This window comes from Agromyces mediolanus (assembly GCF_014648575.1).
Taxonomy (GTDB): domain Bacteria; phylum Actinomycetota; class Actinomycetes; order Actinomycetales; family Microbacteriaceae; genus Agromyces; species Agromyces mediolanus.
Genome location: NZ_BMRJ01000001.1, coordinates 861,552 through 917,307 on the forward strand (window position 1 = coordinate 861,552; position 55,756 = coordinate 917,307).

A 55,756-nucleotide genomic window follows, 5' to 3' on the forward strand; every position below is an offset into this window, starting at 1 on the left:
ATGTTTGTGCACAGGTGAGTGAGGCTCATCCGTGCAATCTCAAGAAAGTTTTCCCCCACAGGTGTGGATTGTGAAAACACCTGGTCGGACTTGAATTCAACCGGTGTAATTCACACGATTTCCACAGTTGTCCACAGGCGGAGTGCACATGTTGGTCGGCGTTTCGCCCAGATTGTCCCCAGAGTTATCCACAGGCTGGCTTGTATGTGGATGAGTGCTTCCTTATGGTGAAGCAATCGTCTCGCGCGCGTGGGCCGGGGAACCCAGCGCGATCATGTCGGCGGTCCCGAGTACAACGGAACCGTGGTCGTGCTGCGCCCGCCCGCCGTCCCCGAATCGGAGGTCATCACCGTGTCGATCGCTCACATCGGACTCGCCGAGCCGGTCGACGACGGCGGAGCCCCGCGGGGCGAGCGCACGCCGCCGCACGACCTGCTCGCCGAGCAGAGCGTGCTCGGCGGCATGATGCTCTCGAAGGACGCGGTCGCCGATGTCATCGAGACGATCCGCGGCGTCGACTTCTACGTGCCGAAGCACGAGGTCGTCTTCAACGCCGTGCTCACCCTCTACTCGCACGGCGAGCCCACCGACGTCATCGCCGTCACCGACGAGCTCACCAAGTCGGGCGAGCTGCAGCGCGCCGGCGGCGTCGAGTACCTGCACACCCTCACGAGCCTCGTGCCGACCGCCGCGAACGCCGGCTTCTACGCCGAGATCGTCGCCGAGCGCGCGCTGCTCCGCCGGCTCGTCGAGGCCGGCACCCGCATCGTGCAGATGGGCTACGCCGGAGAGGGCGAGGTCGTCGACCTCGTCAACAACGCGCAGGCCGAGATCTACTCCGTGACCGGCTCGGTCGAGACCGAGGACTACGTGCCGCTCTCCGACGCGGTCACCGTCGCGATCGACGAGATCGAGGCGGCCAAGCACACCGACGGCAAGATGACCGGCGTGCCCACCGGCTTCACCGACCTCGACGACCTGACGAACGGCTTCCACCCCGGCCAGATGATCGTCGTCGCCGCCCGTCCCGCCATGGGAAAGTCGACGCTCGCGCTCGACTTCGCACGCGCGGCGTCGATCACGAACGGCCTGCCATCCGTCTTCTTCTCCCTCGAGATGGGCAAGAGCGAGATCGCGATGCGGCTGCTCTCCGCCGAGTCGAACGTGCCCCTGCAGAACATGCGCAAGGGCAGCGTCGACTCGCGGGACTGGACCACCATCGCCTCCACGCGCGGCCGCATCAACGACTCGCCCCTCTACATCGACGACTCCCCCAACATGACGCTCGTCGAGATCCGTGCGAAGTGCCGTCGGCTCAAGCAGCGCGTCGGGCTCAAGCTCGTCGTCATCGACTACCTGCAGCTCATGACGAGCGGCAAGCGCGTCGAGAGCCGCCAGCAGGAGGTCTCGGAGTTCTCGCGTGCGCTGAAGCTGCTCGCGAAGGAGCTGCAGGTGCCTGTCATCGCGCTCTCGCAGCTGAACCGTGGTCCCGAGCAGCGCGCCGACAAGATGCCCGCGATCAGCGACCTGCGCGAGTCGGGCTCGATCGAGCAGGACGCCGACATGGTCATCCTGCTGCACCGCGAGTCGGCCTACGAGCGCGACAGCCCCCGAGCCGGCGAGGCCGACCTCATCGTGGCGAAGCACCGCAACGGTCCCACCCGCACGGTGACCGTGGCCTTCCAGGGCCACTTCTCCAAGTTCGCCGACATGGCGCCGATGTAGGGGTTCCCGCGATGAACGCCGTCTGGGGGCGGAGCTACTTCGCCCTGCAGGCGATCGCGGGAGCCGCCTGGTGGGTGGGCGTCTTCACCCTGCCACTCGTACGCGAGGCGACTCTGGGCGAGCTCGACCCGCAGCTCGTCGCGCTCTTCGACCTTCCGCTCTTCGTCGTCGGCTCCGGGCTCGCGGCCCTCGGTGTGCGCTGGGCGGCGGTCCTCGCCACGGTGTGGACCGTGCTCGTCGCGCTCGCGCTGACCGGGTACGCGACGATCACCGGGCTCGCCGGCAGGGGAGTGCTCGCGATGATCGCGGCGGCCGCCGGCTCGATCGCGGCCCTCTCGCTCGTGCTGCGCGGGCGACTGCCGAGCGAGCTGCTGCTGCGCGGCCCCTTCGCCTTCCGTCCTGCGGCATCGCGGGCGAGCCCCGCCCGGCATCTCGGGGCGACGGCGGTGCAGGCGGGGCTGTTCTGGGGGCTGCTGCTCGGCGTCGTCCCGCTCGCCATCGCGGCGCTCGAGGAGCGCTGGGGTCTCGCGGTCGCGCTGCCCGAGGGCCTCTCGACGTGGATGCGCGGCGCGGGGCTCGCGCTGCTCGTCCTCGCCACGGCGCTCGGCATCGCCTCGGCCGCCGCGCTCGCGACGAGGGGTGACGGCACCCCGCTCCCATCGGCGATGCCGAACCGGCTGGTCGTCGCCGGGCCGTACCGGGTCGTCCGCAACCCGATGGCGGTCGCCGGGATCGCGCAGGGGGTCGCGGTCGGCCTGCTGCTGAACTCGTGGCTGGTGGTCGGGTACGCGATGGCGGGCGCGGTGATCTGGCACCTCCTGGTGCGTCCGCCGGAGGAGGCCGACCTCGAGGCCAGGTTCGGGGAGCCGTACCGGCGGTACCGCGGCGCCGTGCGGTGCTGGGTGCCCCGTCTGCGGCCGGTGCCCGCCGTGCGCTGAATGGGTGCGCGCATCCCGTTCCCGCCGATCGAATCGATTCGATAGGATGGCGCGCAGCACCGCCGCGGCCCGGCTCGATCAGCCCGCGCGCCGCATCCGCCCGACCCTTCCTGCTCGACCCTTCCCGTCCGCCCTCCCACCGTCGAGAGCCCCATGGCCAGAACCCTCACGACCGGCGCCCCCTGGCGCGTCATCCTGCTGTTCGCCGTCCCCCTGCTCCTCGGCAATGTGGTGCAGCAGCTCTACCAGGTGGCCGACGCGATCGTCGTCGGCCGGCACCTCGGCATCGCCTCCCTCGCCGCGGTCGGCGCGACGGGGCCGCTGCTCTTCCTGCTGCTCGGCTTCGCGTGGGGCGTGACGAGCGGCTTCGCCATCCCGACCGCTCAGGCCTTCGGCGCCCGCGACCACGAACGGGTGCGCCGCTCGGTCGCGACGGGCACGCTGCTCACCGGCGCCATGAGCGTGCTGCTCACCGCGGGCGCTCCGCTCATCGCGGGGCCGGCCCTGCAGCTGCTGCAGACACCGCCCGAGCTCTTGCCGGAGGCGACCGCGTTCACGCAGATCAGCTTCCTCGGGGCATCCGCCGTGATGTTCTTCAACTATCTCTCGGCGATCATCCGGGCCATCGGCGACTCGCGCACGCCGCTCGTGTTCCTCACCCTCTCGTGCCTGCTGAACGTGGGGCTCGTCGTGATCATGGTCGGCGTGCTCGGCTGGGGCGTCGGCGGCGCGGCGTTCGCGACGGTGGTGGCGCAGGCCGTGTCGGTCGGGCTCTGCCTCGAGTTCGTGCGCCGCCGGGTGCCGGCGCTGCACGTGCACCGCGCGGATTGGCGCGTCTCGCGCGCCGAGGTGCTGGAGCACCTGCGCGTCGGACTGCCGATGGGGTTCCAGGCCTCGATCATCGCGATCGGCACGCTCACCGTGCAGGTCGCGCTGAACGAGCTCGGCGCCGATGCGGTCGCCGCGTACACGACCGCGTCACGGGTCGACTCGCTCGCGGTCGCCTTCCTCGCCTCGCTCGGCCTCGCGGCCTCGATGTACACGGCGCAGAACCTCGGCGGGCACCGGCCCGACCGCATCCGCCGCGGTGTCGTGCAGGCCACCTGGCTCGCGGTCGGCACGGCCGTCGCGATCGGCGTGCCGTTCATCCTCTTCGGCGAGCAGCTCGTGCGGCTCTTCGTCGGGGAGGGCTCGGACGGCGTCGTGGCCGACGCCGCGCTCATGCTCGAGGTGGACGGCTACACCTACGCCTCGCTGGCGGTGCTCTTCGTGCTGCGCGGGGCGCTGCAAGGGCTCGGGCACACGATGATCCCGACGGCGACGGGGGTGATCGAGCTCGTCATGCGGGTGGGCGCCGCGATCGTGCTCGGCGCCGCGTTCGGCTTCGTCGGGGTGGTCTGGAGCAACCCGCTCGCGTGGATCGGCGCGGTCGTGCTGCTGATCCCGGCGTACGCGCGCGAGCATCGGCGGCTCGGGCGGATGCCGGTGGAGCCGCGCACCGCGACGCCGACCACGCCCATCCCGGTCGTGGGGCCCGTCGACGGCTCGATGACGGTCGACGCGGTCGTGACGGGCTCGGTGCCGGCGGTGGAGCCGCCGCGCTCGACCCGATGGCGGCGACTTGTCCGGTCGAAGGGGACAGATCGGGTCAAGCGGCGAGCGGCACGCCGAGGTATCCGTTCGTGAAATCGCGCTGATCTGCGATTTCATCGGAATATCACAGAACGGTAACGTCGCCCACTTGTCTCTGGTCCGGTACAAGTGCGCCCGGTGAGGATTGAGGCACCCCACCGAAGAAGGCGGAACATGACCAACGCAGACGCGCTCGAGACGCTCCCGGCGCTCGACCGGAGCTCGGAGTCACCGATGTGGTTCCAGGTGCTCCGGAGCATCGAGTCCGGGATCTCGACGGGCGTGTGGTCGCACGGCAGCAAGCTGCCGAGCGAGCACGAGCTGCGGGAGCACTACCGGGTGTCGCGGACGACGATCCGGGAAGCGCTGGCGCGACTCGAGAAGTCGGGCATCATCTCCCGCCAGCAGGGCCGAGGCGCGTTCGTCGACACGACGCAGGCGCCGTCGTCCTGGACCCTGGAGAGCGCACCGAGCCTGCTCGGCCAGCTCGCCGACGGCGACCGCAGCGCCCTCACCTCGACGGTGCTGCGCTCCGGCGTCGACGTGCTGCCGCCGTGGGCCGCGGCCGTCTTCAAGGGAGACGGGCACGGCTTCGTGCTCGAACGCACCCGCGCGGTCGGCACCCTCACGGCCGTGCACGTCGTGAACTACATGCCGAAGCGCTTCGCCGCCGTCCTGCCGAGCCTGCGCGACCCGCGGGCCAGCCTCTACGTCGCGGCCGAGCAGGTGCTGGGCACCCGGATCACCCGGATGCACCGCACCATCGAGGCTCACTCGGCCGACCGGGCGCTCGCCCGACTGCTCGAGATCGAGGAGGGGCATCCGATCGTCGTCGTCGAAGCGGTCGCGTACGACCAGAACGACGAGCCGATCGACTTCTCGCGGGCCTCGGTCCGCACCGACCGCATGCGCGTGACCGTCGACAGCGGTCACAACGCCGCCGGGCTCGACGCGAGATCGACCTCCGGCACCTATCCCGGGCGCTGAGCGCCACCATCCCCCGACTCCCCCGAATCCTCCCCGAACGTCGCGGCACCGCCGGTGCCCCCGTTCCTCGACCCCACGCACCCGCAGGAGACGTCTGTGCCCACTTCGCCCCGAATCCTCGTCATCGGTGACAGCTACATGTCGGCCGAGGTCTTCGCCGATGCGCTCGACGGCCGCGTCGACGACGTCGAGCTGCGCACGATGACGCCGACGGATGCCCCGAGCTGGTCGCTCGACGCGCTCCGCGAGTACGAGGGCGATCCCGCCGAGGTCGATGCCTTCATCGACGGGCACGAGGTGCTCGTCGTGCACGGCGCGCCGATCACCCGGCGGGTGCTCGAGCAGAACCCCTCGGTGCGGATGATCGGCTGCGCCCGCGGCGGTCCCGTGAACATCGACCTGGACGCGGCCGCCGAGCTCGGCGTCACGGTCGCCACCACCCCCGGCAAGAACGCCGAGGCGGTCGCGGACCTCACGATCGGCTTCATCATCACCGCCTTCCGCAACCTGCGGCCGGCCCTGCAGGACGTGGATGCCGCGGCCGCCGAGGGCCGGGTGATCGCCGAGTCCGCCTTCGAGGGGGCGCGCTGGTTCGGCAGCGAGCTGCGGGGCGCCCGTCTCGGGCTCATCGGCCTCGGGCACGTCGCCCGCCTGGTCGCCGCCCGCGCCCTGGCGCTCGGCATGACCGTCACCGCCTACGACCCCTTCGTCGCCGACGCCGTGGAGGGCGTGACGCTCGCGCCGAGCCTCGAGGCGCTCCTCCCCGAGATCGACGTACTGAGCATCCACGCCCGCGCGACCGCCGAGAACCGACACCTCGTCGGCGAGGCCCAGCTCGGGCTGCTGCCCGAGGGGGCCGTGCTCGTGAACACCGCCCGCGAATCGCTCGTCGACGAGACGGCGCTGCTCGCGGCGCTCCGCAGCGGGCGGCTCCGCGCCGCGGCGATGGACGTCTGCGAGCCCGACGGTCCGTGGCGGGAACTCGTCGCCCTGCCCCAGGTGCAGCTGACGCCGCACATCGGCGGGGCGACCTTCGAGACGCTCGCCCGTGGTGCGCGGATGGTCGTCGACCGGGTGGTCGAGCACCTCGAACACACCGAGGAGCGGGCGTCGTGACCCGCGACCCGGTCGTCCTCGCCATCGACGCCGGCACCGGCTCGGCGCGGGCGCTCGCCGTCGCGCTCGACGGCTCCGTCGTCGCCCGCGCCGGGCGCGAGTGGAGCCACCGCGCCGTCGCCGGGCACCCCGGCGGCACCGCCTTCGACACCGCCGCGAACTGGGCGCTCGTCGCCGAGGCCGTGCGCGAGGTCGTCACCGCCCTGGACGGCCGCCCCGTCGCCGCCGTCGCGGCGTCGAGCATGCGCGAGGGCTTCGTGCTCTACGACGGTCGCGGCCGCGAGCTCTGGGCCTGCCCGAACACCGACGGTCGGGCCCGCGGGCAGGCGCAGCGCCTCGTCGACGAGGGCGCCGCCGACCGCATCTTCGCCCTCGGCGGCGACTGGGTGTCGATCACGGCACCTGCTCGCCTGCGCTGGATCGCCGAGGAGGCGCCCGAGGTGCTCGCCGAGGCGCGGCATTTCGGCATGCTGAGCGACTGGGTCGTCACCCGGCTCACCGGCGAGTTCACGACCGACCCGACGTGCGGCTCCTCGAGCGCGCTGTTCGACCTGTCGGCGCGCTCCTGGTCGGCCGAGCTGGCCGGCCTCGTCGGCATCGACCCCGGCATCCTCCCGCCGGTGCTCGAGGGCGGCGAGATCGCCGGCCGGGTCACCCCCGACGCCGCGGACGCCACCGGGCTGCCGGCGGGCACTCCCGTCGTGATCGGCGGCGCCGACACCCAGCTCGCGCTGCACGGCATCGGCGCGGTGCCGGGCGCGCCCGTCGTCGTCGGCGGCACCTTCTGGCAGACGACCGCGCTCGTCGACCGGCCCGTCATCGACCCCGAGCGTCGGCTGCGCACCCTGTGCCACGTCGAGCCGGGCAGCTGGATGGTCGAGGGCATCAGCTTCCTCTCGGGCCTCGCCATGCGGTGGCTCCGCGACGTATTCTTCGTCGACGCGGTCGCCGCGCGCGGCCCGTCGGGCGCCTTCGACGTGATGGAGGAGCTCGCCGCCGCCGTCCCGCCGGGCTCGAACGGCCTCGTCGCGGTGCTCGCGAACGCCATGCAGGCGGACGCCTGGCACCACGCGGCGCCGGCGTTCGTCGGCTTCGACATCAATGACCCCGAGCGTTTCGGCCGCGGCACCTTCGTGCGCTCCGTCGAGGAGGCGGCCGCCTGGGTCGTGCGGGCCCACCTCGCCATCCTCGACGAGCTCACCGCTGGCGCGGCCGGCCGCAGCGGCGAGCTCGTCTTCGGCGGCGGCTCGAGCGGCGGCAGACTCTGGCCCCAGCTCATCGCCGATGCCACGGGCCGCACCGTCGTCACCTCGACGGTCGCCGAGGCCACCTCCTACGGCGCGGCCCGGCTCGCGGCGGCCGCGATCGGCGCCGAGCTGCCGCCGGCCGGCGGCGGCGAACGACGGCTCGCGCCCGAGGCATCCGCCGTCGCCGCCTCCGACGAGGCCTACCGCCGCTGGCTCGCCGTGTACGACGCGCAGGTGCGCGCCACCGGCGCCGCCGGCATCGACCCCCTGTTCACCCCGCCGGGCGGCCTGCACTACCGGCCCGCCCGACCCACCGACCGAGAGAAGAAGGACACCAATGGCTGACCTCGACGGCAACGTCAACGCGAAGGACTTCGCCCCCACCGTCCCCGCCGCGAGCTTCGGGCACGCGATCAAGGGCGCCGCCGCCTACGACTGGGGCATGCAGCACCGCCTCGGCCGCATCTTCGAGGGCGAGACGGGCCGCACGGTCATGCTCGCGTTCGACCACGGCTACTTCCAGGGCCCCACCTCGGGGCTCGAGCGACTCGACCTGAACATCGCGCCCCTCGCCCCCTACGCCGACGCCCTGATGGGCACGCGCGGGGCGCTGCGCACCTCGTTCCCCGCGACCACCCGCTCCGGCCTCGTGCTGCGGGCGTCCGGCGGGCCGTCGATCCTGAAGGACCTCTCCGACGAGCACCCCGCGATGGCGATGCGCGACGCGGTCCGGATCGGCGCCGACGCGGTGGCCGTGCAGGTCTTCATCGGCGGCGAGCACGAGTCGCGGAGCGTGCGCAACCTCACCGGGCTCGTCGACGAGGGCTACGAAGCGGGCATCCCGGTGCTCGGCGTGACCGCCGTCGGCAAGGAGCTCGTGCGCGACGCCCGATACCTCGGCCTCGCGACCCGCATCATCGCGGAGCTCGGCGCGCAGATCGTGAAGACCTACTACTGCGAGGAGGGCTTCGAGGATGTCGTCGCGGGATGCCCCGTGCCGGTCATCATGGCGGGTGGCAAGAAGCTGCCCGAGCTCGACGCCCTGACCATGGCCGCGAACGCCGTCCGCGCGGGCGCGGCGGGCGTCGACATGGGCCGCAACATCTTCCAGAGCGCCGACCCCGCCGCGATGATCCAGGCCGTGCGCGCCGTCGTGCACGACGACGTCGACCCGGCCGAGGCGCACGAGCGCTACCTCGAGCTCGCGGCAGCACGGCGGGCGGCATGAGCGGCGCAGGCGCGACCGCGCGACCCGTGCGCCTCGCCGACGCCGAGCTGCGCTTCGGCGACTGGGGCCCCGGCTACCTGAGCCAGGCCGAGCACGCCGCCTTCGGCACCATCGTGCTGCGGCCCGGCGACGAGTTCGCCAACCACCTGCACGAGCGGCACGAGGAGTCCTTCCTCGCGGTCGAGGGCGAGGCGGAGCTCTGGATCGACCGCGAGGGGCCCGTGCGCCTCGCGGCCGGCGAGTTCGTCAGCTGCCCGCCGAACGTCGAGCACTTCCTGCGCAACCCGGGCGAGGCGCCCTTCCGGGCCCTCTTCATCAAGGCGCCCGGCGTCGCGGCCGACAAGATCGACCGCCCCTGGCATCCGGGCGACCGCCCGAGCGACTGATCCACCCAGCTGCACCTCCCCCGAGAGAACCACGAAAGGAATCCGAGCAATGAGCAAGCAACGGAGCTTCTCGACCCGTCCCGCACGGGCCATCCGCACGGCCGCGATCGCGACCGCGCTCGTCGTGGCCGGCACGCTCGCCGGCTGCGCGGCGGACGGCGGCGACGCCGGCGACGGCGACCGCACCCTCAACGTCCTGATCGCGCAGCCCCAGGAGGGCGCGGGCAAGATCCTCGCCGAGCAGTACGAGGAGGAGACCGGCGTGAAGGTCGAGATCGAGGTCGTGCCCTACGACCAGATCCAGACCAAGGCGATCCTCGACGCGCAGTCGGGCACGAACCACTACGACGCGATCCAGTACTGGTACACCTCGGTCGGCGCGCTCGCCGAGGCCGGCGCCCTCGCCGACCTCACCGACTGGGCCTCGTCGGACGAGGAGATCGACGAACCCGACTTCATCCAGAGCATCTTCGGGCCGTACACGCAGTTCGAGGGCAAGACGTACGGGCTGCCGATCGACGGCGACACGCACGTGCTCTTCTACAACACCGACATCCTCGAGCGGAACGGCGTCGCCGTGCCCACCACCTGGGACGAGTACGTCGCCGCCGCGAAGACGATCACGGAGGCCGAGAAGGCGAACGGCGTCTACGGCGCTGCACTGCTCGGCTCGAAGAGCGCGTTCAACATCGGCTCGACCTTCTTCAACCGGCTCGCGACGATGTCGCCCGACCCGATCGACCCGGCGATGCCCGATCTCACGACGGACGCCGCGGTCGCGGCGGCGCAGGCGATGCTGGATGCCTCGCCCTACGCCCTGCCGAGCCCGCTCGAGATCGGCTTCGAGCAGGCGCTGCCGCAGTTCCTCGCCGGCAACGTCGGCATGATCGAGTTCTGGACCGACCTCGGCGTCTTCGCCCAGGACCCGGGCCAGTCGAAGATCGTCGACGGCTGGGGCGTCGCGCCGCTGCCGATCGGCCCCGAGGGGCACGTCTCGGGCGCGCTGAACGCGGGCTGGGCGATGGGCGTGAGCCCGAACGCCTCCGACGAGGAGCTCGCGAAGGACTTCGTGCGCTTCTCCTCCTCGAAGGCGATGAACGAACAGCTCATCACGACGACGGGCAGCGGCGTCGACCCGATCCGCACCTCGACGCTCGAGAGCGAGAAGTACCGCGAGTTCGCCCCGCAGGTCGCCGAGGTGTCGGCGCAGGTGCTGCCCGAGGCGCAGTCGTGGCCGACGTCGCCCGCGGCGCCCGAGATGATCTCGGCGCTGAACGACAACCTCGCGCTCATGCTGCAGGGCAACCTGACCGCCGAGCAGGCCATGGCCCAGACCTGGGACGCCTGGCAGAAGCTCTGACCGGCCCGGCCGGCCGGGACTCCGTGTTCCGGCCGGCCGGCCCCGACCAATCCGCCCGGGCCAGCCCGGGTCGCTCGAGACAAGGAAGTCCCCATGGCAACGGTGGCCCCGGAGACGGCGGCGCTGCGGAAGCCGCGCGGCCGGCGCATCGGCTGGGCGTTCCTCGCCCCCGCGTTCCTCGCGATCGCGATCGTCGCGATCTACCCGCTGATCTACACGGTCGTGGTGTCGTTCAGCGAGTCGTCGCTGGGTCGGCCGTTCGCCGAGTGGGTGGGCTTCGACAACTTCGTCAAGGTGCTGAGCGACGGGGTCACGGTGCCGTCGCTCGGCCGCTCGCTCGTCTTCGCGATCCCCTCCGCGCTGCTCGCCCTCGTGATCGGCTTCGTCATCGCGCTCTCGCTCGACGTGGCGGTGCGGTCCGGCAAAGTCGTGCGGGTCATCTTCCTGCTGCCGCTGATGACGCCGCCGGTCATGGCGGGCGTGATCTGGAAGCTCATGTTCGCCCCGACCGGCGGGCTCTTCAACAACGTGCTGCAGCTCGTCTCGCCGGGCGCCGACCCGATCCTCTTCCTCGGCAGCTCGCCCGCGGCGATGATCTCGATCGTCGTGGTCGACGTCTGGCAGTGGGTGCCGTTCTGCGTGCTGCTGCTCTTCGCCGCCCTGCAGACGCTGCCCGGCGAGGTCTTCGAGGCGGCGCAGGTCGACGGCGCCGGCGTCTGGCGCACCTTCCGCCACGTGACGTTCCCGCTCGTGCTGCCGACCCTCGTCACGGTGCTGATGCTGAAGCTCATCGTCTCGTTCAAGGTCTTCGACCTCGTCTTCATCATGACCGGCGGCGGCCCCGGCCTCGACACCACCGTGAGCAGCTTCAACATCTACCGCACGGCGCTGCAGCAGTTCGACGTCGGCGCGGCGGCCGCGCAGACGATCGTCTTCCTCGTGCTCGTCACGATCGTGATCGTGCCGCTCTCCTCGTACCGCACCCGACTCCAGAAGGCCGGTGAGTGACCATGTCGACCACCATCGAGCGCGGTCCCGCCGGGTCCGCCGACGCCGCGACCACCCGCGCGATGACCGTGCCGGACGGGCCGCCGCCGCGCGCCCGCCGGGCCAGCTCGGCGAGTCGCATCGGACGAGCGCCCCGCGGCGTCGTCGTGCTGAAGTGGGCGGTGATCGCCATCGCGATCGGCTTCACGCTGCTGCCGATCCTGTACCTCGTGACGATGTCGTTCAAGAGCCCCGACGACATCCTCTCCACCCGCATCCTGCCCTCCCGCATCGCCTGGGAGAACTGGGCCTCGGCCTTCGAGCAGGCCCCCGTGCTCGTCTACCTGCGCAACTCGCTCATCGCCGCCGCCATCGCGGCCGTCGTCGCGCTCGCCGTGGCGATCCCCGCGAACTTCGCGATGGCGCGGCTGCGCACCGGGGGATCGCGTTCGATGGCGCTCATCGTCTCGGCGTACGTGGCACCGCCGATCGTCGCCGTCATCCCGCTGTTCATGCTCGTGCGCACCGCCGGGCTGATGGACAACGTGATCGGCCTCGGCCTCATCGAGGGCCTGATGGTGACCCCGGTGGCGGTCTGGCTGCTCGACGGCTTCTTCCGGGGCATCCCGGAGGAGATCGACGAGGCGGCGCAGATCGACGGCTGCGGGCCGGTGCGCACCCTCGTGCGCATCGTGCTGCCGCTCGTCGCGCCCGGGGTGGTCGCGGTCGCGATCATCGCGTTCATCCTCGTCTACAACGACTTCCTCATCCCGCTGATGCTCACGCAGAGCACGGCCTCGCAGACGCTGCCGGTCGGCATCGCCCTCATGCAGGGCGGTCGCGAGGTCATGTTCGGGCAGATGGCGGCGGCGTCGCTCACGGGCATGATCCCGGTGTACCTGCTGGCGCTGTTCCTGCAGCGCTGGCTCGTGGGCGGGCTCACCCAGGGCAGCATCAAGTAGCCCTCGCCGGGCCATCTCCTCGCCTCGACGGCTCCTCCTCGCCGCGCCCGCGGTTGTCCCGCGCGCGCGGCGGGCGTATGATCACTGCGCGATAACCGAATGACACGTTCGATTATCGAACGAGAGCGGATGGCGAGACGCGAGCCGCCCTCGGGCGGGACGCCGCAGCGGCGCCCGATCACGACGAGGTGAGGAGCCCCCGTGCAGTTCCACCACAACGGATACGTCTCGGGCGACCCGCGCGTCCAGCCCGCCGCCGGCGTCGGCCTCGACCGGCCCGACGAGCTGCCCGACGAGATGGACGTGCTCATCGTGGGATCCGGCCCGGCCGGCATGCTGCTCTCCGCGCAGCTCTCCCAGTACCCCGGCGTCGTCACGCGCATGATCGAGCGCCGCGACGGCCGCCTCGTGCTCGGACAGGCCGACGGCATCCAGCCCCGCAGCGTCGAGACCTTCCAGGCCTTCGGCTTCGCCGAGCGGATCATCGCCGAGGCCTACAACATCGGCTACATGAACTTCTGGGGCCCCGACCCGGAGCATCCCGGGCAGATCACCCGCACCTCGCGAACCGAGGACTACGGCTACAAGATCAGCGAGTTCCCGCACCTCATCGTGAACCAGGCGCGCGTGCTCGACTACTTCGCCGAGGCCGCCGCGAACGGCCCCGGCCGCATGAAGCCTGACTACGGCATCGAGTTCCTCGGCCTCACCGTGCACCCCGACGGCTCGCCCGAGGCCGGGGACCACCCCGTCGAGGTGCGCGTGCGCTACACCGCGGGCGAGCGCGCCGGCGAGGAGCGCACGGTGCGCGCCAAGTACGTCGCCGGCTGCGACGGCGCCCGCAGCGGCGTGCGCGAGGCGATCGGGCGCAAGCACCTCGGCGGCATCTCGGCCCACGCCTGGGGCGTCATGGACGTCGTCGTGAACACCGACTTCCCCGACTGGCGCACGAAGTGCGCGATCAACTCCGCCGCCGGCAACATCCTGCACATCCCGCGCGAGGGCGGCTACCTCTGCCGCATGTACATCGACCTCGGCGAGGTCTCGGCCGACGACAACCACGAGGCGCGCAAGACGCCCATCGAGACGATCATCGCCAAGGCGAACGACATCCTGCAGCCGTACGCGATCGACGTGCGCGAGGTCGCCTGGTTCAGCGTCTACGAGGTCGGCCACCGGGTCACCGACCACTTCGACGACCGCGGGGAGGGGGCGGATGCCTCGCCGCGCGTGTTCCTCACCGGCGACGCCTGCCACACGCACAGCGCGAAGGCCGGCCAGGGCATGAACGTCTCGATGCAGGACGGCTTCAATCTCGGCTGGAAGCTCGGCTCCGTCGTCGCCGGGCTCGCCCCGACCGAGCTGCTCGCCACCTACTCGGCCGAGCGCCAGCCCGTCGCCCAGCAGCTCATCGACTTCGACCGCGAGTGGTCCTCGCTCATGGCGCGCAAGCCGGAGGAGATCTCCGACCCGCAGGAGCTCGCGAACTACTACCTCGGCACCGCGGAGTTCCCGTCGGGGTTCATGACCGAGTACGCCCCCTCGGCGATCGTCGGCGAGGCGACCCACCAGGCGCTCGCGACCGGGTTCCCGATCGGCAAGCGCTTCAAGTCCTCCGAGGTGTCGATGGTCTGCGACGGCAACGTCGTGCACCTGGGCCACCACGCGAAGGCCGACGGCCGCTGGCGCATCTACGCCTTCGCCGACGCGCCCGCCGCCGGCGAGGCATCCGCGCTCGCGTCGTGGGCCGAGTGGCTGTCCGACTCAGCCGAGTCCCCGCTCGCGAGGTTCACGCCCGAGGGCGCCGACATCGACGCCGTGTTCGACGTGAAGGCGATCTACCAGCAGCCGCACGAGGGCGTCGACATCATGGCGGTGCCGGAGGCGTTCCGCCCGAAGACTGGCCCGCTCGGCCTGATGGACTGGGAGAAGGTCTTCGCCGCCGCCCCGAGCGCCTGGTGCAAGACCGACATCTTCGAGGAGCGCGGCATCTCCCGAGACGGCACGGTCGTCGTCGTGCGCCCCGACCAGTACGTCGCGCACGTGCTGCCGCTCACCGCGACCGCCGAGCTCGCGGCGTTCTTCGAGGGGGCCCTGCGGCCGCAGCGGTAGCGGCGGTGCCCTGAGCCTGTCGAAGGGGTTGGTTCCCTGAGCTTGTCGAAGGGAATCCGAGCGAGTCCCCTTCGACAGGCTCAGGGAACCAGGACACGTTCCCTTCGACAGGCTCAGGGGACCAGGCCAAGCTCAGGGAACCAGGCGTCACGCGCCGGAGGCGCGCTGCAGCCGGGCGGCCGCCTCCTGCAGTCGCTCGGCGAGCTCGGCCTCGGGCCGCGGGAACGAGACGTGGATGACCGCGATCGACGCCGGCGGCTGGCCGGGCAGGCTGAGCGGAACGGCGACCGAGCGCAGGGAGGGCACGACCTCGTCGTGGCTCACCGTGTAGCCGCGCAGGCGGCTCTCGACGACCTCGGCGCGCAGCTCCTCCGGCACGTCCGCCGGCCAGCTGCGCTCCGGCAGGCCGAGCAGGATCGCCTTGCCGGGTCCACCGCGGGTGATCGGATGCCGATGCCCCGGCCGGTACGAGACCGCCGCCGTGCGCCGCGGCGAGGCGCTGACGAGCGTGACGGCCTCGTCGCCGTCGAGCAGCACCGCGAGCAGGCAGGTCATGCCGAGATCCTCGGCTACCTCGGCGAGTTCGGGCAGCGCGAGCTGCTGCAGGTCGCGCTGCACCCCGGCGGCGAGGGCCGCGAGGCCGGCGCCGAGCAGCAGCCGTCCGGCCGCGTCGCGGGTGACGAGTCCGTGGTCCTCGAGCGTGCGCAGCAAGCGGTAGGCGACGGAGCGGTGCACGCCGAGCGCGGCGGCGACCTCGTCGATGGTCAGCGGGCGCTCCGCGTCCGCCAGCACCTCGAGCACCCGGATGCCTCGGCTCAGCGTCTGCGATCCGGCGGCGTTCGCCGGGGCATCCTTGGCCACCTGGACCGCCTCTCCCGGCGGCGTCCGCCGCGCGTTCTCGTCCGATACTAGAACGCCGTGACCGGAGTGCGGACAAGCAGGAGAGATGCAGGTCGAGGTGCGCGTCCAGAGGAAGGGAGCTCAGCCCTTTCTCCTACGAACGAGTCGCCGCAGCCAGGTGCGAATCGGCCGTTGTCGCGGCGGCTTCCGGATCGAGACCGGCTTGCCTTGCGCTTGCTCTGCGGCCTGGCGCGCCCGGACCTCGGCCTCGGCGAGATACCCGCCACCATGCAGCGAATCGAACATCTTGTCGCCCCCGTCCGTCCTTGGCCGTCCACTCTCAGTGTGACAGCACCAGTGCGCCATCGCGCGCCGAAGTTCCGCCTGGGGAAAGAACCGGGAATCCTTCATCTTCGGCGCGCGGAAAATCGCGGCATCCTCAGCTCGGCACCCCATACGCTGGCCGCAGTCACCACGATGACCCTCCCCGCTTCCGCATAATGAAATGTAATTTTCACACTGAGGAAGAAGCGTCCTCTAGAGTGGTGCCAGCCCTGCTGCAGTGCCGCCGCCCCGTGCGTTCGCTCGGGACCGCGGCGAGTGCTGCAGCCCGCAGTCCGACCGTGCGCGGACGCGTCGACGAAGACGAAGGCAGAGGAGAACCGCATGACCCGAATCGGGGTCGTCACCGAGCAACCGCCGGAGACGAGGGTCGCCGCGACACCGGCGACCGTGAAGCAGTTGATCGCACTGGGCTACGAGGTGGCCGTCGAAGCGGCGGCCGGCGAGGCATCCGCGTTCCTCGACGAGGCCTACCGCGACGCCGGGGCGACGATCGTCGCGGGCGCCGAGGCCCTCGCGAGCGAGATCGTGCTCAAGGTCAACGCGCCCACGGACGCCGAGGTCGCCGCGCTGCGCCCGGGCACCACGGTCATCGGCCTGCTCGCCCCGGCCTTCAGCGCCGAGCTGCTCGAGCGGCTCGCCGCCGCGGGCGTCACGGCCATCGCGATGGACGCGGTGCCGCGCATCTCGCGAGCGCAGTCGATGGACGTGCTCAGCTCGATGGCGAACATCGCCGGCTACCGCGCCGTGGTCGAGGCGGCGCACGAGTTCGGCCGCTTCTTCACCGGTCAGGTCACCGCCGCCGGCAAGGTGCCGCCCGCCAAGGTGCTCGTCGCCGGGGCCGGCGTCGCCGGGCTCGCGGCGATCGGCGCGGCATCCAGTCTCGGCGCGATCGTGCGCGCCACCGACCCGCGGCCCGAGGTCGCCGACCAGGTGAAGTCCATCGGCGGCGAGTACCTGAAGGTCGAGGTCGAGGTCGAGCAGTCCACCGACGGCTACGCCAAGGCGACGAGCGAGGCGTACGACCGCCGCGCCGCCGAGATCTACTCCGAGCAGGCCGCCGACGTCGACATCATCATCACGACGGCGCTCATCCCGGGCCGCCCAGCACCGAAGCTCATCACCGCGGCCGACGTCGCGAGCATGCGCTCCGGCAGCGTCATCGTCGACATGGCCGCCGGCATGGGCGGCAACGTCGAGGGCTCGGTCGCCGGCGAGCGGATCGTCACGCCCAACGGCGTCGTCATCCTCGGCTACACCGACCTCGCCTCGCGCCTGCCCACCCAGGCCTCGCAGCTCTACGGCACGAACATCGTCAACCTGCTGAAGCTGCTCACCCCCGGCAAGGACGGCGAGCTCGTGCTCGACTTCGACGACGTCGTGCAGCGCGCCGTCACCGTCGCCCGCGGCGGCGAGGTCACCTGGCCGCCGCCGCCCGTGCAGGTCTCGGCGGCCCCGGCGGCCGGCGCGCCCGTCGCGGCGCCGGCCGAGCCCGCCGCGCCGAAGGCGCCGATGTCCGCCGCGAAGAAGGCGCTCCTGGTCGCGATCGGCGTCGCCGCGCTGTTCCTCGTGAACGCCGTCGCACCGCCGCCGCTCCCCCAGCACTTCACGGTGCTCATGCTCGCGGTCGTGGTCGGCTTCTACGTCATCGGCAAGGTGGCGCACGCGCTGCACACCCCGCTGATGAGCGTGACGAACGCGATCTCGGGCATCATCATCGTCGGCGCGATGGTGCAGATCACGAGCGACGTGCTCGTCGTGCAGATCCTCGCCGCCGTCGCGGTGCTGCTCGCGAGCATCAACGTCTTCGGCGGCTTCGCGGTGACCCGCCGCATGCTCGCCATGTTCTCGGTCGGCGCGCCGCCTGCGGGCGCCGCCGCCAAGACCGACCGCGCGGGAACCGACGGAAAGGCCGGTGCCTGACATGACCGAGCTCTCGACTCTCACCGTCGCCGGCTCCGTGGCCGGCGCCGCGTACCTCGTGGCCGCGCTGCTGTTCATCCTCAGCCTCGCGGGCCTCAGCAAGCATGAAACCGCGCGAGCCGGTGTCGGCTACGGCATCGCCGGCATGGTCATCGCGCTCGTCGCGACCGTGTGGGCGACCCTCGCCGGCGCCTGGGGCACGGTCTCCGTCACGACGGGGCTCATCCTGCTCGTCGTCGCCGTGCTCGTCGGCGGCGCCATCGGCCTCTGGCGGGCCCGCGTCGTCGCGATGACCGGCATGCCCGAGCTCATCGCCCTGCTGCACAGCTTCGTCGGTCTCGCGGCCGTGCTCGTCGGCTGGAACGGCGCGCTCGAGGAGTCCGAGATGTCGGGCGCCCTGCTCGACATCCACCACGCCGAGGTCTTCATCGGCGTCTTCATCGGCGCCGTCACCTTCACCGGCTCGATCGTCGCGTTCCTCAAGCTCTCGGCGCGGATGAAGTCGGCCCCGCTCATGCTGCCCGGCAAGAACGCGCTGAACCTCGGCGCGCTCGTCGCCTTCGTGGGCCTCACCGTCTGGTACGTCATCACGCCCGAGCTGTGGCTGCTCGTCGTCGTGACGGTGCTGGCGCTGCTGCTCGGCTGGCACCTCGTCGCCTCGATCGGCGGCGGCGACATGCCCGTCGTCATCTCGATGCTGAACAGCTACTCGGGCTGGGCGGCGGCCGCGGCGGGCTTCCTGCTGAACAACGATCTGCTCATCATCACCGGTGCGCTCGTCGGCTCCTCGGGTGCCTACCTCTCGTACATCATGTGCAAGGCGATGAACCGCTCGTTCATCTCGGTCATCGCGGGCGGCTTCGGCATCGCGGCGCCGAGCTCGAGCGGCGAGGTCGAGGGCGAGGTGCGCGAGCTCGATGCGGAGGCGGCGGCGGCGCTGCTGCGGGATGCCTCGAGCGTCGTCATCACCCCCGGCTACGGCATGGCGGTGGCGCAGGCGCAGTACCCCGTGGCGGAGCTCACCAGCCGGCTGCGCGAGCGCGGGGTGAAGGTGCGCTTCGGCATCCACCCGGTCGCCGGCCGCCTGCCCGGGCACATGAACGTGCTGCTCGCGGAGGCCAAGGTGCCGTACGACATCGTCGAGGAGATGGACGAGATCAACGACGACCTCGCCGAGACCGACGTCGTGCTCGTGATCGGCGCGAACGACACCGTGAACCCGGCGGCCGCGCAGGACCCTGGCAGCCCCATCGCGGGGATGCCGGTGCTGCGCGTCTGGGAGGCGGGGAACGTGGTCGTCTTCAAGCGCTCGATGTCGGCGGGCTACGCGGGCGTCGCGAACCCGCTGTTCACGCGGGACAACGCGCAGATGCTGTTCGGCGACGCCAAGCAGCGCGTCGAGGACATCCTCCGGGCGCTGTAGCCGTGCCTCGCGCGATGCCCCGGGCCCGACGGCCCGGGGCATCGTCGCGTCACCTCGGTAACGAAACCGACTGCGGCGGAAACATCCGAGGAGACGCTAGAGCATTGCGGGGCTGGGCGTGGCCTGCCCGGGCCGATCGGCTCGACAAGGAGGATCTCTTGGGAGAAGCGCGTTCGGAACAGTCGCCCGCTCGGCTCGGCGGCCCGCTCACCCTCGCGGTGCTCGGGGGCGCCGTCGTTGCGTTCCTCCTCGCCGTTCTGTTCTCTCCGCTGTGGATGCTGCTCGTCGCGGCACTCGCGCTCGCCAACATCGGCGCGCAGATCTTCGGCATCAGCACCAGGGGCCCTCGCGGGTATCGCTTCGCGCTGATTGTCGTCAATCTGGTGCTGTTCTGCATCGCTCTGCTGTGGCTCCTCAACGAGTCGCTCGGGAACCCTTCGCCGAGCTGACTGGCTGATCGCGGCCCCGCCCAGAACCTTCGCTTGGGCCTCGCGTTAGTGAAGGTTATGCCGCTAACGTTCACTTCACCGAGCGCATGGGCGCATCGTCGCGCGCAGGCCCCGCCGCGTACGCCGAATCCCCAGTTCGACGGCGCGTAGGATAGATGCGTACCCCGGCAGCGACGGGGCACCCATCGACAGCGAAAGAGGTCGCCGTGACCGCCGCATCCGCGCGCGCCCAGGACTGGGCGGTGCCCGTCGTCCGCGGTGCGCTCGCCCTCGCCGCCACGGCGGCCATCACCTTCTCGCAGGACCACTCCCCCGCCATGGGCCTGCTCGTCTTCGGCATCTGGGCCGTCGTCGCGGGGGTCGTCGTCGGCGCCCTGAGCCTGCGCTTCGTCGCCGACCGCCCCACCCGGACGGTCACGCTCGTCTCGGCGATCGTCACCGCCGTCGCGGGTCTCCTCGCGCTCACCCTTCCCGCCGGGCTGCCCTTCTTCCTCACCCTCGTGAGCGCCTGGGCGGCGATCACCGGGTTCCTGGAGCTCTACCTGGGCCTGCGCGGCCGCGGCAAGGATGCCGGTGCGCGCGACCGCCTCGCGGCGGGCGTCTTCACCGCGGTGCTCGCGGTGCTCTTCGTGCTGCTGCCGCCCGACTCGGTGACCGCGGTCGGCTTCTTCGGCGCCTACCTCGCGATCCTCGGCGTCTCCCTCGTGATCGGCGGCCTGTCGCAGAAGTGGGCCGCGGCTCCCGGCCGCGGCGAGACGCCGGCGGCCGGCGCCGCCACCCCCGGAACGGAGCAGTCGTGACCCAGCAGAACCCGGGCCAGTCGCCCCGTGAGCCGTATCAGCCGAGCCGTCGCGAGCTGCTGCGCCCGGCCGAGTACGTCGGCGGCGCCGCGATCGCCGCGATCTTCGTCGGCGTGGTCGTGCTCGTCGCCACGCGCGACTGGATGCTGACCCTGATCGGCACTGGCGGCGTCTTCATCGTCGTGCTGATGGTGCTCGCGCTGCTGCAGATGGCGCTGAAGCCCGACGCGTTCGAGCAGGCCGAGCTCGCGCAGTCCACCGGCCACGGCGCCGGGCCGGCAACCCCCGGCGCCCCGGCTCCCGGTGCGGGCGACGCCCCCGCCGGCGGCGACGCCCCCGCGGGCGGCTCCGCGTCGGGCGACGACGAGCCCACGCCCCCCGCGAACTAGACGACCCGCGTCCGATCGGGCCGGTCTCCGCGCTGCGGTGGCCGGCCCGTTCTCGTCGGCGGCCGGGCGGCCCATCGCGGACTCCGTCAGGATTGCCGCCGACTTCCACGGATTCCGCGCCGCCGGGCCGAGCGCAGGCACAGCTCGGCGGCTCATGATGGTGAACACCCCATCACCGGCGAGCTGCGAAGGAGCAACGTGACCGCGACCACACGGGCGATCCATCTGGGTCGTCAGGAGAAGCCGAAGCGCGGCTCGCTTCTGCTGCTCATCCCCGGGATCGCCTCGGTGGTGCTCCTCGGCGTCCTGCCGCTGTTCATCGTGGCGCGCAACAGCTTCGCCGTCGCCGACGACTACGGCGGCATCACTGACGGCCTCACGTTCGAGAACTACGCCAAGCTGCTCGACCCCGTGTACTCCAAGACGTTGCTCTTCTCGCTCGGCCTCGGCCTGCTGAACACCGTCGTCTGCCTCGTCATCGGCTACCTGACCTCGTACTACATCGTGTCGCGGCCGACGAACCGGCAGGGCTTCCTGCTGCTGCTCGTCATCATCCCCTTCTGGACCGACTTCCTCGTGCGCACCTTCGCGTGGATCACGATCCTCGGCTCCGGCGGCCCCATCGCCGGCATCCTGGGCATCTTCGGCATCGCCGGCTTCTCGGTGATCCCGAGCAACCTCGCGGTCGTCCTCGGCCTGCTCTACTCCTTCCTGCCGACGGCGATCTTCCCGATCTACGCGTCGATGCGCTCGATCGATCCCTCGCTGAAGGAGGCCGCCACCGATCTCGGCGCGAGCTGGTGGGGCGTGCACCGCCGGGTCATCCTGCCGCTGTCGAGCCCCGGCATCCTCGGCGCCGCGCTGCTGACCTTCATCCCCACGATGGGCGTCTTCGTCATCCCCGTCCTGCTCGGCGGCGGCAAGGACCCCCTCGTCGGCAATCTCATCGTGACCCTCTACACCGAGTTCCGGAACCAGCCCATGGGCGCGGCGGTCTCGATGGTGCTGCTCGTGCTGATGCTCGCCTCGATGGCGCTCGTCGGGCTCGCGCTGAAGCGCTCCTCGACGAAGCGCGCCACGACGAAGAAGACGGAGGCCTGAGCATGGACCGGATCGTGAACGGCATCGCCCGCGGCGTCTTCGTCTTCCTCTACATCCCGATCGTCGCGGTGATCGTCTACTCCTTCAACGCCGCGGGCACGAACACCCGCTTCGACGGGCTCACCCTGCAGTGGTACGTCGAGCTGTTCCAGGATGCCTCGCTGATGCAGACGCTGCGCACGAGCGCCCTCGTGGCGGTCATCACGGCGACGGTCGCGACGATCATCGGCATCATGTTCGCCCTCGGGCTCGCCAGGTACCGCGGACGCGGCCGAGGTGCGCTGATGGCCCTCATCGCCCTGCCGCTGATCGTGCCCGAGATCGTGCTCGGCGTCGCGCTGCTCAGCGTGTTCAGCACGACGAAGGTGCCGCTCGGCATCCTGACCCTCGTGCTCGGCCACCTCATCGTCTCGCTGCCGCTCGCCACGCTCGTGCTGATGAGCTCCGCCGCGATGCTCGACCCGAGCCTGCCCGAGGCCGCTACCGACCTCGGCTGCACGCCGTGGCAGACCTTCACCCGCGTCTACTTCCCGCTCCTGCGACCCGCCGTGGTCGCCGCCTGGCTGCTGAGCTTCACGACCTCGTTCAGCAACATCGTGATGTCGACCTTCTTGAGCGGCGTGGGCTCCACGACGCTGCCGCTGAAGATCTACTCCAGCCTGAAGACCGGCCTCACGCCGAGCATCAACGCCCTCGGCGCGCTGCTCATCCTGCTCACGCTCGTCATCGTGCTCCTCGTCGGCGTCAGCCAGATGCGGCGCATCCTCGTCGAGTCCCGCACCTGACCGGCGCCCGCCGGCCACGAACCGCACCACCAGCACCACCGCAGCACGCACCACCAGCACCACGCAGTCCCCGCAGCACCATCCCCCATCGAAAGGACCCACGTCATGAAGAAGCTGATCGTCGCCAGCGTCGGCGTCGTCGCCGCCCTGGCGCTCTCCTCCTGCAGCGGCACCGGCGGCGACGCCGGCCCCTCGACCGAGCTCAACGTCTACGCCTGGGCCGACGAGATCCCCCAGACCGTGTTCGACGCCTTCACCGAGGAGACGGGCATCGCCGTCAACGTCGACAACTTCGACAGCAACGAGACGATGATCTCGAAGCTCGCCGCCGGCAACTCCGGCTACGACATCGTCGAGCCGAGCCAGTACGCCGTGCAGCAGCTCGTCGGCCAGGAACTGCTCGAGCCGCTCGACAAGTCGAAGATCGAGGGCATCGACAACCTCGCGCCGAAGTTCGCCGACCCGAGCTACGACCCCGGCCTGCAGTACTCCGTGCCGTGGGTGTGGGGCACGACCGGCCTGCTCTACAACGCCGCGTGCACCGGCGGCGAGGAGATCACGAGCTGGACCTCCCTCTTCGACCCGAAGTGGAAGGGCAAGATCAACATGCTCGACAACATGCTCGCCGCGTACATCGCGGGCCTGCAGGTGAACGGCTACGGCGCCGACAGCACGGACGAGGCCGAGATCGCGAAGGCGACCGAGTCCCTCATCGAGCAGAAGCCGCTGCTCTCCGGCTACAACTCCACGAACTACGGCGAGCTCGTCGCGAGCGGCGACGTCTGCATCTCGGAGGCGTGGGGCGGCACCAGCACGGCGAAGATCGTCGAGCAGAACCCCGACGTGCACTACGTGCTCCCCGAGGAGGGCGGCAGCCTCTGGGTCGACGGCCTCTCGATCGCGAAGGGCGCCCCGCACCAGGACGCGGCCTACGAGTTCATCAACTTCCTGCTCCGTCCCGAGATCGCCGCGATGGCGACGAACGACGGCGGCCTCGCGAGCGCGAACGCCGCGGCGCAGGAGCACGTCACCGACCAGGGCCTGCTCAGCAACGCGGCGGTCTACGCCTCGGACGAGCAGGTCGCGAACGCGGACTTCATCGTCGACCCGGGCAAGGCCATGCGCTTCTACCAGGACGGCTGGACCCGCGTGAAGGCCTCCTGACCCGGGCCCGACCCCTGTCCGCCACGAACAGCAGATCGAGATCATGACGACGCAGACCACCTCAGCCGCGGCCGACACCACCGCGCCGACGACGGCCCCGGCCGTCGAGATCCAGGGGCTCTCGAAGGAGTTCGCCGGGCACCTCGCGGTGCACCCGCTCGACCTCGAGATCCGGGAGAACGAGTTCTTCTCCATCCTCGGACCGTCCGGATGCGGCAAGACGACGCTGATGCGGATGATCACCGGCTTCGAGACGCCGAGCTCGGGCCGGGTGCGGCTCGGCGGTGTCGACGTCACCGACGTGCCGACGCGGAACCGTGATCTCAACATGCTGTTCCAGAGCTACGCGCTGTTCCCGCACCTCACCGTGTTCGAGAACGTCGCGTTCGAACTCCGGGTGCGGCGGGTCGCCAAAGCAGAGGCGAACCGCCGCACCACGGAGGCGCTCGAGCTCGTGAAGCTCGGTCACCTCGGCGACCGCAAGCCCGACCAGCTGTCGGGCGGGCAGCGCCAGCGCGTCGCCCTCGCCCGCGCCGTGGTGTCGGGACCGAAGGTCGTGCTCCTCGACGAGCCGCTCGGCGCGCTCGACCAGCAGCTCCGCAAGGAGATGCAGTACGAGCTGAAGCGCATGCAGCGCGAGGTCGGCATCACGTTCATCTACGTGACGCACGACCAGGAGGAAGCGCTCACGATGTCCGACCGCATCGCGGTCATGTCGGAGGGCGTCGTGCAGCAGGTCGCCGGGCCGGAGGACATCTACAACCGACCCGAGACCCGCTTCGTCGCCGGCTTCATCGGCAGCTGCAACCTGCTCGACGTCCAGGCGCCGGCCGGCGCCGAGGGCGAGGAGGTCGCCGTCGAAGTGCCGGGCGTCGGCGCGCTGCGCGGGGTGCTCGGCGAGACCGTGCCGACGCCGCGGGCGGGCACGCTGCTGCTCCGCCCGGAGCGCATCGAGGTGCGCCGCGCGGGTGAGGGCGACGGCGTCGTCGGCGTCGCGGAGACGCTCACCTTCCTCGGCGAGGAGTGGCATCTGCACCTCCGCGTCGGGGAGCACCTGCTGCGGGCATCCGTCTCCAGTCTCGTCAAGGAGCGCGACCTGCCCGGCCTCGCCGCCGGCGACCGGCTCAGCCTCAGCTGGCGGCCGCAGGACGCCCGCATCGTCGTGCGCTGACGAACGCCCCCGCCCCACCCATCGACCCTTCACACGAGAGGAGCCGCGCGATGCGAGTCGCCGTCGCCCAGACCTCCCCCGGCATCGACGCCGAGGAGAACTTCGCCACCATCCGCCGCTTCACGGCCGAAGCCGCCGAGCGCGGCGCCCGCCTCGTCGTCTTCCCCGAGGAGGCGATGCTCCTCGCCGAGGACGAGCTGAAGCCCCGCTTCGACGAGATCCTCCCGGCCGTCTGGCCGCGCTTCGAGGCGCTCGTCGCCGAGCTCGCCCGCGAGCACGGCATCGCCGTCATCGCGGCCGGCTACGAGCCGAACCCCGGCGGCCGGCCCTTCAACACGATGATCGCGGTGGATGCCTCGGGCGCCGAGCTCGCGAGGTACCACAAGCTGCACACCTACGACGCCTTCGCCTACCAGGAGTCGGCGTACGTCACCCGCGGCGCCGAGCTGCCGCCCGTGATCGAGATCGACGGCGTGCGCATCGGCCTCGCCAACTGCTACGACGTGCGCTTCCCCGAGCTGTTCCGCAGCCTCGCCGACCGGGGCGTCGACGTCATCGCGCTCTCGGCGGCCTGGGTCTCCGGCAAGGGCAAGGAGGAGCACTGGTCGGTGCTCACTCAGGCCCGCGCGATCGAGAACGTCAGCTGGCTGCTCGCCTCGGCGACCGTCGGCCCCGACTCGGCCGGCCTGAGCCGGGTCATCGACCCGCTCGGCGTCGTCGTCGCCGGGCTCAACGCCCACGACGAGGGCCTCGTCGTCGCCGAGCTCGACCTCGAGCGCTCGGAGCGGGCGCGCGCCATGCTGCCCGCGCTCGACAATCGGCGCATCGAGCTCGCGTACACCCTCGCCTGAGCCGCCTCCCGCCTCACCTCGCCTGACCCCACCCAGAAAGAGGACCATGTTCTTCCACACCGGGACCGCCCCCGCCTCCCTCCCCCAGCCGCTCCGCGAGAAGCTCGAGCGGCTGAGCTTCCCCACCCTCGGCCACTACCTCGAGGAGGGCTTCGTCGACCCCGAGGTGCGCCGCATCGTCGCGGCCGGCGGCCGGATCATCGGCACCGCCTTCACCGTGCGCACCACCGCCAGCGACTCGACCGCCCTGCACCACGCCGCGGGCCTCATCGGTGCCGGCCAGGTGCTCGTGCTCGACACCGGCGGCGACCGCCGCCACGCGCCGCTCGGCGAGGTCGTCGCCGCCCAGCTCGTCGCCCGCGGCGCCGCCGGCGCGGTGGTCGACGGCGTCGTGACCGACGTCGACGAGATCACCGAGCTGGGGCTCACCGTGCACGCCCGCGGCACGAGCATGCTCACCACGAAGCTGCACGGCATCGACGCGGGCGGCGTGAACGTCCCCGTCACCTGCGGCGGCGTGGTCGTCCACCCCGGCGACGTCGTGCTCGCCGACGCGAACGGCGTGCTCGTCGTGCCCGTCGAGGTGCTCGAGCGCCTCGTCGACCTCGCGCTCGAGGACGACGCCGAGGAGCCCGACCTCATCGCCGACCTCCGCCGGGGCGAGCCGCTCGGCTCGCTCACGGGCGCCAGCGACACCGTCGCCGAGCTCCTGGCGCGCACCACGCCCCAGTAGCGCGGCGCTCCCACTCGCGGTCGGCGGCCTTCGGCTCCGTCGGCCGTGCTCCGCCATGCCGAGAAACACCTAGGAAAGGCATCCCATGCTGCTCAAAGCCGCCATCAACGGCGGCCGCCCGGTCACCGAGCACCCGGCGGTCCCCCGCTCCACCGAGGAGATCGTCGCCGCCAGCGTCGCCGCGATCGCGGCGGGCGCGGACGTCGTGCACGCCCACGTCATCGACGAGGACGGCGAGCAGACGATCCGTCCCGAGGCGATCGGGGCATGGGTGCGCGCGATGCGCGCGGCCGACCCCGCGGTCGTGATCGGCACGACGACGGGGCTCTGGACGGTCGCCTCGCACGCCGAGCGGATGGCCCACCTCGCCGCCTGGCCGGCGGACGCCCTGCCCGACTTCGCCTCGGTCGCCTTCTGCGAGGAGGGCGCCGCCGAGGCCGCCCTGCTCGTGCTCGAGCGCGGCATGGTGCTCGAGTCGGCGGTGTGGTCGATGGACGACGTGCCGGCGCTGCTCGCCTCGCCGACGCTGCACCGGAACGTCCGCGTGCTGATCGAGCCGGAGACCGAGGATGCCGAGGCCGCCGTGGCCCAGTGCCGCGAGATCGCCGCGGTGCTGCGGGAGGCCGGCGTCACGGCGCCGATCCTCTACCACGGCTACGACGAGACCGTCTGGCCCGTCGTCGAGGCGGCGATCGCCGACGGCTGCGAGACCCGCATCGGCTTCGAGGACGGCGTGCTGCTCGCCGACGGCACCACGCCCGCCGACAACGCGGAGCTCGTGCGCGCCGTGCGCGCGCTCGAGCGCGCGACGCTGTCCCGCGTCTGAGTCGACCCGGCCGGCCTCCCGCCCCGCGATACCCTCGTGGGAGGGAGGCCGGTGCCGCATGATCGACGACCTCGACCGCAAGCTGATCGAGTTGCTCGCCCGTGACGGGCGACGCACCTTCGCGGCGCTCGCCGACGACCTCGGCGTCTCGCAATCGACGGTGCGCACGCGCCTCGCGAAGCTCGAGGAGGACGACGTCATCATGATCGTCGCCCTCTGCAACGCGCTGCTGCTCGGCCACCAGGTCGTGCGCCTGCTGCTGCGGGTGCGCAACCTCACGCCGCTCGCCGTCGCCGACGGGCTCGTCGGCATCAGCCAGATCAACCACGTCGCCCTCGTCGCCGGATCGCACGACCTCTACCTCGAGGCGACGTGCCGAGATCAGCCGCAGCTCATCGACCTGCTCGATGAGATCCGCCGGCACCCGGGCGTCGCCGCCATCCAGCCGATCATCGTCACCTCGCTCGCGAAGGACTACAGCTGGGGCGGCCTGCGCGGCACCGCGGGGCAGAGCATCAGCGACCCCGACGGCTGAGCCGCGCGCCGGCGAGTGCGCGCCGACTCAGTCGCCGAGCTGGGCGAGCGGCGAGGGCTCGCGGAAGCCCTGCCAGAGGTAGGTGTCCTTGCGCACCTCGAGCACCGTCAGGGTCTCGAGGTCGGAGATGCCGCGGATGCGGCGCAGGTCCTGCAGCACGATCTTGCCGAGGGCCTGGGCGTCGGGCGCGACCACGTCGAGGATGATGTCGTAGTAGCCGAGCGTGCACGCCACGTACTTGATCTGCGGGTGGTCGGCGAGCTGCTCGGCGACGCGCGCGACGGGCACCTCCGCGACGCGGATGCCGACGTGCGCGGCGATGCCGCCGATCTTCGTCTCGTCGTACATCCCGGCGACGTAGATCACGCCGAGCGAGACGAGCCGGTTGTAGCGCTGGCGGATGGTCGGCTCGGAGAAGCCGATCCGACGCCCGATCTCGGCGAACGAGCGGCGTCCGTCGACCCGGAGCTGATCGATGATCTCCCGGTCGACGTCGTCGAGGATGGGGTCCCTCGGGTGACGCGCGGCTTCCACGAAGTCAGCGTAGTCCCTGTGCGGCGGCCCGGCACCGCGCGGACGGCACCCGCCCCAGCCGCGGCCGGGCGGGTCGCTCCACCGACGGTCGCGCGCCCCGCGGTACGGTTCGATCGGATCGACGAGGATCCAGTTCGAGTGAGGAGACGCCGTGTCCGACCACCGTTCCGCCCCCGCCGCCGAGCTCGGCGCACCCGACGAACCGACGCGCGGCTGGCTCCGCCTCGGCACGCTGCCGGTCGTCGCGGCCGTGCTCGTCGGGCTCAACGGGCTCTACATCCTGCTGGTCGCGTTCGGGAACATCACCGACTTCGGCACCAATCAGGCCTTCGTACAGCACGTGCTCGCGATGGACACCACGAACTTCGGCGCCCCCGCCGGCGAGGACCTCGATCCCGACGTGATGTGGCGGGCGATCACCGATCCGGTGCTGCAGAACCTCGGCTACCTCGGCGTCATCGTCTGGGAGTCGGCGACGGCGATCGTGCTGATCGCCGCGGTCGTGTTCTGGATCCGCGAGCGCCACCGCGGCTACCGCGTCGCCCGGGCGCTCTCGACGATCGGTCTGCTGATGCTCCTCGTCCTGTTCATGGGCGGGTTCATCACGATCGGCGGCGAGTGGTTCCAGATGTGGAAGTCGACCTCGTGGAACGGCCTCGACCCGGCGTTCCGGAACTCGGTGCTCGCGCTCATCGCGCTCGTCGTCATCCACCTGCCGAGCGCCCACTGGCGGGCGGCGGAGGTTCGGGCGCGCGCCTAGCGGCGCGCCCCGCCCCGAGGCGCCGGCCGCCCGGCCCCGCGCCCTACAGCCGGTCGACGAGCTCGTCGGCGAGGCCGGTGTACGAGGCCGGGGTGAGCGCGAGCAGACGCTGCTTCGCGGCATCCCCGATCTCGAGGCCCTCGACGAACGCCGCGAGCTCGACCGCACCGACCCGCTTGCCGCGGGTGAGCTCCTTGAGCAGCGCGTACGGGTCGCTGATCGTCGACCGCCCCGCCACGACCTCGCCGCGGATGACGGTCTGGATCGCCTCGCCGAGCACCTCCCAGTTGCCGTCGAGGTCGGCGAGCAGCAGCTCCCGGTCGAGGTCGATCTCGGTGAGCCCGCGCTGGATGTTGTCGAGCGCGAGCAGCGAGTGCCCGAAGCCGACGCCGATGTTGCGCTGCGCGCTCGAGTCGGTGAGGTCCCGCTGCAGCCGCGAGGTGACGAGCGTCGCCGCGAGGGAGTCGAGCACGGCGCTCGAGAGCTCGAGGTTCGCCTCGGCGTTCTCGAAGCGGATCGGGTTGACCTTGTGCGGCATCGTCGAGGAGCCGGTGGCGCCGGCCGCCGGGATCTGCCGGAAGTAGCCGAGCGAGATGTACGTCCAGATGTCGGTCGCGAGGTTGTGCAGCACCCGGTTCGCGTGCGAGACCTTGCCGTAGAGCTCGGCCTGCCAGTCGTGCGACTCGATCTGCGTGGTCAGCGGGTTCCAGTCGAGCCCGAGCGAGGTGACGAACTCGCGCGACACCTCGGGCCACGAGGCATCCGGCAGCGCCACGACGTGCGCCGAGAAGGTGCCCGTCGCGCCCGAGAACTTGCCCAGGTACTCGGTCGCCTCGATCTGCTTCGCGATGCGCTCGAGCCGGTGCGCGAAGACCGCCAGCTCCTTGCCCATCGTCGAGGGGGTGGCCGGCTGGCCGTGCGTGCGGGAGAGCATCGAGGCATCCCGGTGCTCGCGCGCGAGCTCGGCGATCGCCGCGACGACCGCGCGGTACTTCGGCAGCCAGACCTGCTGCACCGCATCGCGCACGGTGATCGCGTAGGAGAGGTTGTTGATGTCCTCGCTCGTGCAGGCGAAGTGGGTGAGCTCGGCGATCGCGTCGAGGCCGAGGTCGGAGAGACGGCGGCGTACGTAGTACTCGACGGCCTTGACGTCGTGACGGGTGGTCGCCTCGAGCGAGCCGAGCTCGTCGATGTCGGGCTGACCGAAGTCGGCGACGACCTGGCGCAGCGCCTGCTTCTGGTGCTCGCTGAGCGGGGAGGTGCCGAAGAAGCCGCGGTCGGTCTGGGCGATCAGCCACTCGATCTCGACGTGGACGCGGGCCCGGTTGAGGCCCGCTTCTGACAGGTGCTCGCCGAGGTCTCCGACGGCGGCGCGGTAGCGTCCATCGAGCGGGCTGAGCGGCTGGGGAGGCAGCGAAGTCATCGGATTCCTTGTCTGAGAGCCGGCGCGAGTTGCCGGAAGAGCGCCGTGGTCGACCGCTCTATCATCTCAAGCACGCGATCGAACATCGCATCGTCGGAGTAGTAGGGGTCGGGCACGTCGACGATGCCGGTCGGTTCCGGCTCGAACTCGAGCAGCAGCCGCACCTTGTCGAGCTCGCCGGAGTGGTGCGCCCAGTTGCGCAGGATCCGCGCCTGGCCGCGGTCGAACGCCACCACGAGGTCGAGCTCACGGAACCACTCCGGCTCGAACTGGCGCGCCCGGTGTCGGGAGCCGTCGTATCCGGCGCGCTCGAGGGCGGCGATCGTGCGGTGGTCGGCGCGCTCGCCCACGTGCCAGTCGCCGGTGCCGGCTGAGTCGACGCGCAGCGCACGTTCGAGGCCGGCCTGGGCGGCGAGGTCGCGCAGCACGACCTCCGCCATCGGCGACCGGCAGATGTTGCCGGTGCACACGAACGAGACCCGGAAGGGCTGCGCGGGCAGGCCGACTGGCTCCGCTCGCGTCATGGCTCCATTCTGCTGGAATCGGTCGGCAGGGAACAGGGGGCATTCGCGGCCACGCCCGCCGGCGGCCGCGGCGCTACGCTGGGTCGGCGTCGCCGGCACCCCGACCGGCGGGCAGGACCGGGGGATGATGGACGCGCCCACCGCCGAGATCGAGATCGACGAGGCGCTCGCCGCGCGGCTCGTCGCCGAGCAGCACCCGGATCTCGCCGCGCCGGTGCGGCTCGTGGCGAACGGCTGGGACAACGCGATGCTGCGGCTCGGCGACGACCACCTGATCCGGATGCCTCGCCGCCTCCTCGCCGCCCGGCTCGTCGAGCACGAGCTGCGCTGGCTGCCCGAGCTCGCCCGGCACTCCCCCGTCGCGCTTCCGGTGCCCGTGCGGGCCGGGGCGCCGAGCGCCGCCTACCCCTTCGTGTGGAGCATCGGCCCCTGGTTCGACGGCGTCGCGGGCGTGGAGCTCGAGCCGGCCGCGCGGCGGGAGGCCGCACCCGCACTGGCGGCGTTCGTCGCCTCCCTCCAGCGCGAGGCGCCGGCGGATGCCCCGGCGAATCCCTACCGCGGCGTCCCCCTCGTCGAGCGCGACCCGGTGGTCGGGCCGCGGATCGCCTCCGGCGTGCTCGACGGGGTCGCCGACCGGGCCGCGCTCGAGCGCGTCTGGCGGGCGGCCCTCGCCGCCCCCCGGTGGGCGGGATCGCCCGTCTGGCTGCACGGCGACCTGCATCCGGGGAACCTGCTGCTCGAGCGCGCCGGCGGCCCCCTCGCCGCCGTGCTCGACTTCGGCGACGTGACCGCGGGCGATCCCGCGACCGACCTCGCCGCCGCGTGGCTCTGCTTCGACGCGGTCGGGCGGGAGCGCTTCCGCGCGGGGCTGCCCGCGTTCTCCGACGCCGACTGGGTGCGGGCGCGCGGCTGGGCGCTCGCCGTCGGCTCGGCCATCGTCGAGACGGTGGGCGTCACCGGCGCCATGGGGCGGCTCGGGGCGCTCGCACTCGCCGAACTCGTCTCCGGCTGAGCCCGTCGGGCACTCGTCCTCCCCAGCTGCGCGGCGACTCGGCTCCTCCCCCGATCGCGCCTCGCACGGCGGACGGATGCCTCGGCCCGGCAGGCTCGAGAGATGCCACCTGCCCCGACCTTCGCTCCCGCACCCGCCGACCAGCTCGCGCCAGAGCTCCTCGGCCTCGACCAGCGCATCGAGGCGGTGCGCGCCACCGCCGCCCAGACCCGGGCGCTGCTCGACGAGCTTCCGGCCCTCCAGCACTCGCTCCCGCTGGTCGGGTGCGCGAGCTGGCGATCGGCTGCCGCCGAGCACTACGAGGCGCGCCTCGAAGAGCTCGTCTCCCGGGTCGGCCTCGCCCGCTCGGCGCTCGAACAGGCCGAGCTCGAGCTGAACGCCACACTGATCCGGCTGGAGCGGGAGCGAGACGAGGCCCTGGCTCAGCTCGTGGCCGCGCCGGGGTCCGGCTCCGGGCCGGGCCCGGGCCCAGCCCCCGGCGCACTCGGTGGACCGACCGCGTGGGGGTGGCGATGAGCGGCGAGCTGATCGTCTCGGGCGGGGGCGGCACCGCGGTCGCCGTCGACGAGCTCTTCGCCGAGGCGGCTCGGCTCGCGGTGGCCGAAGCCGGCTGCTCCCGGCTCGCCGAGCTCGCGTCGGGGCTGCTCGCCACGATCGGTCGCGCCGGCGGTGGAGCCGGGCGTGCCGAGCACGAGCTCGCCCTCGCGACCCACCAGTTCGGGCAGGCCGCCGAGCTCGCCGCGTCGCTCGGGCGCAATCTCGACGAAGCCGCCCAGCGCTACGGCGACGTGGAGCAGTGGCTCGGCGCGCTGGGCGAGGTCGCGGGTCAGTTCGCCGCGTGGACGCTCGGCGCCTCGGCCCGGTTCCTGGCGTGGCCGCTGCTGGCCGCGGCCGGCGGGGCCTTCCTCGGCGACCGCCTCCTCGAGGCCTTCGGGGTGCCCCGTGAGGGCGCGCTCCCGCTCCTTCGACAGTTCCTCGTGCAGGCGGGGGCCGGCGAGGCGCTCGGGGTCGCGCTCGATTCGAGCGACGAGCTGCTCGCCGGCGCGATCGGGGTCCCGCTCCCCACCGCGCTGGCGCTCGGGCGCCACGTCGACGCGCCCGACTCCGCCAACGCGATCGTGCTCGGGGCGTCCCTCCTCGGCGGGCTCGGCGTCGGGCTCCTGGCCGAAGGCCCGGTCGGGGTGCGTCGAGTCCCCGAGCCGTGGGGTGCTCCCGGCGGCGCGCGAGGTGGTGCGACGCCCGCGGCCGCCTCGCTGGTGCCACCGCCGGTGGGGGTGGCCGGACTCGCGGCGCGCGTGCCCGCCCCGCGCGAGGGGGCGCCGCAGATCCGCATCGAGCAGTACCCCGTGCCCGAGGGTGGGAGTGGCCGCGATGGTGGAGTGCGGCGCTGGGTGGTCTACGTCTCCGGCACGGTCGACTCCTCCGTCGTCCCCGGGCCGCAACCCTTCGACATGACGAGCAACGTGCACACCGTGGCCGGGCGAGGGGGCGAGCTCGTGCCCGAACGGGTGCCGGCCGGGGCCGGTGAGCGCGCCGTTCGGCTGGCGCTCGCCGAGGCCGGGGTGCAGCCCGGCGACGAGCTCATCGGCATCGGCTACTCGGGCGGCGGGGCGATCGTCGCCGATCTGATGGGCGATCCCGAGCTCGGATTCACGGCCGGTGCGAACCTCGGCGGGCCGGCGCGGGTCGACCCGGCGGCACCGCTGCTGAACCTCGAGCACCACGACGATCTGGTGCCGGGCTCGGGCGGAGCCGACCGGCCGCTCGGGCCGCTGCTCGTGCGGCGCGAGGTGGCGACGCCGCCCGAGCACCCGGGCCCGATCCTCACGGCGCACGAACTCGAGGCCTATCGGCGCACGGCGGAGCTCGTGGATGCCTCGGCAGACCCGCGGCTCGCGGAGTTCAGCGCGCTCGTCACCGACTTCACGGCCGGGCGCGAGGGCGAGGCGTCCTTCTGGCTCGCGGAGCGCGAGCCAGAAGAAGCCGTCAGTCCTTCGACGGGCGCACGATGAGCCCGATGAGCCAGCTGATCAGGCCGAGCACGAGCGCGCCGAGCACGCCCCACCAGAAGCCGTCGACTTCGAGGCCGAAGCCGATGAGCCCGCTGATCCAGTCCACGAGCAGCAGCAGCAGTCCGTTGACGATGAACGAGATGAGGCCCAGCGTGATCACATAGATCGGGAAGGCCACCACTCTGATGAACCCGCCGATGATGGCATTGACGACGCCGAAGATCGCGGCCACCAGCAGGTAGGTGAGGATCGTGGCGAGTTGCGTGTCCTCGTAGGGCACGACCGAGACGCCCGCCACGATGAACGTGGTCAGCCAGAGCGCGAGCGCGACGACGATGGTTTTGACGATGAAGCGCATACCGCCACTCTCCCAGAGGTGAGGGCGTCTGCGAAGGGGGCTGGCCCCCGAATGTCCGATCCGGTAAGCAAATTGCTGCGCGACGGGGGCGCGGAGCCGAACCGCTCACGGAATATGCAACGGAGTACGGTGGAACGCGTGACCGCAACGGAGTCGACCGCAACGGAGTCTGCCAGCACCGGGGTGCGCCTGCGCCCCGAGATCGCGGCCCTGCCGCCGTACCGCCAGGGGCGCCCCGCGCCCGCCGACGGGTTCAAGCTCTCGAGCAACGAGAACCCCTTCGATCCCCTGCCCTCGGTGCAGCAGGCGGTCGCCGAGACCGCCGGCACGATCAACCGCTACCCCGACGCGACCGCGCTGGCCCTGCGAGAGGTGCTGGCCGCCCGCTTCGGGGTCTCCGCCGACGAGGTCATCATCGGCGCGGGCTCGGTGGCGCTCATCGCCCAGTTCGTCCTCGCCGCCGCAGGACCCGGCGACGAGGTCGTCTACTCCTGGCGCTCCTTCGAGGCCTACCCGGGGCTCGTCACGATCGCCGGCGCCACGAGCGTCGCCGTTCCCAACCGCCCCGACCACGGGCACGACCTCGACGCCATCGCCGACGCCGTGACCGAGCGCACCCGCGTCGTCATCGTCTGCACGCCGAACAACCCGACCGGGGTCACGATCACCCGGGCCGAGCTCGACGCGTTCCTCGCCCGCATCCCCGCCGACCGGCTCGTGCTGCTCGACGAGGCCTACGTCGAGTTCGTGCGCGACGCCGACGCCGTCGACGGCCGCGAGCTCATCGGCCGATATCCGAACCTCGTCGTGCTGCGCACCTTCTCCAAGGCCTACGGCCTCGCCGGGCTGCGCGTCGGCTACGCGATCGGCCCGGTCGGCATCCTCGACGCCGCGCGCGCGACCGCCATCCCGCTGGGCGTCACCGCGGCCGCGAGCGCCGCCGCGATCGCCTCCCTCGAGCCGGCCGCCGAGGCCGAGCTGCGCGAGCGCGTCGAGGTCATCGCCGAGCGACGCGACCGAGTGCGCGCCGCGCTGCTCGCCCAGGGCTGGCCGATCCCGGTCAGTCAGGCGAACTTCGTCTGGCTCCCGGTGGGAGAACGCACGAGCGAGATCGCCGAGCGCCTCTTCGACGCGGGACTCGTGACCCGGGCCTTCCCGCCGGAGGGCATCCGCGTCTCGATCGGCGAAGAGGAGTCTGTCGACATCCTCCTCCGGATTCTGAATGAGCTTGTCGAGGGTTGACAAGAACCCCGTCGAAACGAACGGATAGCGTGGAACAGTGGTAGCCCGCGAACGAGACTTCACCGTACCGACGGTCCAGCTGCTGACCCCCGAGGGCCAGCTGCGACCGAGCGCCGAGGCCGAGCCGTATCTGCACCTCGTCGAGGCGCTCGACGACGCGACGCTCGAGCAGTTCTACCGCGACATGGTGACCTCGCGCCGCCTCGACGTCGCCGGCGCGAACCTCCAGCGGCAGGGCCAGCTCGCGCTCTGGGTGCCGAGCCACGGCCAGGAGGCCGCGCAGGTGGGCTCGGCGCGCGCGAGCCGCCCGCAGGACCACCTCTTCCCCTCCTACCGCGAGCACATCGTCGGCATCATCCGCGGGCTCGACCCCGTCGCGATCCTCTCGCTGCTCCGCGGTGCGACGCTCGGCGGCTGGGACCCCGCGCAGAACGGCAACTTCCACCTCTACACGCTCGTGCTCGCCTCGCAGACGCTGCACGCGACCGGCTACGCGATGGGCATCCAGTTCGACGGCGCGAGCGGCACCGGCGACCCCGAGACCGACGCCGCCGTGCTCGTCTACTACGGCGACGGCTCCACCTCGCAGGGCGACGCCAGCGAGGCGCTCGTGTTCGCGGCCAGCTACCGCACGCCAGAGGTGTTCTTCGTGCAGAACAACCAGTGGGCGATCTCGGTGCCCGTCTCGCGTCAGTCACCGAGCCCGCTCGCCCTCCGCGGCACCGGCTTCGGCATGCCGAGCGTGCAGATCGACGGCAACGACGTGCTCGCGAGCTACGCGGTCACGCGGCAGTCCCTCGAGGAGGCGCGCGCCGGCGAGGGGCCGAGCTTCATCGAGGCCGTCACGTACCGCATGGGCGCGCACACCACGGCCGACGACCCCACGAAGTACCGCACGCAAGACGAAGTCGACCTCTGGACGACCCGCGACCCGATCACGCGCTACCGCGCCTGGCTCGAGGGCCGCGGCGCGAGCGCGGCGTTCTTCGACGATGTCGACGCCGAGGCGCAGGACTTCGCCGCCGACGTGCGCCGCCGCGCGCTCGAGCTGCCCTCCCCCACGCGCGAGACGATCTTCGAGCACGTCTACCACGAGCCGCACCCGCTCATGGCCGAGCAGTACGCCTGGCTCGACCGCTTCGAGCGCTCGCTCGACGGGAGCGACGCATGAGCCTCGCCGGCGACGCCATCCGACGCCTCGACGAGCCCGGCACGGCCGAGGCGCAGCACCAGGAGGTCTCCGTGACGAACCACTCGACGGCCGAGGCATCCGCCCGGCCCGCGCAGCAGGATGCCGAGCCCGCCGTGCGCGGCGTGCAGACGCTGTCCATGGCGAAGGCCATCACGGCGGGGCTCCGCGAGGCGCTGCGCGCCGACGAGAAGGTGCTGCTGATGGGCGAGGACATCGGCCCGCTCGGCGGCGTCTTCCGCGTCACCGAGGGCCTGCAGGCCGAGTTCGGCGACCGCCGCGTGCTCGACACCCCGCTCGCCGAGTCCGGCATCGTGGGCACGGCGATCGGCCTCGCGATGCGCGGCTACCGCCCGGTCATCGAGATCCAGTTCGACGGCTTCATCTTCCCCGCCTTCGACCAGATCACGACGCAGCTCTCCCGCATCAACCTGCGGCACGGCGGCGCCATGCCGATGCCCATCGTGATCCGCGTGCCCTACGGCGGCCACATCGGCTCGATCGAGCACCACCAGGAGAGCCCCGAGGCGTACTTCGCGCACACACCGGGCCTGCGGGTCGTGAGTCCCTCGAACCCGCACGACGCGTACTGGATGATCCAGGAGGCCATCGCCTCGAACGACCCCGTGCTCTACTTCGAGCCGAAGAGCCGCTACTGGCCGAAGGGCCCGGTCGACCTCGACCACGCCGGCATCCCGCTGCACGAGAGCCGCATCGTGCGCCAGGGCACCGACGTCACCGTCGTCGGCCACGGCGCCATGGTCGCCACGCTCCTGCAGGCCGCCGACATCGCCGCCGGCGAGGGCACGAGCCTCGAGGTCGTCGACCTCCGCAGCCTCTCCCCCATCGACTACGGACCGCTGCTCGAGTCCGTGCACCGCACCGGCCGCCTGGTCGTCGCGCAGGAGGCGTACGGCAACGTCTCCGTCGGTTCCGAGATCGCCGCCACCGTCGCCGAGCGGGCGTTCTACTCGCTCGAGGCCCCGGTGCTCCGCGTCTCCGGCTTCGACACCCCGTTCCCGCCCGCCGCCCTCGAGACCGAGTATCTGCCGAGCCCCGACCGGGTGCTCGAGGCCGTCGACCGGGCCCTGGCCTTCTGATGCATGCCGGGTCCAGCATGCGGCATCGAGCAGGCTGGACCCGGCATCGCGCAACACCGCACGACCCTTCGAACGAGAGGCGCACCCGCCCATGAGCGAGATCCGGTTCCCCCTTCCCGACGTCGGCGAGGGCCTCACCGAGGCTGAGATCGTGCAGTGGAAGGTCGCCCCCGGCGACCGCATCGCGCTCGACCAGGTGTTCGTCGAGATCGAGACCGCGAAGTCGCTCGTGGAGCTGCCCAGCGCCTACGAGGGCGTCGTCGCCGAGCTGCTCGTCGACGAGGGCTCGACCGTCGACGTGGGCACCCCGATCCTGGTCATCCAGACGGATGCCTCGAGCGGCATGAATGCGGGCGCGCCCGCGGCTCCGGCCGGTGCCGCCGCCCCGGCTCCCGCGGCGGACGCGGCCGAGCTCGTCGCCGACACCGCCGCCTCCATCGCGGGCGACGAGGGCGGGGCCGTGCTCGTCGGCCACGGGGCATCCGGTCCTGCGCTCAGCCGTCGTCGCCGCCACCCCGTCGCCGACGGCGCGCACGCCCACCTCGGCGACGCCCACGTGCCGCCCGCTCCCCCGACGGCGCCGGCGGTCGAGGCCGCGCCGGTCGCGGCATCCGCTCCGCGCCCCTCGGTCGAGTCGCAGATCCCCGTCATCGCGAAGCCGCCGATCCGCAAGCTCGCCAAGGACCTCGGCGTCGACCTCTCCCGGGTCACCCCGACCGGCCCGATCGGCGACATCACGCGCGACGACGTCATCCGGGAGGCGACGCAGGCGAGCGTCTTCCGCAACATCCAGACCCCGGAACTCCCGGAGGGCCGCGAGACCCGCATCCCGGTGAAGGGCGTGCGCAAGGCGATCGCCTCGGCGATGGTGCAGAGCGCCTTCACCGCGCCGCACGTCTCGGTCTTCGCCGACGTCGACGCCACCCGCACCATGGAGTTCGTGAAGCGGCTCAAGGCCTCCCCCGACTTCGCGGGCGTGAAGGTCTCGCCGCTGCTCATCATGGCCAAGGCGATGATCTGGGCCGTCCGCCGCAACCCGACCGTCAACGCGCAGTGGACCGACGAGGAGATCATCGTCAAGCACTTCGTGAACCTCGGCATCGCCGCGGCGACCCCTCGCGGGCTCATCGTGCCGAACGTGAAGGACGCGCAGAACATGTCGATGGTCGAGCTCGCGGCCGCGCTCGAGCAGCTGACGCTCACCGCGCGCGAGGGCAAGACGCAGCCGGCCGAGATGCAGCACGGCACGATCACGATCACGAACATCGGCGTCTTCGGCATGGACACGGGCACGCCGATCCTGAACCCGGGCGAAGTCGCGATCGTCGCGCTCGGCACCATCAAGCAGAAGCCCTGGGTCGTCGACGGCGAGGTGCGGCCGCGCTACGTGACGACGATCGGCGGCTCCTTCGACCACCGCGTCGTCGACGGCGACGTGGCGAGCCGCTTCCTCGCGGACGTCGCCGCGATCATCGAGGAGCCGGCGCTGCTCCTCGAGTGAGCAGCGCGGCCGTGGTCGCGATCACTCCCACGGGGCGACTGCTCGCGCGGTGGGCGGGAGCGGCGGCTCCAGCGTGAGTGCGAGCCCGGCCTGCTCCGCGAGCGCGATCAGCTCGGCCGACGCGGTCGCGGGAGTGTCGTCGCGCAGCTCGACGGTGACGGCGCCGTCCTCGATCGCGACGGTGCCGGTGCCGAGCTCCTGCGCTCGTTCGACGAGCGGCAGGAAGGGGGCGAGCTCCGTGTCGGCGGAGAGCAGTGCGGCGAGGTGCACGTGATCGGGCAGATTCTGGTCGCCGTCCTCGTCCCAGGAGCCGCGGAAGTCGAGCGGGACGCCGGGCAGCTCGGAGCGCACGTCGCGAATGGCCTCGGCAAGGCGGGCGCGGTCGGTCGAGGTGAGCGTGACCAGGAGCGGGTCGTCGCCGCCCGCCTCCGGACCCTGGAGCGAGACGCCGAAGCGCCCCTCGAAGCCCTCGCCGAGCCGTTGCATCGCGGCGCTCGCCTGAGCGAAGCGGACGAGCCCGGGCTCCGACAGGCAGGTGGTGCCGGACTCGGGCGAGAACACATTCAGCACCGTGCCCGGCGCGAGCGAGTCCTCCTTCGTCGCGATCGAGATCATGGCCACCTCGACGTCGCCCTCGCAGCTCAGCTGAGCGATGCGGCGGGCGTCGTCCTCGGTCAGGGCGGGGTCGAGGACGAGGTCGAGCCGGTGCTCCGCCGGAGTGACGACACCGCCGGCGAGATCGGCGCGTGCCGAGAGCACGCCGGGGAGGCCGTCGAGGCGGGCCGCCAGGTTCTGCAGTTCGGGCGCCTGGCCGAGGCATCCGGCGAGCAGGACGATGGTCGACAGGCCGGCGACGACTGCGGCGACCGGTCGAATGCGCATCACTCCATCATGCCGCTCGGCGGCGGTCAGGCGAAGCGGCGCTCGTAGACGAGCTGGCCGTCCACCTCTGCGCTGCGCTGCATGCCGGCGTGCTCGAGCGCCCGACGGGCCGGCAGATTCTCGACCTCCGCGTGAGCGCGCACGAGCGTGGCGCCGGCCGAGCGAGCCAGCTCGAGGGCCGCGACCACGGTGGGGACCGAGAGCCCCTGCCCGCGCACCGCGGGCACGAGTCCGAACGCGAACTCGACCGCGCCATGCTCGTCGGGCGGGCCGAAGAGGTTCACTCCCCCGATCGCCGCGCCCTCGGCGCCGCGATGCACGAGGTACGGGCCGAAGGGCGCCGGGTCGCCGTCCTCGCGGACGGTGCGCACGAACTCGCGCAGCAGCTCGGGCTCCTCGGTGAAGGCGTAGCCGCCCTCCCACCCGGCCGTCGCATCGATCTCGCCGGCGAGCAGGCGCTCGGCCTCGGCGACGGTGAACGGATGCAACGTGATGGGCTCGGTCGTCGTATCCACGTGCTTCACTCTCCCACGTTCCGATGACGCGCAGGTTTCGGATGTGCGTCCGGTGTCATGCGGTGACGTCGCGAGACGGCGGATGACCCCGCCGCGGGCCGCAGCGACCCCGACCCGGTCGGCGCCATGATGGTTTTGACAATCATTATCAATAAGCGTACCGTCGAGGTCATGACCGCACGACGCCGCATCCGCCGACCCGCCCTCGCCATCGCCTCGCTCGCGATCGGCACCACCGGGGTCCTCGTGCTCGCCGGCTGCGCCGGCGGGGGCGCGGCCGCCGATGGCGGCGACGGCGTCTCGATCGTCGCGACGACCACGCAGGTGGGCGACTTCACCCGTGAGCTCGTGGGCGGCGAGGCGAAGGTCACCCAGCTCCTCGGTCCCGGGCAGAGCGCCCACGGCTTCGACCCCTCGGCGGCGCAGCTCGCCGCGATCGCGAGCGCCGACGCGCTCGTCGTGAACGGCGCCGGCCTCGAGGGCTGGGTCGACGACGCGGTCGCCGCCTCCGGCTTCGACGGCAAGCTCATCGACGCGAGCACGGGCATCGAGCTCTTCGGCACGCACGATCACGATCACGATCACGGCGACGAGACGGCCGACGAGCACGCCGAGCACGGCGACGAGACGGCCGACGAGCACGCTGCGGACGACTCGCACGACGGCCACGACCACAGCGGCGGCAACCCGCACATCTGGACCGATCCCGAGCTCGCCGAGCAGATGGTCGAGAACATCGCCGACGGTCTCGCCGAGGTGCCCGGGCTCGACGCCGCGACGATCGACGCGAACGAGTCGGCGTACACCGCGAAGCTCGCCGCGCTCGACGAGTGGATCGAGCAGAACGTCTCGCAGGTGCCCGTCGCCCAGCGGCTGCTCGTCACCAACCACGATGCCTTCACCTACTTCGTCGAGGCCTACGACCTCACCTTCGTCGGCAGCGTCATCCCGAGCTTCGACGACAACGCCGAGCCCTCGGCCGCCGAGATCGACGAGCTCGTGAAGAAGATCCGCGAGACCGGCGTCAAGGCCGTGTTCTCGGAGGGCTCGATCTCGCCCAAGGCCGCGGAGACGATCGCGACGGAGGCCGGGGTCGCCGTGTACTCCGGCGAGGACGCGCTGTACGGCGACGCGCTCGGCGCCGAGGGCACCGATGGCGCCACCTACCTCGGCAGCCAGGAGCACAACGTGCGGCTGATCCTGGAGTCGTGGGGCGTCGTGCCGACCGAGCTCCCCGCCGTGCTGCAAAAATGACGAGCATGACCGATCCCGTCCTGGAGCTGCTGGGGGCCGCGTTCACGCACCCCGGCGGCTCCGGCGTCTCGGGGCTCGACTTCGCGATCGCCCCGGGGGAGGCGGTCGCGCTCGTCGGTCCCAACGGCGCCGGCAAGTCGACCCTGCTCAAGGGGCTGCTCGGCCTGGTGCCGAAGACGGCGGGCCGGGTGCGCATCGCCGGCAGTGAACATGCCGCGAACGGCATGATCGGGTTCCTGCCGCAGACCGCCGAGCTCGATCCGGAGTTCCCGATCACGCTCGAGCAGGTCGTGATGCAGGGGCGGTACCGCAAGCTCGGGCTGTTCCGCTGGCCGGGTCGCGCCGACCGCGCAGCCGTGCGCCGGGCGCTCGAGTCCGTCGGGCTCGCGCCGCTCGCGAAGCGGCGCTACGGCGAGCTCTCCGGTGGCCAGCGCCAGCGCGGCCTGCTCGCCAGGGCGCTCGCCTCGGAGCCGGTGCTGCTCCTGCTCGACGAACCGTTCAACGGCCTCGACCAGCCGAACCGGGACGCCCTGATCGAGACGCTCCGGCGGTTGAAGACCGAGCGGGTCTCGGTGCTCGTCTCCACCCACGACCTCGAGCTCGCGCGCCAGGTCTGCGACGCCGTGCTCTTCGTGAACGGCGAGCAGCTCGCCTTCGGCCCGATCGACCAGGTGCTCACCCTCGCCAACGTGCAGGAGTGCTTCGAGGGCGTTGAGGTCGAAGTCGACGAGCACACCCTCGTCGTTCCCGGGCACGAGGGGCATTGATGCCGCGAACCGCATATCTCGGCGCGGGCCGCGCGGCGGGCCCAGCCTCGCCGGCGGGGGAGTGGCGCGCATGAGCCTCGGCGACGCGCTCTTCGGTGCGTTCGCGATGCCGTTCATGGGCCGGGCGCTCTTCGTGATGCTCGTGCTCGCCGTGGTCGCTGGCGTGATCGGCGTGCTCGTGAACCTCCGCGGGCTCGAGTTCATCACCGACGGGCTCACGCACGCGGTGTTCCCCGGGCTCGCGATCGGCCTCGCCCTCGGCGGCACGGCCGGACTCATCCCCGGTGCCGCCGTCGCAGCGCTGGCCGCCGCGCTCGTGCTCACCTGGCTCGACCGGGCCGGCATCACCTCCGACGCGGCGATCGCGATCGTGCTCACCGCGACCTTCAGCATCGGCGTGATCGTGGTCTCGCGCAGCGACGACTACGCGGGCGAGCTCGAGGCCCTGCTCTTCGGGCGCGTGCTGACCGTGCCCCCCGAGCAGCTCGTACCGCTCGTCGGCGTCTCGCTGCTCGCCCTGCTCGCGATCGGGGTGACGATGAAGCAGCAGCTGCTGCGCGCCTTCGACCCCGCCGGCAGCCGCGCGATGGGCGACTCGGCCCTTGCCCTCGACCTCGTGCTCAACGCCGCCGTCGCGCTCGTCGTGGTCGCGGCCTCGGCCACGATCGGATCGCTCCTCGTGCTCGCGCTGCTCATCGTGCCCGGGGCGGTCGCACGGCTCGTCACCGTGCGCCTCTGGTGGCTGTTCCCGATCGCCGCGGCGTTCGCGGCGGTCGCGGCGTGGCTCGGCCTCGCGGCGAACTACGCGATCTCGCTCGGCGCGGGCGTCGACCTGCCGGCCGGTTCGACGATCGTCGCGGTCTTCGTGCTCGGCTACGGGCTCGTGCTCGCGGTCGCGCTGCTCGCCGGGCGCCTCGCCCGGCGTGCGCGCCCCGAGCACTCGGCCGGGCCGGCGGCGACGACGACGGCGGCGGCAGCCGCGACGGCGGGGGAGGCGGCCTGATGGGCTACTTCGAGCGCGCGCTCCTCGCGGCCGTCGTGATCGGTGCCGGCGCGGGCTTCGTCGGCGCCCTCGTCGTGCTGCGCCGGCGCACCTTCTTCGCGCAGGCGCTCACGCACGCCACCTATCCGGGCGCGGTCGCGGCGGCGGCGCTCGGCGTCAGTGTTCCCCTCGGCGCGGCGGTCGCCTCGGTCGCGATCGTCGCGATCATGGCGGGCATCGCCCGGGTGCGCCGGCAGGGCGCGCAGGTCGCCGCCGGCGTCGTGCTGACCGCCGGATTCGCCGCGGGCGCCCTGCTTCAGGCGAGCCTGCCCGGCATGCCGGTGCACGCCGAGTCGTTCCTGGTGGGCTCGATCCTGACCGTCACCGACGGCGACATCCTGCTGGCCGCGGTCGTCGCGGTCGCCGCCGTCGTCCTCGTGGCGGCCTTCGGCACGCGGATCTTCTTCTCGACCTTCGATCCGTCGGGATTCCGGGCGGCCGGCTTCCGGGAGTGGCCCGTCGAGCTCCTGGTGCTCGCGCTCATCGCCGCCTCCGTGGTCTCCTCGCTGCCCGCGGTCGGGGCCATCCTCGCGATCGCGCTCATCGCCGCACCGGCCGCCGCCGCGCGGTTGGTCGTGTCGAGCTATCGGGGGGTGCTGCTCGTCGCCCCCGTCATCGGTGCGGCGTCCGGGATCATCGGCGTGCTGGTCTCGCGCGCCTTCGCGATCGCGGCGGGGCCGTCGATCGCGCTCGCCGCGACGGCGTTCTTCGCCGTCGCCTTGGGCGTTTCCAAGCTTCGACGGCTACCGTGGAGGGAGCAGATCCCGGTCGAGACGGCAGAGGACGCACGCATCGCATGAAACGCAACACCTGGCAGCGCGAGGCCGTTCGCGAGGCCCTCGACGACACCGAGGGCTTCATCAGCGCACAGGCCCTGCACTCGGCGCTGCACGCCAACGGGTCGCCGATCGGATTGGCGACCGTGTACCGGGCGCTCGGCGACCTCGCCTCGAGCGGCGAGGCCGACTCCCTGCAGTCCCCGGAGGGCGAGGCGCTCTACCGCGCGTGCTCGACGACGGGGCATCACCACCACCTGATCTGCCGCAACTGCGGGCTCACGGTCGAGATCGCGGCCGACGAGGTCGAGGCCTGGGCCAAGGGCGTCGCCGCCGAGCACGGCTTCACCCAGGCCGCCCACGTGGTCGACGTCTTCGGCCTCTGCGCGAACTGCACCAAGCTCGCCGCCGCCGGCTGAGCGGCCGGAGAAGCCCAGATCAGAGGATATTTCCAACCGTTCGGTTTGAGTTCTGCTCCCGAAGGTGGATAGCGTGGACGAGGTCCTCGTGACCGTTTGAACCCAGTCCGCGGCCCCGCGGCACCGTGGTGCCAGGGGACGTATGGTGGGGGCGTGGTGCCCGGTCCCGATGGCCGGTCGCGCTGGATCCCCGGATCGCTGGACCGCGTATCGCGCTCCGCTCCCGGATCCCGGATCGCCCTGACCCGGCCGTGACTCGTGCGCGTCAGCACACAGCACCCTCCGCCGGCGCGCCAGGAGCACCCCGTCTATGCCCGTGCGCCCGCAGCAGCCCGACTCCAGCACCCGACCCGACCCGACCACCGAGCTCCAGACTCCCGGGCTCGAACCGCACCCGGACCCGCTCGCGCTCCGCCCCGTCGCCGCCGAGACGCCCGCCATCGAGGTCGCCGGCCTCACCAAGTTCTTCGGCCGCCGCCCCGGCGAGGCCCTCGAGCGCTTGCGCCGCGGCGCGAGCCGCGAGGAGCTCGCCGGACTCGGTACCGCCGCCGTCATCGACGCCGACTTCCAGGTCGCGCAGGGCGAGATCTTCGTCGTCATGGGCCTCTCCGGCTCCGGCAAGTCGACGCTCATCCGGATGCTGAACGGCCTGCTTCCCGCGACCGCCGGCACCGTCTCGGTGATGGGGGAGCGGATCACCGGCATCGCGCCGAAGCGCCTCCGCGAGGTGCGCCGCCGGCACGTGTCGATGGTGTTCCAGCACTTCGCCCTGCTGCCGCACCGGAACGTGCGCGACAACGCCGCCTACGGGCTCGAGATCCAGGGCGTCGCGCCGGCGGAGCGCCGGGAGCGCGCCGAACGGATCCTCGAGCGCGTCGGCCTGGGCGGCTGGGGCGACAAGCTCCCGTCCGAGCTCTCCGGCGGCATGCAGCAGCGCGTCGGGCTCGCCCGCGCGCTCGCCGCGGACACCGACATCCTGCTGATGGACGAGGCGTTCAGCGCGCTCGACCCGCTCATCCGCCGCGAGATGCAGGAGCAGCTCATCGAGCTGCAGCAGGAGCTCGGCAAGACGATCGTCTTCATCACGCACGATCTCAACGAGGCGATGTTCCTCGGCGACCGCATCGCGGTCATGCGCGACGGCCGCATCGTGCAGCTCGGCACGGCCGAGGAGATCCTCACCGATCCCGCCGACGACTACGTCGCCCAGTTCGTGCAGGACGTCGACCGGGCGCGCGTGCTCACCGCCGCGAACGTGATGGAGCCGCCGCGCGCGGTCGTCTCCGCCTCGGCCGGCCCGCGCGGCGCCCTGCGCACCATGCGCGACCTGCAGACCTCGATGGCCTTCGTCGTCACCGGCGGACGCCGGCTGCGCGGCGTCATCCGCGACCGCGACGCGCTCCGGCTCGTGCAGCGCGGCGACCGCTCGCTCGAGAGCGCGATCCGCGACGACCACCCGGTCGTGCACCCCGACGAGCACCTCAGCGAACTCCTCGAGACCTCGGTCGAGAGCCCGCTGCCGCTCGCCGTGGTCGACGACGCCGGGCGCCTGCTCGGCGCCGTCCCGCGCGTCACCCTGCTCGCCGCGCTCGGCAACGTCCCAGCCGTGACCGGCGAGCTCGAGATCGTCGAGCCGCCCGCGACCGTCCCGGTCGACGTCGTGACCGCGACGCTCCGCGAGACCGCGGCCGCGGCGCACGAGGACGTCGAGCCGCGCGCGAGCGAGGCGGAGCCCGCCGAGGATGCCGCGCCGGAGCTCGCCCGGCCGGTGGCCGCCGCGACGGAGGGGGGTGCCCGATGAACGGCTTCCGCCTGCCCCTCGGCGAGTGGATCGAAGCGATCTTCCGCACCATCACCGACGTCGCCGGAGGCTTCTTCTCCGCGCTGCGCACGATCTTCCTCGGCGCCTACGACGCGGTGGACTGGCTCTTCTCGGCGCCCCCGTTCTGGGCCGTGATCGTCGCGATCGCGGCGCTCGCCTGGTGGGCGCGCGGCTGGAAGCTCGGGGTCGGCACGGCCCTCGGCCTCCTGGTCATCCTCGGCGTCGACCAGTGGGACAACGCCATGGACTCGCTCGCTCTCGTGCTCGTCGCGAGCGCCATCGCGATCGCGGTCGCGGTGCCGCTCGGCATCCTGGCGGCCCGGAACGACGTCGCGTCCCGCATCATCCGGCCGATCCTCGACTTCATGCAGACGATGCCGGCGATGGTCTACCTCATCCCCGCGCTCGTGCTGTTCCGCGTCGGCGTCGTGCCCGGCATCGTCGCGACGATCGTGTTCGCGATGGCCCCCGGCGTGCGGCTCACCGAGCTCGGCATCCGCGGCGTCGACCGCGAGGTGGTCGAGGCGGGGCAGGCCTTCGGCTCCTCCTCGGGCCGCATCCTGCGGCAGATCCAGCTGCCGCTCGCGATGCCGTCGATCATGGCCGGCGTGAACCAGGTCATCATGCTCTCGCTGTCGATGGTCGTCATCGCCGGCATGGTCGGCGCGGGCGGTCTCGGTGGCCAGGTCGTCGCGAGCCTCACCCGGCTCGACGTCGGCCTCGGTTTCGAGGCCGGGCTCTCCGTCGTCATCCTCGCAGTCATCCTGGACCGCATCACCGGTGCCTTCGGCGGCGGCTTCCGCGGCAGGGCCGGCAAGGCCAAGCCGGGCACGGCCAAGGCGACGGCGAAGGCCCAGGCGGCCACGCCGCAGACCCCCGCCGAGCCCGACTCTGAGCCGCAGCCGCCGCGCGTGCCCGCCGCGACCGCCTGAGCGGCGCCCCGACTCGCGGGCGCCGGCGCCCGACCGCCGGCGCCCGTCGATCCCGCGCGGCGCCCCCGCGCGGAACATCCCCAACACCCGCGACACAGCACGCGGGAGGAAAGGAAGCACCATGAAGAAGCGACACCTCACCTCGGCCCTCGCCATCGGCGCGGCCGCGACGATCGCCCTGGCCGGCTGCGCGGGCGACGGCGGGGGCGGCGGCGACGCCGCCTCCGACAAGCAGCTCACGATCGCCGTGTTCAACGGCTGGGACGAGGGCATCGCCGCCTCCGAGCTCTGGAAGGCGGTGCTGACCGAGCAGGGCTACGACGTCACGCTCGAGTACGCCGACGTCGCGCCGGTCTTCTCCGGCCTCTCCACCGGCGACTACGACCTCACCCTCGACGTGTGGCTGCCGCAGACGCACGCGAGCTACCTCGAGCAGTTCGGGGCCGACATCACCGACCTCGGCGCCTGGAACGAGGAGGCCTCGCTCACGGTCGCGGTCAACGAGGACGCCCCGATCGACTCGCTCGCCGACCTCGCGAAGCACGCCGACGAGTTCGACAACCGCATCGTCGGCATCGAGCCGGGCGCGGGCCTCACCGAGGCGGTGCAGAACGAGACGATCCCGACGTACGGCCTCGACGGCATGGAGTTCGTCACCTCCTCGACGCCGGCCATGCTCTCCGAGTTGACCGCGGCGACCGACGCCGGCGAGAACATCGTCGTCACGCTGTGGCGCCCGCACTGGGCCTACGACGCCTTCCCCCTGAAGGACCTGAAGGACCCCGAGGGCACACTCGGCACCGCCGAGGGCATCCACGCCTTCGGCAGCGGCAGCTTCGCCGACGACCACCCCGAGGTCGCGGAGTGGCTGTCCAACTTCGAGATGGACAGCGAGCTGCTCTACTCGCTCGAGAACGCCATGTTCAACGAGCACACGGGTGACGACTACGAGCAGGTCGTCGCCGACTGGATCGCCGACAACCGGGAGTGGGTCGACGGCCTGACGAAGTAGCACCACGCGCGCACCGAGGGTGCGCCGCCGACGCGGATGCCGCGGGCCGCACCGGCCCGCGGCATCCGTCGTCTTCCGGCGAACCCTGGACGCCGCCCGCGATCTTCCGTAGCATCCGACTCGGATGCAGGTTCGGGGGGACCCATCCGTCGCCGCCCGCGGCATCCGCGCCGGCACCGAGCTCCGGTGCCGGATCTCGATGCTGGGGGGCCACATGTCCGAACGACTCGACTCCGATGAGACGCCGAACTTCTCGAGGCCGGGGGAGGCGACGGTCGCGGCGCGGCACCGCATCCCGCAGGCCGAGTCCCTGCCCGATACGGCGTACCAGATCGTGCACGACGAGATCATGCTCGACGGGAACTCGCGGCTGAACCTCGCCACCTTCGTGGGCACGTGGATGGACGACGAGGCCAAGAAGCTGTACGAGGACTCGTTCGACAAGAACATGATCGACAAGGACGAGTACCCGCAGACCGCGGCGATCGAGGACAACTGCTGGCGGATGCTCGCGAACCTCTGGAACGCGCCGGACGCGAGCACCGCGATCGGCACCTCGACGATCGGCTCCTCGGAGGCGTGCATGCTCGGCGGCCTGGCGTTCAAGCGCCGCTGGCAGCAGGCCCGCCGTGCGGCGGGCAAGGACACGAGCTCGCCGAACCTCGTGATGTCGAGCGCGGTGCAGGTGTGCTGGGAGAAGTTCTGCAACTACTTCGACGTCGAGCCGCGCTTCGTGCCGATCTCCGAGGAGCACAAGACGCTCGACGGCCACGGCCTCGAGCAGTACGTCGACGAGAACACCATCGGCGTGGTGGCGATCATGGGCGTCACCTACACCGGCATGTACGAACCCGTCGACGAGATCTCGAAGGCGCTCGACGCCATCCAGGCGAAGACGGGCCTCGACATCCCGATCCACGTCGACGGGGCCTCCGGCGCGATGATCGCGCCGTTCCTGCAGCCCGACACGGTGTGGGACTTCCGCCTGGAGCGGGTGCACTCGATCAGCACCTCCGGGCACAAGTACGGGCTGGTGTACCCGGGCCTCGGCTGGGTGGTCTGGCGCGAGGCGCAGTGGCTGCCGGACGACCTCGTGTTCAAGGTGAGCTACCTCGGCGGCGAGATGCCGACGTTCGCGCTGAACTTCTCCCGGCCGGGCGCGCAGGTGCTGCTGCAGTACTACGCGTTCCTGCGGCTCGGCATCGACGGCTACACCGCGGTGCAGCAGGCCTCGCAGGATGTCGCGAAGTACCTCTCGGCGGGCATCGCGAAGATCGGCGCGTTCGAGCTGTGGAACGACGGCAGCGACATCCCCGTCTTCGCGTGGCGGCTGAAGGCCGGGCACACGAAGAACTGGAACCTGTACCACCTGCAGGACCGGCTCAGGATGAAGGGATGGCTCGTCCCCGCCTATCCCATGCCGGACGACCTCGCCGACCTCACCGTGCAGCGCATCGTCGTGCGCAACGGGCTCAGCATGGACCTCGCCGAGGACCTGCTCGAGGCGATCCAGACCGAGACCGCGTACCTCGACGCCCTCGAATCGCCGATGCCGGTCGAGGGCCAGCACCCCGGGTTCCACCACTAGGGGTGCGAGATGGCTCAGCACCGCACCGAGGCCGCGCGCACCTCGAACCATCCGCTCGCGCCGCACAACCCGGCGACCGCCTTCCTCGGCGTCGGCCAGCTGGCCCTGCTCACCCTCGTCGTCGTCGCGAGCCTGCGCTCGCTGCCGGCGATGGCGGTGTTCGGGCTCGGCAGCATCACCCTGTACCTGATCCCGGCGATCTTCTTCCTGATCCCGACGGCGCTCGTCGCCGCCGAGCTCGCGACCGGGTGGAAGGGCGGCGTCTACATCTGGGTGCGCGAGGCGCTCGGCAACCGCTGGGGCTTCACGGCGGTCTGGCTGCAGTGGATCCAGAACGTCGTCTGGTACCCGACGCAGCTGTCGTTCATCGCGGCAGCGCTCGCCTTCGTGTTCTTCGACCCCTCGCTGTCGAACTCCGGCTTCTTCACCGCGGTGGTGATCCTGGTGCTCTACTGGGGGTCGACGTTCATCACGCTGCGCGGCGGCAACCTCTTCGCGAAGCTCGGCTCCTGGGGCGGCATCCTCGGCACCCTGCTGCCCGCGGCGCTGCTGATCGTGTTCGGCGCGATCTGGGTGTTCAGCGGCGAGAAGAGCCAGGTGCCGCTCGAGGCATCCGCCATCATCCCGCCGTTCACCGGCCTCGCCTCGATCGTGCTGATCGTGTCGAACGTGCTCGCCTACGCGGGCATGGAGGTCAACGCGGTGCACGTGAACCAGATGAAGGACCCGGGCCGCGGATACCCGCGCTCGGTGCTGCTCGCCTCGGTGCTGATCCTCGCCGTGTTCATCCTGCCGACGCTCGCGATCTCGGTCGCGGTGCCGCAGAAGGAGCTCGGCCTCACGAACGGGATCATGCTCGCCTTCGGCGAGTACTTCCAGCACTGGGGGATGGGGGAGTGGGCCACCGCGATCGTGTCGGCGCTGATCGCGGCGGGCGCGCTCGCCTCGGTCATCACCTGGGTCGCCGGGCCGTCGAAGGGCGTGCTCGCCGCCGCCGAGACGGGGCTGCTGCCGCCGCTGCTGCAGAAGCGCAACACGGAGGGCGTGCAGTCCGGCATCCTCATGCTGCAGGGCACGATCGTGACCGTGCTCGCGGCGATCTTCATCATCGTGCCCGACGTGAGTTCGGCGTTCGTCGCGCTCATCGACATGGCCGCGGCGCTCTACCTGATCATGTACATGATGATGTTCGCCTCCGCGATCGTGCTGCGGCGCACGCAGCCGAACGTGAAGCGGGCGTACCGCGTGCCGGCGCTCGACTTCGTCGCCGGGGTCGGCTTCCTCGCCTGCCTCGCGGCGTTCCTGCTGGCGTTCATCCCGCCCGACGGGTTCAGCGCGTTCTCGCCCGCCGCGTACCCGTGGATCGTCGGCGTCGTCATCGTCGTGCTCGGCGTGCCGCCGCTCATCTTCTACGCCGTCAGACGGCCCAGCTGGGACCGGCGCAGCGAGGCCGACAAGCAGAAGCACGGCACGCACGAGGAGGATGCCGCACCGCCGCCGGCATCCGCCTGATCGTCCCGCTCGGCGAGGGGGTGCCGCGCCTGGCATCCCCTCGCGGCGTCCGTGCTTGCGAGCGGGGCTCGCGGCTGAGAGGATGCCGACCGTGCGGCGTCGCGTTCCCGGAGTGCTCAGCAGTGCCGCGGTGATCGCCGCGGTGCTGTGCGGATGCGCCCTCGCGGCGCCGACTCGGCCCGATGGCCCGCAGCCTGCGTCCGCGGGCAGCTCCCCGACCGCCTCTGCGCCGACCGCCCCTGCTCCGACGGGAGACGCGCGCGGCGCACTGACCGGTGCGGCGGTCGCCGCGGTCGCGCCCGGCTGGGAGCCCTCGCCCTTCACCGGCTTCGTGGAGGCTCCCGACGGTCACGCCTACGGCGGCGACTGCCGGGCGAGCGCCTGGGACGTCCTCTCCCTGACCGAGGCGGCGACGCGCGTCGCCCGCACCTTCCGCACCACGACGGAGGCGGAGCCGAGGCCCCACCTCACGCTCGGTGTGGTGGCGCTCCCGCCCGAGGATCGTCAGCGGGATCTCGACGCCCTCGACCACCAGTTCAGCTCCTGCGTCGGCGAGGGCCCCGACGGCGTCGTCCGTCAACTGCCGCTGACCGTCGTGCCCGACTGGTCGGGCCTGCACCAGGTGGGCGGGGATCGCGACCTCTACTGGGCCCCGTACGGAGCGGGCATCGTGCTGGCTCAGCTCGATCCCGGCGCCGACGGGCTGGACGAGGAGCTCGTGCGGGACCTCCGGGCGATCCTGGCGGCGCAGCTCGCCGAGCTCGAGTAATCGCGTCTCGCGTCTCGCGCCTCGCGTCAGAGGATGAGCGTGCCGTACATGAGCGAGTCCAGCACGACGCTCGCGAGCTGCACCACGAGCGTGAACGCGCCGCTCACCAGGCCGCCGATCGCCGCCCAGCGGAGCCGCGGAGGGGCGCTCGTCCGCGCGCCGATGGCGCCGACGACGACGAGGGCGAGGGCCAGCGACAGCGAGACCGCGGTGACCGCCGCGGACACCACGGCGAAGCGGTCGCCCGCCGCGAGGACGCGGAAGAGGAACGGGGTCATCAGGATGACGACCGCGTGCACGCCCAGCAGGACGAGGCAGACGAGGCCCGGCACGTTGAGCGGCCGGGCGGGCTGCGGCGAGACCGCGACGGCCTGGGCGGCTCGGCTCGGCTCGGCGGTCTCCATCTCCTGCGCTGCCATGCGGGAGACGCTACCAAGATTCGAACCCGCGTGGTATCCCCGACCGCAGAGCCCGCGCCCGGATTCGGCCTGGGGTGGGGGATCTGCTAGGCTGGCTCGTTGGCTGGGTACATCCACTGCCCAGTTCGTAGGCGAATCCCTCGTATTCTTCCGCGCAAGCGGTGGGCGTCGCCTGCAGACAAGAGACCTTGGGAGGGGCGATCCGCCCCTCGGTATTGGAGGAAACCAATGGCAGCAGTGTGCCAGGTGACCGGCGCCGTTCCCGGCTTCGGTCACAACATCTCGCACTCGCACCGTCGGACGAAGCGCCGCTTCGACCCGAACGTGCAGAAGAAGACGTACTACGTGCCCTCGCTTCGTCGCAGCGTGACGCTGAACGTGTCCGCCAAGGGCATCAAGGTGATCGACGCCCGTGGCATCGACGCCGTCGTCCGTGACATCCAGGCTCGTGGGGTGAAGCTCTAATGGCGAAGCAGCAGGACATCCGTCCCATCATCAAGCTCCGTTCGACGGCCGGCACCGGGTACACCTACGTGACCCGCAAGAACCGTCGCAACAACCCCGACCGTCTCGTGCTCAAGAAGTACGACCCCGTGGTGCGCAAGCACGTCGACTTCCGAGAGGAGCGCTAAGACATGGCGAAGAAGAGCAAGATCGCGCGCAACAAGCAGCGCCAGGAGGTCGTGGACCGCTACGCCGCCAAGCGCGCCGAGCTGAAGAAGGCGCTCGTCGACCCGAACGGCACCGACGAGTCGCGCGAGGCCGCCCGCGTCGGCCTGCAGAAGCTCCCCCGCAACGCCTCGCCGGTTCGCCTGCGCTCGCGTGACGCCATCGACGGCCGCCCCCGTGGTGTGCTCTCGAAGTTCGGCATCTCGCGTGTCCGCTTCCGCGACATGGCGCACAAGGGCGAGCTGCCCGGCATCACCAAGTCGAGCTGGTAAGCCAGCCCGCACCCGCTTCACGACGAGGGGCGTCCCGGTTCTCCGGGGCGCCCCTTCTCGCGTCCGGACTCCCTCCGGGCACGTCGGCGTTCGCCATGGGCGCACGACACGCCGGTGCGAGAATGCGGGAATGATCCGGAAATCCGCGTGATTCCGGGGAATTCTGTTACATTCGAGGCGGCCTGAACGGCCCCGGGGGTGGTTGGACGATCGTTCCCGAGTTCTTCAACAAGTGCTGTTCCGACAGCGAACGTCCGAGGAGGACACTCAATGGCTGACAAGTCGCTGAACAAGACCGAGCTCGTCGCGAAGATCGCTGCTTCGACCGGTCAGAGCCAGGCCACCGTCGACTCCGTGCTCGGCGGTCTCTTCGACGCCCTCGCCGAGTCGGTCGGCTCGGGCACCAAGGTCTCCATCCCGGGCTGGCTCGCCGTCGAGCGCTCGCACCGCGCCGCTCGCACCGGCCGCAACCCGCAGACCGGCGCCACCATCGAGATCCCGGCCGGCTACTCGGTCAAGGTCACCGCGGGCTCGAAGCTCAAGGCTGCCGCCAAGTAAGTCTTCGCGACGCTCGAAGGGCGATCGGCTCCGGCCGGTCGCCCTTCGTCGTTCCGCGACGCCGGTGACGGACGGGCCGCCGGCCGCGGCGGAGAAGGCCCCCAGGTGCAGCGCCTAGGCTGGTGCGGTGCCCCGTTCCGTTCGTGTGCTCGGCCCTGCCGTGCTCGTCGCCGCTGCGCTCATCGCGGTCCTCGTGGGCCTCGCCTTCGGCGGGGGCGCCGACCCGGTCCTGATCCAGGACCCCGGTCCCATCGTGCGCTGGAGCCTCCCGGTCGCGAAGCTCCTCGTGAACCTCGGCGCCGCGGGCATGATCGGCTCGCTCGTGCTGGCGCTCTGGGCGCTCAGCCCGGAGCGCGAGGAGTTCAACGCGGCCCTCGACGTCGCGGCCGCCTCCGCCGCGGTGATGACCGTCGCGAGCGCCGCGGCCGGCCTCATCACCTTCCTCGACGTGACGGGCGTGCCCTTCGATCTGGGCGAGCGCTTCGGCATGCAGCTCGGGCAGTTCGTGACGAGCATCGGGCTCGGCCAGGCCTGGCTGACGACGACCCTCGTCGCCGCCGCCGTGACGGTGCTCTGCTTCGCCGTGCGCAACCACACCGCCCTCGTCTTCGTCGCCGTGCTCGCGGTGTTCTCGCTCGTGCCGCTCGCCCAGCAGGGGCATGCCGCCGGCGCCTCCGGGCACAACCAGGCGATCACCGCGCTCGGCCTGCACCTCGTGTTCGCCGCGGTCTGGCTGGGCGGGCTGATCACGATCGTGCTGCTGCAGCGCCGGCTCGGCGGGGAGCGGCTCGTCGTCGTCCTCGCCCGCTACTCGACCGTCGCCCTCATCTGCTTCATCGTCGTGGCGATCTCGGGCTACGCGAGCGCGGCGCTGCGCATCG

General features: G+C 71.7%; 57 protein-coding genes (1 of these 57 running past the window's edge). 49 read left to right on the top strand and 8 right to left on the bottom strand.

Translation table 11 applies throughout. From position 1 onward, the window contains the following. Positions 1–351: 351 nt before the first annotated feature. From dnaB to IEY71_RS04110, 12 genes are all read left to right on the top strand, one after another. The gene (dnaB, locus tag IEY71_RS04055) at positions 352–1,725 is read left to right on the top strand and encodes a replicative DNA helicase (RefSeq protein WP_189085062.1); all 1,374 of its coding nucleotides are present in this window, start codon (positions 352–354) and stop codon (positions 1,723–1,725) included. Between the two features lie 11 nt (positions 1,726–1,736). Beyond that, complete coding sequence (locus IEY71_RS04060; protein WP_189083990.1) at positions 1,737–2,663, top strand: methyltransferase family protein; 927 nt, start codon at positions 1,737–1,739, stop codon at positions 2,661–2,663. A 153-nt stretch (positions 2,664–2,816) separates the two neighbouring features. Then, positions 2,817–4,349: an MATE family efflux transporter gene (locus IEY71_RS04065; protein WP_189083991.1), complete on the top strand. Its 1,533-nt coding sequence runs from the start codon at positions 2,817–2,819 to the stop codon at positions 4,347–4,349. Between the two features lie 120 nt (positions 4,350–4,469). After that, positions 4,470–5,282, top strand: coding sequence for a GntR family transcriptional regulator (locus IEY71_RS04070; RefSeq protein WP_189083992.1), 813 nt, complete (start codon positions 4,470–4,472; stop codon positions 5,280–5,282). Positions 5,283–5,378: 96 nt separating this feature from the next. After that, on the top strand, positions 5,379–6,398 hold the full coding sequence (locus IEY71_RS04075; RefSeq protein ID WP_189083993.1) for an NAD(P)-dependent oxidoreductase: 1,020 nt from the start codon (positions 5,379–5,381) through the stop codon (positions 6,396–6,398). Then, complete coding sequence (locus tag IEY71_RS04080) at positions 6,395–7,990, top strand: FGGY family carbohydrate kinase (protein ID WP_189083994.1); 1,596 nt, start codon at positions 6,395–6,397, stop codon at positions 7,988–7,990. Before IEY71_RS04075 ends, IEY71_RS04080 begins: the two co-directional genes overlap by 4 nt. Continuing rightward, complete coding sequence (gene lsrF, locus IEY71_RS04085) at positions 7,983–8,873, top strand: 3-hydroxy-5-phosphonooxypentane-2,4-dione thiolase (RefSeq protein WP_189083995.1); 891 nt, start codon at positions 7,983–7,985, stop codon at positions 8,871–8,873. Before IEY71_RS04080 ends, lsrF begins: the two co-directional genes overlap by 8 nt. After that, on the top strand, positions 8,870–9,259 hold the full coding sequence (locus tag IEY71_RS04090) for a cupin domain-containing protein (protein ID WP_189083996.1): 390 nt from the start codon (positions 8,870–8,872) through the stop codon (positions 9,257–9,259). The genes lsrF and IEY71_RS04090 overlap by 4 nt, the downstream gene beginning before the upstream one ends. Positions 9,260–9,308: 49 nt before the next feature. Continuing rightward, complete coding sequence (locus IEY71_RS04095; protein ID WP_189083997.1) at positions 9,309–10,619, top strand: ABC transporter substrate-binding protein; 1,311 nt, start codon at positions 9,309–9,311, stop codon at positions 10,617–10,619. 93 nt (positions 10,620–10,712) lie between these two features. Then, positions 10,713–11,627 (top strand): carbohydrate ABC transporter permease, encoded by a 915-nt coding sequence (locus IEY71_RS04100; RefSeq protein WP_189083998.1) that lies wholly within the window; start codon positions 10,713–10,715, stop codon positions 11,625–11,627. Positions 11,628–11,629: 2 nt separating this feature from the next. Next, complete coding sequence (locus tag IEY71_RS04105) at positions 11,630–12,568, top strand: carbohydrate ABC transporter permease (protein WP_229781516.1); 939 nt, start codon at positions 11,630–11,632, stop codon at positions 12,566–12,568. 201 nt (positions 12,569–12,769) lie between these two features. Then, positions 12,770–14,680, top strand: a complete 1,911-nt coding sequence (locus IEY71_RS04110; RefSeq protein WP_189083999.1) for an FAD-binding monooxygenase — start codon at positions 12,770–12,772, stop codon at positions 14,678–14,680. Between the two features lie 147 nt (positions 14,681–14,827). On the opposite strand, the gene IEY71_RS04115 is transcribed toward IEY71_RS04110, so the two are convergent. Further along, positions 14,828–15,541, bottom strand: coding sequence for an IclR family transcriptional regulator (locus tag IEY71_RS04115; RefSeq protein ID WP_189084000.1), 714 nt, complete (start codon positions 15,539–15,541; stop codon positions 14,828–14,830). 645 nt (positions 15,542–16,186) lie between these two features. Here IEY71_RS04115 and IEY71_RS04120 point away from each other — a divergent pair. From IEY71_RS04120 to IEY71_RS04180, 13 genes are all read left to right on the top strand, one after another. After that, complete coding sequence (locus tag IEY71_RS04120) at positions 16,187–17,785, top strand: Re/Si-specific NAD(P)(+) transhydrogenase subunit alpha (protein WP_189084001.1); 1,599 nt, start codon at positions 16,187–16,189, stop codon at positions 17,783–17,785. A gap of 1 nt (position 17,786) precedes the next feature. Beyond that, positions 17,787–19,208, top strand: coding sequence for a Re/Si-specific NAD(P)(+) transhydrogenase subunit beta (pntB, locus tag IEY71_RS04125; protein WP_189085064.1), 1,422 nt, complete (start codon positions 17,787–17,789; stop codon positions 19,206–19,208). A gap of 158 nt (positions 19,209–19,366) precedes the next feature. Continuing rightward, a complete protein-coding gene (locus tag IEY71_RS04130; protein WP_189084002.1) occupies positions 19,367–19,657 on the top strand; it encodes a hypothetical protein in 291 nt (96 codons plus the stop codon). 206 nt (positions 19,658–19,863) lie between these two features. After that, the gene (locus tag IEY71_RS04135; protein ID WP_189084003.1) at positions 19,864–20,457 is read left to right on the top strand and encodes a hypothetical protein; all 594 of its coding nucleotides are present in this window, start codon (positions 19,864–19,866) and stop codon (positions 20,455–20,457) included. Next, positions 20,454–20,846: a hypothetical protein gene (locus IEY71_RS04140; protein WP_189084004.1), complete on the top strand. Its 393-nt coding sequence runs from the start codon at positions 20,454–20,456 to the stop codon at positions 20,844–20,846. The genes IEY71_RS04135 and IEY71_RS04140 overlap by 4 nt, the downstream gene beginning before the upstream one ends. A 198-nt stretch (positions 20,847–21,044) precedes the next feature. Next, positions 21,045–21,947 carry an ABC transporter permease gene (locus IEY71_RS04145; RefSeq protein WP_229781517.1) on the top strand — a complete coding sequence of 301 codons (903 nt, stop codon included), beginning with the start codon at positions 21,045–21,047 and terminating at the stop codon, positions 21,945–21,947. Positions 21,948–21,949: 2 nt separating this feature from the next. After that, the gene (locus tag IEY71_RS04150; RefSeq protein WP_189084005.1) at positions 21,950–22,732 is read left to right on the top strand and encodes an ABC transporter permease; all 783 of its coding nucleotides are present in this window, start codon (positions 21,950–21,952) and stop codon (positions 22,730–22,732) included. 105 nt (positions 22,733–22,837) lie between these two features. Beyond that, positions 22,838–23,896 carry an ABC transporter substrate-binding protein gene (locus IEY71_RS04155; protein ID WP_189084006.1) on the top strand — a complete coding sequence of 353 codons (1,059 nt, stop codon included), beginning with the start codon at positions 22,838–22,840 and terminating at the stop codon, positions 23,894–23,896. 43 nt (positions 23,897–23,939) lie between these two features. After that, positions 23,940–25,067, top strand: a complete 1,128-nt coding sequence (locus IEY71_RS04160; protein ID WP_189084007.1) for an ABC transporter ATP-binding protein — start codon at positions 23,940–23,942, stop codon at positions 25,065–25,067. A gap of 50 nt (positions 25,068–25,117) precedes the next feature. Continuing rightward, entirely contained in the window at positions 25,118–25,918 is an 801-nt protein-coding gene (locus IEY71_RS04165; RefSeq protein ID WP_189084008.1) for a carbon-nitrogen hydrolase family protein, read from the top strand. 46 nt (positions 25,919–25,964) lie between these two features. Next, positions 25,965–26,651, top strand: a complete 687-nt coding sequence (locus IEY71_RS04170) for an RraA family protein (protein WP_189084009.1) — start codon at positions 25,965–25,967, stop codon at positions 26,649–26,651. An 85-nt stretch (positions 26,652–26,736) separates the two neighbouring features. Beyond that, positions 26,737–27,477, top strand: coding sequence for a 3-keto-5-aminohexanoate cleavage protein (locus IEY71_RS04175; RefSeq protein WP_189084010.1), 741 nt, complete (start codon positions 26,737–26,739; stop codon positions 27,475–27,477). A gap of 58 nt (positions 27,478–27,535) precedes the next feature. Then, on the top strand, positions 27,536–28,012 hold the full coding sequence (locus tag IEY71_RS04180; protein WP_189084011.1) for an Lrp/AsnC family transcriptional regulator: 477 nt from the start codon (positions 27,536–27,538) through the stop codon (positions 28,010–28,012). Positions 28,013–28,039: 27 nt separating this feature from the next. Here IEY71_RS04180 and IEY71_RS04185 read toward each other — a convergent pair whose 3' ends face one another. Beyond that, positions 28,040–28,546 (bottom strand): Lrp/AsnC family transcriptional regulator, encoded by a 507-nt coding sequence (locus IEY71_RS04185; RefSeq protein ID WP_229781518.1) that lies wholly within the window; start codon positions 28,544–28,546, stop codon positions 28,040–28,042. 151 nt (positions 28,547–28,697) lie between these two features. Here IEY71_RS04185 and IEY71_RS04190 point away from each other — a divergent pair, with 151 nt between their 5' ends. Continuing rightward, positions 28,698–29,306 (top strand): DUF2165 domain-containing protein, encoded by a 609-nt coding sequence (locus IEY71_RS04190; protein ID WP_189084012.1) that lies wholly within the window; start codon positions 28,698–28,700, stop codon positions 29,304–29,306. A gap of 43 nt (positions 29,307–29,349) precedes the next feature. Here the strand turns inward: IEY71_RS04190 and purB are convergent, their stop codons facing one another. Next, on the bottom strand, positions 29,350–30,729 hold the full coding sequence (gene purB / locus IEY71_RS04195; protein ID WP_189084013.1) for an adenylosuccinate lyase: 1,380 nt from the start codon (positions 30,727–30,729) through the stop codon (positions 29,350–29,352). Next, the gene (locus IEY71_RS04200) at positions 30,726–31,253 is read right to left on the bottom strand and encodes a low molecular weight protein-tyrosine-phosphatase (RefSeq protein ID WP_189084014.1); all 528 of its coding nucleotides are present in this window, start codon (positions 31,251–31,253) and stop codon (positions 30,726–30,728) included. Before IEY71_RS04200 ends, purB begins: the two co-directional genes overlap by 4 nt. A 124-nt stretch (positions 31,254–31,377) precedes the next feature. Between IEY71_RS04200 and IEY71_RS04205 the strand changes: the two genes are divergently transcribed. The 3 genes from IEY71_RS04205 (at position 31,378) to IEY71_RS04215 (ending at position 34,277) form a co-directional block, all read left to right on the top strand. Next, entirely contained in the window at positions 31,378–32,265 is an 888-nt protein-coding gene (locus tag IEY71_RS04205; protein ID WP_189084015.1) for an aminoglycoside phosphotransferase family protein, read from the top strand. Between the two features lie 102 nt (positions 32,266–32,367). Further along, positions 32,368–32,781: a hypothetical protein gene (locus IEY71_RS04210; RefSeq protein ID WP_189084016.1), complete on the top strand. Its 414-nt coding sequence runs from the start codon at positions 32,368–32,370 to the stop codon at positions 32,779–32,781. After that, the gene (locus IEY71_RS04215) at positions 32,778–34,277 is read left to right on the top strand and encodes a hypothetical protein (protein ID WP_189084017.1); all 1,500 of its coding nucleotides are present in this window, start codon (positions 32,778–32,780) and stop codon (positions 34,275–34,277) included. The genes IEY71_RS04210 and IEY71_RS04215 overlap by 4 nt, the downstream gene beginning before the upstream one ends. Here IEY71_RS04215 and IEY71_RS04220 read toward each other — a convergent pair. Further along, a complete protein-coding gene (locus IEY71_RS04220) occupies positions 34,252–34,635 on the bottom strand; it encodes a phage holin family protein (protein ID WP_189084018.1) in 384 nt (127 codons plus the stop codon). The genes IEY71_RS04215 and IEY71_RS04220 overlap by 26 nt on opposite strands. A 138-nt stretch (positions 34,636–34,773) precedes the next feature. On the opposite strand from IEY71_RS04220, the gene IEY71_RS04225 reads away from it, so the two are divergent. The 4 genes from IEY71_RS04225 (at position 34,774) to IEY71_RS04240 (ending at position 39,667) form a co-directional block, all read left to right on the top strand. Continuing rightward, positions 34,774–35,877 carry a histidinol-phosphate transaminase gene (locus tag IEY71_RS04225; RefSeq protein WP_268243553.1) on the top strand — a complete coding sequence of 368 codons (1,104 nt, stop codon included), beginning with the start codon at positions 34,774–34,776 and terminating at the stop codon, positions 35,875–35,877. 37 nt (positions 35,878–35,914) lie between these two features. Next, the gene (locus IEY71_RS04230) at positions 35,915–37,048 is read left to right on the top strand and encodes a thiamine pyrophosphate-dependent dehydrogenase E1 component subunit alpha (protein ID WP_189084020.1); all 1,134 of its coding nucleotides are present in this window, start codon (positions 35,915–35,917) and stop codon (positions 37,046–37,048) included. 158 nt (positions 37,049–37,206) lie between these two features. Then, positions 37,207–38,166 carry an alpha-ketoacid dehydrogenase subunit beta gene (locus IEY71_RS04235; RefSeq protein WP_229781633.1) on the top strand — a complete coding sequence of 320 codons (960 nt, stop codon included), beginning with the start codon at positions 37,207–37,209 and terminating at the stop codon, positions 38,164–38,166. Between the two features lie 91 nt (positions 38,167–38,257). Further along, on the top strand, positions 38,258–39,667 hold the full coding sequence (locus IEY71_RS04240; RefSeq protein WP_189084022.1) for a dihydrolipoamide acetyltransferase family protein: 1,410 nt from the start codon (positions 38,258–38,260) through the stop codon (positions 39,665–39,667). Positions 39,668–39,688: 21 nt separating this feature from the next. On the opposite strand, the gene IEY71_RS04245 is transcribed toward IEY71_RS04240, so the two are convergent. Both IEY71_RS04245 and IEY71_RS04250 read right to left on the bottom strand, forming a co-directional pair. Then, positions 39,689–40,549, bottom strand: a complete 861-nt coding sequence (locus IEY71_RS04245) for a hypothetical protein (protein WP_189084023.1) — start codon at positions 40,547–40,549, stop codon at positions 39,689–39,691. Positions 40,550–40,575: 26 nt separating this feature from the next. Further along, positions 40,576–41,064 carry a GNAT family N-acetyltransferase gene (locus tag IEY71_RS04250; protein WP_189084024.1) on the bottom strand — a complete coding sequence of 163 codons (489 nt, stop codon included), beginning with the start codon at positions 41,062–41,064 and terminating at the stop codon, positions 40,576–40,578. Between the two features lie 171 nt (positions 41,065–41,235). Between IEY71_RS04250 and IEY71_RS04255 the strand changes: the two genes are divergently transcribed. The 11 genes from IEY71_RS04255 to IEY71_RS04305 all read left to right on the top strand — a co-directional run bounded on the left by IEY71_RS04255 (position 41,236) and on the right by IEY71_RS04305 (position 52,957). Continuing rightward, positions 41,236–42,318, top strand: coding sequence for a metal ABC transporter substrate-binding protein (locus tag IEY71_RS04255; RefSeq protein WP_189084025.1), 1,083 nt, complete (start codon positions 41,236–41,238; stop codon positions 42,316–42,318). A 5-nt stretch (positions 42,319–42,323) separates the two neighbouring features. Next, on the top strand, positions 42,324–43,085 hold the full coding sequence (locus IEY71_RS04260) for a metal ABC transporter ATP-binding protein (RefSeq protein WP_229781519.1): 762 nt from the start codon (positions 42,324–42,326) through the stop codon (positions 43,083–43,085). A gap of 70 nt (positions 43,086–43,155) precedes the next feature. Then, on the top strand, positions 43,156–44,088 hold the full coding sequence (locus IEY71_RS04265) for a metal ABC transporter permease (RefSeq protein ID WP_189084027.1): 933 nt from the start codon (positions 43,156–43,158) through the stop codon (positions 44,086–44,088). Beyond that, the gene (locus tag IEY71_RS04270; protein WP_189084028.1) at positions 44,088–44,927 is read left to right on the top strand and encodes a metal ABC transporter permease; all 840 of its coding nucleotides are present in this window, start codon (positions 44,088–44,090) and stop codon (positions 44,925–44,927) included. The genes IEY71_RS04265 and IEY71_RS04270 overlap by 1 nt, the downstream gene beginning before the upstream one ends. Then, positions 44,924–45,322, top strand: a complete 399-nt coding sequence (locus tag IEY71_RS04275) for a Fur family transcriptional regulator (protein ID WP_189084029.1) — start codon at positions 44,924–44,926, stop codon at positions 45,320–45,322. Before IEY71_RS04270 ends, IEY71_RS04275 begins: the two co-directional genes overlap by 4 nt. Before the next feature lie 310 nt (positions 45,323–45,632). Beyond that, entirely contained in the window at positions 45,633–47,123 is a 1,491-nt protein-coding gene (locus tag IEY71_RS04280; RefSeq protein WP_189084030.1) for a quaternary amine ABC transporter ATP-binding protein, read from the top strand. Beyond that, the gene (locus tag IEY71_RS04285) at positions 47,120–48,076 is read left to right on the top strand and encodes an ABC transporter permease (protein WP_189084031.1); all 957 of its coding nucleotides are present in this window, start codon (positions 47,120–47,122) and stop codon (positions 48,074–48,076) included. Before IEY71_RS04280 ends, IEY71_RS04285 begins: the two co-directional genes overlap by 4 nt. Before the next feature lie 121 nt (positions 48,077–48,197). Next, entirely contained in the window at positions 48,198–49,088 is an 891-nt protein-coding gene (locus tag IEY71_RS04290) for a glycine betaine ABC transporter substrate-binding protein (RefSeq protein ID WP_189084032.1), read from the top strand. A 214-nt stretch (positions 49,089–49,302) separates the two neighbouring features. Further along, positions 49,303–50,676, top strand: a complete 1,374-nt coding sequence (gene gad, locus IEY71_RS04295; protein ID WP_189084033.1) for a glutamate decarboxylase — start codon at positions 49,303–49,305, stop codon at positions 50,674–50,676. Between the two features lie 9 nt (positions 50,677–50,685). Continuing rightward, the gene (gadC, locus tag IEY71_RS04300) at positions 50,686–52,188 is read left to right on the top strand and encodes a glutamate/gamma-aminobutyrate antiporter GadC (RefSeq protein WP_189084034.1); all 1,503 of its coding nucleotides are present in this window, start codon (positions 50,686–50,688) and stop codon (positions 52,186–52,188) included. A 91-nt stretch (positions 52,189–52,279) separates the two neighbouring features. After that, on the top strand, positions 52,280–52,957 hold the full coding sequence (locus IEY71_RS04305; protein WP_189084035.1) for a hypothetical protein: 678 nt from the start codon (positions 52,280–52,282) through the stop codon (positions 52,955–52,957). Between the two features lie 26 nt (positions 52,958–52,983). Here the strand turns inward: IEY71_RS04305 and IEY71_RS04310 are convergent, their stop codons facing one another. After that, positions 52,984–53,376 (bottom strand): hypothetical protein, encoded by a 393-nt coding sequence (locus IEY71_RS04310; RefSeq protein WP_189084036.1) that lies wholly within the window; start codon positions 53,374–53,376, stop codon positions 52,984–52,986. Between the two features lie 228 nt (positions 53,377–53,604). On the opposite strand from IEY71_RS04310, the gene rpmB reads away from it, so the two are divergent. From rpmB to IEY71_RS04335, 5 genes are all read left to right on the top strand, one after another. Continuing rightward, positions 53,605–53,841 (top strand): 50S ribosomal protein L28, encoded by a 237-nt coding sequence (gene rpmB / locus IEY71_RS04315; protein ID WP_189084037.1) that lies wholly within the window; start codon positions 53,605–53,607, stop codon positions 53,839–53,841. Next, positions 53,841–54,008 carry a 50S ribosomal protein L33 gene (gene rpmG, locus IEY71_RS04320; protein ID WP_021760158.1) on the top strand — a complete coding sequence of 56 codons (168 nt, stop codon included), beginning with the start codon at positions 53,841–53,843 and terminating at the stop codon, positions 54,006–54,008. The genes rpmB and rpmG overlap by 1 nt, the downstream gene beginning before the upstream one ends. A gap of 3 nt (positions 54,009–54,011) precedes the next feature. Beyond that, positions 54,012–54,317, top strand: a complete 306-nt coding sequence (gene rpsN / locus IEY71_RS04325; RefSeq protein ID WP_189084038.1) for a 30S ribosomal protein S14 — start codon at positions 54,012–54,014, stop codon at positions 54,315–54,317. A 270-nt stretch (positions 54,318–54,587) separates the two neighbouring features. After that, a complete protein-coding gene (locus tag IEY71_RS04330; RefSeq protein ID WP_189084039.1) occupies positions 54,588–54,875 on the top strand; it encodes an HU family DNA-binding protein in 288 nt (95 codons plus the stop codon). A gap of 127 nt (positions 54,876–55,002) precedes the next feature. Continuing rightward, on the top strand, positions 55,003–55,756 hold the 5' end (the start) of the coding sequence (locus IEY71_RS04335; protein WP_229781520.1) for a bifunctional copper resistance protein CopD/cytochrome c oxidase assembly protein. The gene runs 1,274 nt beyond the window's last position; the window shows 754 of its 2,028 coding nt (coding positions 1–754); the start codon lies at positions 55,003–55,005; its stop codon lies off the right edge, out of view.

Bases quoted from the DNA above. Each gene is read 5' to 3' on its own strand.
- IEY71_RS04065 (WP_189083991.1), top strand. From the start codon at position 2,817: ATGGCCAGAACCCTCACGACCGGCGCCCCCTGGCGCGTCATCCTGCTG.
- IEY71_RS04220 (WP_189084018.1), bottom strand. From the start codon at position 34,635: ATGCGCTTCATCGTCAAAACCATCGTCGTCGCGCTCGCGCTCTGGCTG.
- IEY71_RS04280 (WP_189084030.1), top strand. From the start codon at position 45,633: ATGCCCGTGCGCCCGCAGCAGCCCGACTCCAGCACCCGACCCGACCCG.
- pntB (WP_189085064.1), top strand. From the start codon at position 17,787: ATGACCGAGCTCTCGACTCTCACCGTCGCCGGCTCCGTGGCCGGCGCC.
- IEY71_RS04090 (WP_189083996.1), top strand. From the start codon at position 8,870: ATGAGCGGCGCAGGCGCGACCGCGCGACCCGTGCGCCTCGCCGACGCC.
- IEY71_RS04270 (WP_189084028.1), top strand. From the start codon at position 44,088: ATGGGCTACTTCGAGCGCGCGCTCCTCGCGGCCGTCGTGATCGGTGCC.
- IEY71_RS04120 (WP_189084001.1), top strand. From the start codon at position 16,187: ATGACCCGAATCGGGGTCGTCACCGAGCAACCGCCGGAGACGAGGGTC.
- IEY71_RS04235 (WP_229781633.1), top strand. From the start codon at position 37,207: ATGGCGAAGGCCATCACGGCGGGGCTCCGCGAGGCGCTGCGCGCCGAC.
- IEY71_RS04240 (WP_189084022.1), top strand. From the start codon at position 38,258: ATGAGCGAGATCCGGTTCCCCCTTCCCGACGTCGGCGAGGGCCTCACC.
- purB (WP_189084013.1), bottom strand. From the start codon at position 30,729: ATGACTTCGCTGCCTCCCCAGCCGCTCAGCCCGCTCGATGGACGCTAC.
- IEY71_RS04150 (WP_189084005.1), top strand. From the start codon at position 21,950: ATGGACCGGATCGTGAACGGCATCGCCCGCGGCGTCTTCGTCTTCCTC.
- IEY71_RS04165 (WP_189084008.1), top strand. From the start codon at position 25,118: ATGCGAGTCGCCGTCGCCCAGACCTCCCCCGGCATCGACGCCGAGGAG.
- lsrF (WP_189083995.1), top strand. From the start codon at position 7,983: ATGGCTGACCTCGACGGCAACGTCAACGCGAAGGACTTCGCCCCCACC.
- rpmB (WP_189084037.1), top strand. From the start codon at position 53,605: ATGGCAGCAGTGTGCCAGGTGACCGGCGCCGTTCCCGGCTTCGGTCAC.
- IEY71_RS04070 (WP_189083992.1), top strand. From the start codon at position 4,470: ATGACCAACGCAGACGCGCTCGAGACGCTCCCGGCGCTCGACCGGAGC.
- gad (WP_189084033.1), top strand. From the start codon at position 49,303: ATGTCCGAACGACTCGACTCCGATGAGACGCCGAACTTCTCGAGGCCG.
- rpsN (WP_189084038.1), top strand. From the start codon at position 54,012: ATGGCGAAGAAGAGCAAGATCGCGCGCAACAAGCAGCGCCAGGAGGTC.
- IEY71_RS04260 (WP_229781519.1), top strand. From the start codon at position 42,324: ATGACCGATCCCGTCCTGGAGCTGCTGGGGGCCGCGTTCACGCACCCC.
- IEY71_RS04215 (WP_189084017.1), top strand. From the start codon at position 32,778: ATGAGCGGCGAGCTGATCGTCTCGGGCGGGGGCGGCACCGCGGTCGCC.
- IEY71_RS04245 (WP_189084023.1), bottom strand. From the start codon at position 40,549: ATGCGCATTCGACCGGTCGCCGCAGTCGTCGCCGGCCTGTCGACCATC.
- IEY71_RS04310 (WP_189084036.1), bottom strand. From the start codon at position 53,376: ATGGCAGCGCAGGAGATGGAGACCGCCGAGCCGAGCCGAGCCGCCCAG.
- IEY71_RS04255 (WP_189084025.1), top strand. From the start codon at position 41,236: ATGACCGCACGACGCCGCATCCGCCGACCCGCCCTCGCCATCGCCTCG.
- IEY71_RS04160 (WP_189084007.1), top strand. From the start codon at position 23,940: ATGACGACGCAGACCACCTCAGCCGCGGCCGACACCACCGCGCCGACG.
- IEY71_RS04285 (WP_189084031.1), top strand. From the start codon at position 47,120: ATGAACGGCTTCCGCCTGCCCCTCGGCGAGTGGATCGAAGCGATCTTC.
- IEY71_RS04095 (WP_189083997.1), top strand. From the start codon at position 9,309: ATGAGCAAGCAACGGAGCTTCTCGACCCGTCCCGCACGGGCCATCCGC.
- IEY71_RS04180 (WP_189084011.1), top strand. From the start codon at position 27,536: ATGATCGACGACCTCGACCGCAAGCTGATCGAGTTGCTCGCCCGTGAC.
- IEY71_RS04205 (WP_189084015.1), top strand. From the start codon at position 31,378: ATGATGGACGCGCCCACCGCCGAGATCGAGATCGACGAGGCGCTCGCC.
- gadC (WP_189084034.1), top strand. From the start codon at position 50,686: ATGGCTCAGCACCGCACCGAGGCCGCGCGCACCTCGAACCATCCGCTC.
- IEY71_RS04200 (WP_189084014.1), bottom strand. From the start codon at position 31,253: ATGACGCGAGCGGAGCCAGTCGGCCTGCCCGCGCAGCCCTTCCGGGTC.
- IEY71_RS04175 (WP_189084010.1), top strand. From the start codon at position 26,737: ATGCTGCTCAAAGCCGCCATCAACGGCGGCCGCCCGGTCACCGAGCAC.
- IEY71_RS04105 (WP_229781516.1), top strand. From the start codon at position 11,630: ATGTCGACCACCATCGAGCGCGGTCCCGCCGGGTCCGCCGACGCCGCG.
- rpmG (WP_021760158.1), top strand. From the start codon at position 53,841: ATGGCGAAGCAGCAGGACATCCGTCCCATCATCAAGCTCCGTTCGACG.
- IEY71_RS04170 (WP_189084009.1), top strand. From the start codon at position 25,965: ATGTTCTTCCACACCGGGACCGCCCCCGCCTCCCTCCCCCAGCCGCTC.
- IEY71_RS04290 (WP_189084032.1), top strand. From the start codon at position 48,198: ATGAAGAAGCGACACCTCACCTCGGCCCTCGCCATCGGCGCGGCCGCG.
- IEY71_RS04210 (WP_189084016.1), top strand. From the start codon at position 32,368: ATGCCACCTGCCCCGACCTTCGCTCCCGCACCCGCCGACCAGCTCGCG.
- IEY71_RS04275 (WP_189084029.1), top strand. From the start codon at position 44,924: ATGAAACGCAACACCTGGCAGCGCGAGGCCGTTCGCGAGGCCCTCGAC.
- IEY71_RS04060 (WP_189083990.1), top strand. From the start codon at position 1,737: ATGAACGCCGTCTGGGGGCGGAGCTACTTCGCCCTGCAGGCGATCGCG.
- IEY71_RS04330 (WP_189084039.1), top strand. From the start codon at position 54,588: ATGGCTGACAAGTCGCTGAACAAGACCGAGCTCGTCGCGAAGATCGCT.
- IEY71_RS04100 (WP_189083998.1), top strand. From the start codon at position 10,713: ATGGCAACGGTGGCCCCGGAGACGGCGGCGCTGCGGAAGCCGCGCGGC.
- IEY71_RS04155 (WP_189084006.1), top strand. From the start codon at position 22,838: ATGAAGAAGCTGATCGTCGCCAGCGTCGGCGTCGTCGCCGCCCTGGCG.
- IEY71_RS04265 (WP_189084027.1), top strand. From the start codon at position 43,156: ATGAGCCTCGGCGACGCGCTCTTCGGTGCGTTCGCGATGCCGTTCATG.